This window comes from Bacillus sp. AFS017336, from assembly GCF_002555445.1.
Classification (GTDB): Bacteria; Bacillota; Bacilli; order Bacillales; family Bacillaceae_G; genus Gottfriedia.
In genome coordinates this window covers 1-57,671 of record NZ_NUCO01000015.1, presented here as the reverse complement: position 1 = coordinate 57,671, position 57,671 = coordinate 1, and the positions used below count along the sequence as shown (strand labels likewise).

The window sequence follows — 57,671 nt, the reverse complement described above, 5'->3', positions numbered from 1 at the left end:
GATCAGTTACCCATTCACCATTGTAAAAAAGAATATCAAATATCATATAGAAGATTGGTACGGCTTCAATAGCTGAATCGATACGGTCCAGACGTCGAATTCCATCTCTACGCATAACCTCATGAAAAGATGGATTGCCGTTTTGATCTAATGCAATGACTTCTCCATCTAGAATGATTGACTGAGCAGCAGTATAAGATTTTAGATTCGTTAGTTCTGGAAATATGTTTGTACGATCATTTAATTTGCGATTAAATAATTTAGCTTCCGTCCCATCAAAATATGTTAGGATCCTTACTCCGTCCCATTTTATTTGTGAGATCCATTCAGGACCGGCTGGAACTGAATTAGTGCCAATTGGTTCAAAAGGAAAAATTGGATTCAGCTCCATTATTGCCTCCTATTTAACTCGTTGCCTTTTTGGGAGCTCTTGTCTTAGACTTTTTCGGTGGTGTTGCCTGTCCTTTTGTTCGATCAATACTAGCTTGTAATGCCGACATTAAATCAACAACATTTTTTTGTTCAGCTGGTTGCTCTTGACCCGTTGCTATATAATCATTTTTATTAACTTTTTCAGAAATTAATTGCTCCAACGCCGTACGATATGTATCTGTATAGTTTTCTGGGCTAAAAGTTGTCGTTAATTGTTCAACTAGCATCATTCCAGCCTGTAACTCGCGCTCTGCCAATCCAGCTTTTTCAGGAACACCGCCAGGAAGGCTTTCGATTGCTCTAATCTCATCTGGAAAATGTAAAGTCTCTAGTATAATTGCGTTTTTATAAGGTCGAATCGCAGCTAAATGCTGTTTGCTTCGAATTGTTATTTTTGCAAGACCGATTTTTTTACTTTTCTTCAATATTTCTGAAAGCAACGCATAGGCCTTTGTTCCCCCAGCATCTGGACCAATATAATATGTTTTATCGAAATACACAGGATCGATTTCTGCAAGCTTAACAAAATCAATTATTGATACAGTTTTCAGCTCAAATTCTTCCTTTAACTTATTAATTTCCTCTTCAGTTATTTCTACTACCCGACCATTCGGTGTTTCAAAAACTTTAATAATTTCTTCCTGAGTTACTTCCTCATCACAACTAGCCACTTTTTTATATGAAATCGGCGATTTACAATCCTTATGGTATTGGCGAAACTTAATATCCTTGTCTTCAACAGCAGAAAATAATTTAACAGGAATCGTTACTAATCCCATACTGATCGTACCCTTCCAAACTGTATGCATACTTTCACTACCTTTATCATTTTTAAGAATAGCTTTTGTTAAAAGAAAAGGTTTAATTCAAGTAGCTCTATTTAGCAATTCTTTTAAACTAGATAAAATTAGAAGTTAAAAAATATCACTATAAATAAGTGAACTTACTTATTAAACCTTTATGAGTAATATTTTTTCTGATTTATGCTCTTTCACTTACTCATGAAGCCTCTATGAGTAACTCTTTTTCAGTTTTCTACCTTTTTACTTACTCATGAACCCTTTATGAGTAACTCTTTTTCATATTTCTGCCTTTTTTGTTACTCATGAACCCTCTATGAGAAACTCTTTTTCAGTTTTCTACCTTTTTTGTTACTCATGAACCCTTTATGAGTATCTAAATTTAAGATTTCTACCTTTTTACTTACTCATGAACCCTCTATGAGTAACTCTTTTTCAAATCTCTAACTTTTTAATTACTCATGAACCCTTTATGAGTAACTCTTTTTCAAATCTCTACCTTTTTACTTACTCATGAACCCCTTATCAGTAATTTCAATTTTCAATATTGAATTTTATCTCAATACAAAAGAATAAAGTTCACTAAAAATAAGTGAACTCTATTGTGTAGACTAAGTACTCAAAACTAGATTTTTACATATAAGTATGTGAACTCTACTTGTTACCTTGTGTCACTGGTTCTGGTTCTTGTTTTGGTTTAATAAATTTTATCGCTAAAATAACGCCAATTACAGCTAAAATAATTGATAAAAATAACATATAGTTGTCTGGCTTTTTCATTAAAAATGCAAAGGTTGGCGGTCCTGCAGCTACACCTACGAATCGTAAAGAACTATATAAAGACGTAATAGTTCCTCTTTCTTCTTTTTCAATTCCCTCTGTTATTAATGCATCTAAGCTTGGTAGTGACAATCCAATTCCCACTCCACTTATTAATAAGCTCGTAATAATCATATAAATGCTTTTCATAAAAATAGGAATTACAAAAGAAAGGCTAATAAGAATGAAACCAATGACGATACACTTTTTCATTGCCTCTTTTTGGTTTCCAATTTTTTTACCTGTCTTATATGATGTGTATGATAATGCTGCCAAAGGAATTGCCAATACGCAGCCTTTTAAAATACCAATAATTTGATAACGCTTCTCTAAAATTGACGATAGATAAAAAAGCATTCCAAATAAAACGAACATAATGATGGCACCTAAAATAAATGTTGTATAAAGCCATTTACCATTATTACGAAATATTCTCCGGATTGATCTTATAAATAATTTTAACTTTTTCTTATCTTTTTTTCCTTTTGGTTGTTGTTTTGGAGGTTTTACAAATAATAAAATTAAAATAATTGAAATAAGGCATAGCAACGGAATTGTTAAAAATGGCAAAAACCAAATGACTGCTGCTAATACTGACCCAAGTATTGGACTTAGTACTTTCCCAAAAGTATTGGATGTCTCAACTAAACCTAGCCCTTTACTAACTTCTTTTTCATCTTTAAACATATCCCCTACACATGGAATAACTACTGGCATTGCCCCTGCTGAGCCGATCCCTTGAACAATTCTCCCAACGATCAACCACATATATGGATTTTCTAATTTCCAGCATACCCAACCAGCAATAGTCCCACCAATTCCAGCAATAATTAAACTTGGAATAATAACCTTTTTCCGTCCAAAAAGATCTGATAAATACCCTGCTATAGGAATAAGAATAATCGCGAAGACTGAATAAACAGTAATAATCATCGATACTTTGAATCCTGATATATTTAGTTGTTGTTCTAATTTTGGTAGTACGGGAATCAACATTGAATTACCTAAAGTCATTACTAGAGGTACTGTAGATAGAGCCCATAAACTCCGCTTTTGTGTTTTATTCATACAACCTCCGCAATTAAGAAACTAAAAACAATCACAATCTTCATTTTCCCCAAGTATTGTATTTCGTTCGATTGTAATTTTTACTAATTACGATTTGATAAGTAAATGAAAGGGTAAAATGTAAAAAATACCATTTTAGAAAGTGAGCAATTATTTATGACAATTCAAACTAATACTTCAAATCATTATTTACATCTAAATCTATATTCAGGCGTTTTATTCGGGCTTGGGTTGGTGGCATTTTTTGATGAGGTGGTTTTTCATCAACTTCTTCACTGGCACCACTTTTACGATAAGTCAACTACTAGTGTAGGGTTAGTTTCAGATGGGCTATTTCATGCTTTTAGTTGGTTTGCAACAATTGCATCTTTATTTTTGTTTGCAAATTTAAGAAGAAAAAAAGCACTCTATCTTAAAAGATGGTTTGGAGGTTTGTTACTTGGAGCAGGAATTTTCCAGCTTTATGATGGAACCGTTCAGCATAAATGGTTGAAACTTCACCAAATCAGATATAATGTTGATCCTCTTCCTTACGATTTAACTTGGAATATTACTGCCACTGTTATGACTTTGATCGGTATCATTCTACTATTTAAAACGCGAAACAGAAGTGGTCAATTTGAACAATAAATTTTTTCATTACTTTCATTTGAATGCATTTGAATTCTTTATTATCTTGTTAATAACACTTTTAATTTTTAGTTATTTATTAGCTGCAACGAATAATAAAAAAAATGATTGGCCGAAAACTCGTTCTATATTATGGGTAACAGGAATGCTTTGTATATTAGTTTCTGTTATTGGACCTATAGCAAACTTAAGTCATCATCTATTTGTTTTCCATATGATTATGCACTTATTATTAGGAATGTTGGCACCCTTTTTTATAGCTTTATCTCGGCCAATCACATTATTACTTATATCACTACCAATTAAACATGCTAGGCGTTTATCGCGAGTTTTGAGAAGTACTCCAGTCCAACTATTAACTAATCCTGTTAGTACTTTAATTTTAAACATTGGAGGTCTCTGGGTTCTTTACACTTCTCAAGCTTTTTATTTAATTCATAACAATCTAACTCTGTTAGTACTTTTACATATTCATTTGTTTTTAGCGGGATATTTGTTTACAACTTCAATTATTTCAATCGAACCAACCTCCCATAAATACAGCTTTATTTTTCGTTCATTGATTATGGTCATTGCATTAGCTGGTCATGATATTTTATCGAAATTACTTTTTTCGAACGGGCTAGATCATTCTTTTTATGATGTTCAATCTGGAGCAGTGTTAATGTACTACGGAGGAGACTTTATCGATTTGCTAATAATAATTGTACTTTGTTTTAATTGGTATAAAGCAACTGCTTTTACTAAACAAATGAGTTAATGTAAATGGACTTAATTACCAACAATATTCTAGAATTTGATGCACAAAATAATCTTAAAATGCGAATTTTGATTTCTTAGCTCAAAAAAAAGTGTAAAAAATAAAACCTTATCGGATAGCCCGACTAAGGTTTTATTTTTCGACTTCGCTATTCTTATGAATAAAATCTTTATAAGATTTAATTTTTTGCTCTAACATTTGGTTCGTTTCATTTAACGTTTTTAACTGATTTTCGATTGACTGTTTATGCTCCTCCAATAATTCTAATCTAGCTAGTGAGGTGTGATCACCTTCTGTATATAAATGTGCATATTCTTTAATTTTATTAATGGGCATTTGTGTTTCTTTTAACTTTAGGACAAATCTTAACCACTTAATGTGTGATTCGGAATATAATCGTTCACCATTAGTAGTTCGATCTGGAAGTATGATATTTTCTTTTTCATAATATCGTAATGTATGAGTGCTTATTCCTAACGCCTTAGCAACTTCTCCAATTGAGTACATAGAGACCTCCAGTTATAGCAATAATATTTAAGTAAAAAACAGTTTGACTTAGAGTTTACTCTAACCAGTATAATGAATCTGTAAATGTAACACAACTAATTTAATTTTAGTATAAACAAGTTTATGAGGAGGAATTAAAATGAAAAAATATACTGTTATTACAGGAGCGAGTTCAGGAATTGGATATGAATCGGCACTTGCATTCGCTGCTCGTGGTAAAAATTTAATCGTTGTTGCACGTAGAACGGAAGAGCTTGAAAAGTTAAAATCTGAAATCGTAAAATTAAATGCTGATCTCGATGTTGTGATTAAAACCGCTGATTTGTCTGTTGTTAAAAACGCGTATGAGTTATATGAAGGGCTTAAAGAATATCAAATTGAAACTTGGATTAATAACGCAGGTTTTGGGAATTTTGCATCAGTTGGAGAACAAAATTTATCAAAGATTGAGAACATGCTTAATTTGAATATTGAATCCTTAACGATTTTAACTTCACTATATGTACGTGATTATTCAACAGTAGAAGGCACACAAGTAATTAATATTTCATCAGGTGGTGGATACACGATTATTGGAAATGCCATCACATATTGCGCAACTAAATTTTATGTTAGTGCTTTTACAGAAGGACTTGCCCATGAATTAAAAGAGCAAGGTGCAAAAATGAAAGCAAAAGTTTTAGCACCTGCAGCCACTGAAACGGAATTTGCGAAAGTATCATATGATTTAGAAGAAAACATCAAATTTGAGGGCGTTCTACCAAAATATCATACTGCCAAAGAAATGGCTGGTTTCATGTTGGACCTGTATGACAGTGAAAAGGTAGTAGGAAAGGTTGATGGAATTACATATGAATTCCAATTATTAGATCCGCTCTACCCTTATGCTTCAAGGCTAGAAAGAACAGAATAAGAGGAAATAGGGAAACCCTTAGTTCTCACGTATTCCCTACCCCTTGCCCTATTAAATGTGGATATTTAGTAGCCCTGTATTCTGTAGGGCTACTTTTTATATATTTTTTAAATATACGACTAAAGTAATTTGAATCTTGAAAACCAATTCGGGTCGCAATTTCTTGCATGTTTAAATCAGTCATTTCTAAATAAAAAATCGATTTTTCGATTCTAAGTCTATTTAAGAAATCGATTACACTTGTTCCCATTTCTTTTTTGAACAGATGACTAAAATGATACTTACTTAAACAACAATATTGTGCAATTTCCTCAAGTGTGATACTTGATTGATGATTTTCCATAATATATTTAGTTGCTTTTTTAATGATCGGTGTCATTTGATTATTAAAGGAGTTAAATATTTGGACTGTTAACCAATAGGCATATTCACAAACCTTAGTAACGAATTTATCATAACGAATAATATGATACAGTTCTTGAATTATTTGTGCGTTTTTCGACATTATGAGTGTTGCACTCACCCCGGACTCTACAACAACTCTTGAAATTAACATGATTAAATCGACTACTTCAGTCTTAAATACATCTTCATTTAATCTACATGCATTCGCTACTTTATCAAGAAAAGTATTTAACTGTTTTACGACCCCATCTTCGTCACCCATTCGAACAAGTGCTAGTAATTCAATTCGGTCTTCGGTTGAAAGTGCCCTTAATCTATTTTCCTCCACAGGTCTAATTCCACTATGAAAAATCAGCTTGTTCCCTTGGAAAAAACGACCTGACATCGATTTCCTTGCCTCTTCAAATGAATGGAATAAAAGATGCGGATCACTGTATTTTTTACCAATACCAATAGAAACCGTAATCTGAATAGATTCTAACGAATTTTGAATAGATTCTGCCATACTATAAATCTTTTTATTGAATTCTAACTCACTATCATTCTCTTCCAGTTCAATTAAAAGAGCAATTACCCCTTCTTCTATCCAATTCCATAAATAAGGAATTTCTACCGTTTTCTCAAGTTGATTAATGAGCTTATGGCCAATATCTTTTTTCCATTGCACTGGGCTTTCTAATACTAAATCAGGATAACGATCAATAGAAATCACCATTACAACATTCGGACAAGTATTAATGCCACATCTTTTTTGAACCTCATCAAAAGTTCCTACATGGACAAGTGTGCCAGAGAGTAACAAATTTGAAAAAGCTGATTGTGTGGCATTTCGATTCATTTTCATTCCCCTTTTTTAACTATTTTTTAGTGTCTTAGTTGAGCGATTATTAGTAAATTTGAACTTTGAATAAATGAAAAAAAAGAAGCAGTTGTACTCTAGAGTATAACTGCTTCTTTAACATTTTCATAATTCCATGACACCTATTTTCTCTTCAACAAGTGAAATAATTTCACCTTCATGAATCAGATGACAAATTATCTCAATATCCGAATAAAAATATCGGTCCTCTTCGACTGTTGGAACTTGATTTCTAATTAACTGGTGAATACTTGCCGTTACTGTTGATGGTTTTAATGCATCATGGAAATCTAGAGCCTGTGACGCAACCATCAGCTCGATTGCTAAAATATGCTCAAGTTTTTTAGAAATCTGATATGCTTTTCTAGTAGCATAGTATGCAAAGCTAACAACATCTTCTTGATTAGCACATGTAGGTGTATTATCAATTGTTGCTGGATGCGAAAGAACTCTTATTTCATTAAGCAGCCCCGCCACAGTATATTGCGGAATCATATAGCCACTGTTTAAACCAGGATTGGCAACTAAAAAACTTGGAAGTTCACTTACATGATAATTTACTAGTCGATCGATACGACGCTCAGTAATTTTGGCTAGATTTGCCATTGCTATACACATCGTATCAGCATCAATTCCTATATAAGAGGCGTCAAAATTCCCGCCCATTAATGCAATGCCGTCTTCTTCCTCCGGCCATATAATCGGATTATCACTTGAAGAAAACATTTCATTTTTTATATTTTCCAAAGTATTTTTAAATACTTTTTTAACTGCACCATGAACTTGTGGTATACATCTTAAACTAAGTGCATCTTGTAATCGATAGTCTTTATACTGCTTTGCGATCTCACTATCATTTAAAATCTTAGAAATGATTCGAGCAGTATTTGCTTGTTCTTTATGTTTTTTTACCGAGTGAAGACGCGGATCTAAAGCATTTATCGTGCCTTTAAGTGCTTCTAATGACAAGGCTCCTGCGACATCTGCTGTTTTTACAGCTTGAATTGCATTATAGTTAGAAAGTATTGCAAATGCCGTTACTGAAGTAGTACCACTTAAAAGCGCTAATCCTTCTTTGCATTCTAAAGTGACTGGGCTTAGTTCAGTCCTCTCCAATGCTTCAATACCACTCAGTAACTCGCCTTTATACCACGCTTTTCCTTCACCCATTAAAACTAATGCCATATGTGCCTCAGGAGATAAATATGCAACTGAACCATCACCGGGAACAAAAGGCAATATATCATTGTTCAGCAGTGAAGCAATTAACTCTAAAACTTCTATTCGAACTCCTGAATAGCCATGTCCTATGTTATTTAAAATCATTAATTGAATAGCTCTTACTACTTCTTTTTCAAGTGGCTCACCTACAGAAACAGCATGAGATCGGACGATATTACGTTGAAGAGTATGTGCATCTTCCTTAGAAATCACTTCTGTAACATTGCTTCCAAAGCCAGTAGTTACTCCATAAACTGCTCGTTCTTCTTCAAGGAACTTTTCAATTAAATTACGAGAATGATTTATTCTTAGAATGTAGTTTTCTGTGAATGATACTTTTGCTCCATATCTTGCAACTGCAATCACTTCGTTTATCGACAACTCATGATCTCCAAGAATAACCTCTTTAATATTTTTTGGATGAATAAAATCGTTCTTGGCCATCACTTACACCTCTTAATAATGAATATCTTTGTTTAATGGATCGATACTGATTGTTTATTCGTTTCAACTAAATCCTCTTCAAGTAAAGGATTACTAGCTTCATTTAATGATAGTGATTTTGTCTCAGGTGCCCAAGCGATTGAAACAATCGTACCAATAAATAAAATGATAGACATACCAATCATTGAAGGTGCCATTCCCATTGAACTAACACTTATAGGTAATAAGAAAGTCCCAATAGCTGACCCAATTCTACTAACTGCTGTTGTCAATCCAACTCCAGTTCCACGAACCTCTGTAGGAAATAATTCAGCAGGATAAACTAACGTTAAATTAGATGCTGCAGACATTACAAAAGTAAAGATTGCAAAGACAATGATTGCGATTGTATGTAGTCCTGGCGGTAAAACTGTTAAAGCAAATAATGAAATCGTTAAAATAATAAATGTATTAATTGTAAATCCTCTACGAGTTAATTTTTCAGTGCACCAAACACCAGCAACCGCCCCTACTAAAAGGAACAAGTTCAGTACCATATCTACACCAAATGTTTCTTCAAATCCCAACTTACTTAAAATAGTTGGTAGAAACGTATAGATTGCAAAATAAGGAACTACTTGACACATATAAAAAAGCGATCCGAATGTCGTACGTTTCCAAAGCTGTTTATTAAATAAATCCGTAACTTTGTATGCTTGTTTAGAATGAGTACCAACTGTTTCATCCATTATAGCATTTTCACCAATATACTTCCGAACGATGGCACGTGCTTCTTCAACACGACCCATTTTTAATAACCAAAGTGGAGACTCCGGTGTACCAAAACGTAACAGTAAGACAATCAAACCAGGAAGTGCAGCACTTACTAGCATCCAACGCCATGCGTCTGGACCCGTTTTTTCTAAGTAATAGCCTACTAGATTTGAGGCTACATATCCAACTGTCCATAAAACGTTTAATGAAGATAATAGCATCCCTCTATACTTTCTAGGTGCAAACTCCGCAAGTAAAGTTGATCCTACAGCATAATCCCCACCAAGTGCTACACCTATTAAAATCCTTAATGCAAAGAGCGTATATGGATCGTGAACAAAAAACTGCAGGGCTGATGCGATTGTAATAATCACAAAGTTTGCTAAATATATTTTCTGCCTACCAATGCGATCTGATAATCCGCCTAAAAACAAACTACCGAAAAAAAGTCCGATTAAAGCAGAACTACCGATTAACCCTTCCCAAACTGAATTTAACTTCATTTGTGGGCCAAGTAGCGAAAGTGCCATGCCTATAATTCCTAATGCATAGCCGTCTGAAAAATTCGATCCAAACGTAAGCGCAGTAATCCGAATATGAAATTTATTAAGCGGTGCATCATCCATCATAAATGTTTTTTCCTTCAAAAAAATACCCCCTTATTTAACTATTTAGATAAAATTAAGTCTTAAAAAATAGTAAGTAATAAATAACTACTTACTTTATGTTCATAAAGCGCTTACAAAATATTCTTTATATTTAATAAATTATAATAATTACTCATAAAATTATCTCTAGATAAAGTTTCGGATTACTAGCACAATATTGCTGAAATTGGTATATGGGTCTGTTTTGGTAGAAGGATGACGGCATGGGCATAGGGGAAATTTAATAGATTGCTATTTTGTGTACAATCAGATCTATGAATCAGCGTTCTTAGTTCTGATCGTGTTGAAATATAGCTTAGCCAATTTTAGAAAATAAGAACACTTTTTGAACTTTATTGATATAGTTGTGAAATTTGTTGATATAGTTGGAGTTTTTGTTGATATAATGGGAATTTTTGTTGATATAGTAGAATTCTTCGTTGATCTAACGTGGAACTTTGTTGATATTGCGGAATTCTTCGTTGTTCTAACGTGGAGCTTTGTGATATTTCCGGGATTTTGTAAATATAGCGGAGTTCTTTGTCATGAAAATGTGCTATCAATAATAATTTAACGGACAGATCGTTTTTTGATGATTAATTGAACAGACTTTTTGAGATTTTTACTATTTTATTAGTATTTACATTGTTAAGGTTGCTGATCAATTAGTTTTATTGCCTTTCACTCACTCCTTTTCAACGTGATTCATCGACTTATTGTAGTTTTGCCATTTTTTATTGCAGATTTGACTTTTTTATTTGCAGATATACCAAATTTATTTGCAGTTTATCAATTTTTATTTGCACTAGCCCAGATTTATTTGCAGTTTCCCTGATTTTTATTGGAGTTTTCGCTTTTTTAATTGCAGTTTTGCCATATTTATTTGCACGTCCCTCGACCTCAATAATATTAACCTTTTCAATAAATAAAGAGATAACCTATTAGCTATCTCAAAAACGATCTAAAGAAAACATGCTCAAATCAAAGGCAGATTTTTGTTTTGTTACTAGGTCAGCGGTGATTTCTCCTACGACGCTTGCAAATTTAAAGCCGTGTCCAGAGAAGCCTGTGGCAATGATTATATTTTTATTTTCAGGATGCTGATCAATGATAAAATGCTCGTCTGGAGTCATTGTGTATAAGCATGTTTTCCCTTTCAATAGTTTGCCATTGGCGTAAGGCATATACTGACTTAAAAAACTTCGTAAGTCAGCCTCATCTTCTTTGTATTCCCCGAATTCCCTGTTAAATTGATTTGGATCGACATTATGTCCTCCATCATGTCGTCCAATTTTCAGTCCGCTGTTATGAAGATTCGGAAAACCGTAGTAGTGCTCATCAATTAGATCAATCGTGAATGCTGGTAGCGAATTAGAATCATAAAGCTTTTTATCGCATTCAAACCAACCAACTGTTTTACGGGTAGGCATTAGCGGAATATGTAAGCCAGTCTTATCAAGTATTTTCCCAGACCAAGCACCTGCACATACGACAAGTTTATCTGCTGTGTATATAGCATCCTCTGTACGTACAATGGCTATATTTGAATCAATTTCAATATCCACAACTGGCGTGTTTGTTTTAAGCGTATTACCTTCCTGAATATATAACTCTCTATATGCTCTAATACAATCCTCACTAAAAAGGATTCCTGACGATGTTTCTAAGCAGCCTATAAACTCTTCTGGCAAATTCATACCAGGCCATCTAGCATTTATCTCACTGCCATCAAGTATTTCTAGTGGCAATGAAAATTCTTCTGCACTTTTTATTACTTCTTGTGTAAAGGTAGAACCGGGTGCTCCTGCGCATAAAACTCCTGTTTTGGAAAATAATTGTCTTCCAGAAATTTGTTCTAACTCTTCCCATAACTTTTGTGCCCGTAATGCTAATGGTACGTATTCTCTACTTTCTCCGTATGCATGGCGAATGATTCTTGTATCTCCATGGTGGCTACCAAAGCTATGTGGTGGATCAAAGGCATCTATCAATAGTGTATTTTGATTTCTTTTTGACAAATAGTACCCTGCTGCCATTCCCATCGAACCTGCTCCAACAATGATTACTTCATAGTGTTTATTCATTATTTTACTCCTTTACTTGTTTCGCTCGTTTGACATATTCTTTTTACTATTATGATATACCTTCTTTTTAGGAGGAGGAGTTTGGGTATGATATCAATTTTACTGAATTCCAAATAAAAAACCCGTCTATGAATACCTCATAGACGGGTTTACAGTTTTTTAAAGTTTTTCGTAAGCTGCTTGATATTTTTGAATATCACCAGCACCCATAAAAATTAGAACACTATTTTTATGGTTTTGTAAATTGCTGATATTGTCATCAGTTAATAATTCTGCACCTGCGATTTTGCAAGAAAGGTCACTAATTGTTAATGTACCCTTTTCTTCTCTTGCAGATCCAAAAATATCACATAAGTAAACTTTATCTGCTTTTTCTAATGTACTAGCAAACTCATCTAAAAATTTACTTGTTCGTGTAAATGTATGCGGTTGGAAAACAGCTACAATTTCACGTTCAGGATATTTTTGACGTGCAGCTTGAATCGTAGCTTGGATTTCAGTTGGATGATGAGCATAGTCATCGATTAACACCTGATCTCCAAAGCGCTTCTCACTGAAACGACGTTTAACGCCACCATATGTTAATAATCTTGCTTTAATAATCTCTGCATCGATTTCTTCATAATGGCAAAGCGCAATTACTGCTAAAGCATTTAAAATACTATGATCACCATATCCTGTAATTTCAAAAGTAGCATAATACGTATTACGGACGAATACATCAAATGTTGTACCATTTGTATGCTTTTCGATATTACGAGCTTGGAAATCATTGTCCTCGTTAAATCCATAATACATTACAGGTACTTTTGCATAAATACGTTGAAGATGTTCGTCATCTCCGCATGCAATGATACCCTTTTTAACTTGATCAGCCATTTGTTGGAAAGCATCGAATACATCGTCTACACTCTTATAATAATCTGGGTGATCAAAATCAATATTTGTCATGATGCAATAGTCTGGAAAGTATGATAGAAAATGACGACGGTATTCACAAGCTTCAAATACAAAATACTCGCTGTCTTTTTCGCCTTTACCAGTACCATCCCCAATTAAAAAAGAAGTTGGACGCGCACCTGAAACGACATGAGCAAGTAAACCTGTAGTTGAGGTTTTGCCATGTGCTCCAGTAATAGCAACGCTAGTAAATTTATTCATATATTCACCTAAGAATTTATGATAGCGTGCCATCGGGATTCCTTTTTCAATAGCAGCTGCAATTTCTTCATGAGTGTCAGGAAATGCATTACCTGCTATTACAAATTGGCCTTCTTTAATATTTTCTTTATCAAATGGTAAAATCGTAATATTTTTTTTTCGTAATTCATTTTCAGTGAAAAAGTGCTTTTCATAATCTGATCCCTGAACGGTTAAACCAGAATCATGTAAAATTTGTGCCAAAGCACTCATTCCAGTACCTTTGATTCCTACAAAATGGTAAACTGTCATATTAAAAGAACCTCCAAAATCGATCACTAATACAACGGCCTATCTCTTAGACAGTATATGTGTGAATAAAAGAAATGGCATCAATATTTTATAATTTTGATGCGTTATTACTTTGCCGAGTCTAGTTATTATTTAAATGATAACTAACTTAAATTTTTACGCAATTAGTATTATATCACTTTAACCCTCATAGGACTATTTATTTTAAGTCGCACAATAAGGAAATAGATGGAAAGTTAATTACTTTAAGCCATCTATTTATATTAAAATATTATAAGTTTTTAATTAAAACTACTTAACCCCTTTATAATCTAGGGCTCATTTCTACTGTTTCTAGTCGTGGGTTTTCACGAAGCTTTCTTCCTGCTTTTGCTTGCATAATACCATTTAGCGCGACATTATCACCTGTAAAGCCTATGTTAACCTTTAATAAACTTCCGCCGACACCATATAAATCTACTGGTACACCTTGTTTTTCAAATGCTAGAATTCTTTCAACTGTAAATCCACCGCTTACGACAATCTGTACATGATGATACCCTTCTTGATCAAGAGCATTTCGTAAAGCGAAAATTAATGGTGGATTTACCCCCCTCGGATCGAAGCTTCCTAACAAATCAGGATTACCAATAAAATATTGATCAATCATTGTTTTAGAAGTATCTACACGAACGGCTTTTAATTTACTACCAAATTCACGCGCGACTTTTAGTGCATCATTTATCACATCATTATTATAATCTACTAGGACAATTAAATCATCTTGTGGATACACCTCTGTATAAGCACGAGCAGCCTCCACAATATCACCATTATACATTTGAATTAGAGCATGAGGCATTGTACCCATACCTTCATTGCCCCACCACTCATTCATCGCATGGGTTGCTTGCGCAGTAGATCCACCAATAAATGCCGCATAACCGTCACCTGCTTGGGTCGTAAAATGATCATCGCGATCACCCATGAAAATAATAGGCTTTTTAATGCCTGCAGATTTAGCTGAATGTTTTACGTTGTATACATTTGTTGCTACAGATGTACGGCGAGCCAAAATACCATCAATTATTCCTTCTAAATAGCCGAAATCAGCATATTTACCGGTAATCGTTAATACAGTCTCAAACGGTTCAATCTTATCTCCATCCTTTAATGAATGGACAATAAGTTTTTCCGGATTGTCTGCAAAAGTTTGTAAAATAGCAATTGCCTCATCAGTCCCACAAAGTACTGCACTTTCTCTCTGGAAAAATTGCATCGTTACTTCCGTGTCTGGCTTTTTATGTCGAATAATTTCTCTAGTTTTTAAAAAGTATACAGCTGAAAACCAGCCTTCACCGATTCGATCGTCAAATTTAAACGTTTGGTTCGTTAATCGGTTTATTTTACCTTGTAATTTTAAATCTAATTCTTTTTCCATGAATCTTCACCTGCTGAAAAGTATCGTTCTTTTTTTCTAGTATGGGTTAAAAAAACTTTAAAATTCGTTACTTAAATTTTACCGCTTTTCTAATGATTTACTCGGAACGAAACTCCTCAAGTGTAATTAGCACATCACGTGGTTTACTACCATTTTGACTTGATACAATTCCATGATCAAACATTAGGTCAATTAATCTAGCTGCACGGTTATATCCAATTCGGTAACGTCTTTGTAGCATTGAAACAGAAGCACCTTTTTGATCAATTACAAACTCAACTGCTTCATCAAAAAGTTCATCATCGACATCCTGTGCGTCCGCCTTTGCAACAAGCTCCTCTTGGTTAAATAAGTAATTCGGTTTTTGTTGGTCTTTTACAATCTCTACAACATGTTCGATTTCATCATCTGATACATAAACTCCTTGTAATCGAATTGCTTGAGATTTTCCATTATCTAAGAATAACATATCTCCTCGCCCAAGTAACTTTTCAGCTCCGCCAATATCGATAATTGTTCTAGAATCTACTTGTGAGGATACCGTAAATGCAATACGTGTCGGTATATTTGATTTAATAATCCCTGTAATAACGTCAACTGAAGGACGTTGAGTCGCAACGAGCAAATGAATTCCGCAAGCTCTAGCTTTTTGAGCAATACGGCAAATATAAGTTTCTACATCTCCAGGAGATACCATCATTAAATCTGCTAGCTCGTCTATAATAATGACTAAGTACGGTAACTCATCATTATAAGCACCTTTTTTCTTCGCCAAATCGTTGAATCGTTTTATATCCCTTGCGCCAGCATGAGCAAATAAATCATAACGGCGATCCATTTCTTCACAAGCCCACTTTAAAGCTGCAGTCGCTGCTCTAGCATCAGTAATGACTGGAGAAATTAAATGTGGAATATGATTGTATGGTGCAAGCTCAACCATTTTTGGGTCAATTAATATTAATTTCACTTCATGAGGTTTCGCCTTATATAAAATGCTTACTAGAATTGAATTAATACATACACTCTTTCCTGAACCAGTGGCACCTGCAATTAGACCGTGTGGCATTTTTGAAATATCGGCATAGACAGGCTCACCGCCTATATCTAGACCAAGAGCAACAGTTAAAGGCGATTCGCTTTGCAAAAATTTCTCCTGGCTTACCAATTCCCTTAAATACACAGGCTTGCTCTCTTTATTTGGTACTTCTATTCCAATAGCACTTCGCCCAGGAATTGGCGCCTCAATTCGAATATCCCTAGCCGCTAAGCTTAATTTAATATCATCTTGTAAGTTTGTTATTTTATTAACTTTAACACCAGGTTCGGGCTGTACTTCGAATCGGGTTACTGTTGGACCTTGAGTTGCAGCAATTACCCTAGCTCCTACATTAAAATTGTGTAGTGTTTCTTGTAGTAACTGTTTTTGGTCTTCAACCCAATCTCCATCATTAAATTGTTCCATTGGAGGTTCGATTAATAAATCTAACTCTGGTAATTGGTATAGTACCGGTGGCATACTTGGTAACTCTTCAATTAATATTTTTTCTTCATTATTTTCTACAGACTCTACTTTTAAGCTTATTTCGATTTCACTTTTTTCACTGCCAACTTCAAGTTCTTGCCTAGGCTGAACTTCTTCATTAACAATTACTTCAACAATTTCTTCACTTTGTTGAACTTCAGTCTGTGAAGGTAAAATTTCAGTTTGTTCATTCTTGCTAGCATTCTCAATCACTTGGTCATTTTGCTTTGAATCGACTTCATCACTAATCTTTTCAATCGTTGCAGCAGATTCATTCTGTAACTCACGAAGCTGTTTCATTATTTTTGCTTTTCTCGTTGCTTCAACATCACTACGAAGCATCATGACATTAAAAGGAAAATGACGTTTTTTCTCGCGTTTTTCAACTGTACTAGCTTTTACTTCATCAGTTGAATGAGAAATTGAACTTTGAGTTTCAACTGGACTCTCTACATTGCTTGAAAGTACTTCATCTGAAGTTTCTTGCTGTACTACCGCTTCTTTGACATCATCAAATTCAAGATTCGATTCAACTACTTCTTGAGATTCGTTTACTATATTTTCAATGGATTGGGTAGTAGCTACATTTTCTGTTTGCTGCTCATTTACATCAGACATGCTATTTTCAATCGTAATCTCTTCAGTATGTTGATCTAATTCAATGATTTGGGTAGTAGCTACATTTTCTGTCTTCTGCTCATTTACATCAGACATGCTATTTTCGTTCGTAAACTCTTCAGTATGATGATTTAATTCAATGTTTTCGACTTCATTTTCATCAATCTTGACCATACTTTCGACTTCTTGTTCGTTTGAATCATCCACTTCATCAAAAAGTAGACTAGTAGTATCTTGATGTACTATTTCATTCTCATTAGAAGTTAGGACTGTCTCTTTTATCTCTTCTTCATCCTCTATTTCAAAAGTAGGTGGATTAGATTGTACTACCATCGGTTCAATTTGTGGAGTCTCAATCTGTTTAACTTCTTCTTTATTTACTATTTCATTTTGCAGTGACTCAAATTGTACCACTTCATTTTGATGAGTTTCAGTTATTCCGCCTTTAACTTCATCTGTATATTCAGTTTCACTTTGAAGTAGATCAAGTGGTTCCTCTTCGTTTTTCACTTCTAATACATTTTCAATTGTTTCTAGTTGTTCCTCTTTAATTTCTTCTTTTTCAGCAACGTTTAACGTTTCATTTATGTCTTCTGTTTTCTCACTTAAATCACTATTTTGACTGTTAAAGGAATCACTAAGACTAAGCTCTTCCATAACCATATTATTTTGTACTACTTCTTCTTTTTCTGTTGAAGTTTGAAGTAGATCAAGTGGTTCCTCTTCGTTTTTCACTTCTAGTACATTTTCAATTGTTTCTAGTTGTTCCTCTTTAATTTCTTCTTTTTCAGCAACGTTTAACGTTTCATTTATGTCTTCTGTTTTCTCACTTAAATCACTATTTTGACTGTTAAAGGAATCACTAAGCTCTTCCATAATCATATTATTTTGTACTACTTCTTCTTTTTCTGTCGAAGTTTCATTTACTGTTTCTTTCTCTTCTTTTATGGTTGGTTTTTGATACCCATAAATTGGTGAAATATATTCACTTGGACGAAATGGTGTTTTTCTTTTCGGTTTAAAGACAATATCAACCTTTTCTTCTTTTTCTTCCATTGATGGTTCTTCATTGTTAATTACAGTTGAATTTTTATTAAGTCGACTAGTTAAATTACTATGTTCATTCCGACTAGTTAAATTACTATGTTCATTTCGGCTAGTTAAATTACTATGTTCATTTCGACTAGTTAAATTACTATGTTCATTTCGACTAGTTAAATTACTATGTTCATAATGACTACTGCCAAAACTATTCTTTTGATTATATGTAGGTTGATTATTTTCTCGTTTTATTGTATTTGTCGTTTGCTGTAATTTTTGCCAAAAATCATCTTGTCTTTCTTGTCGAGATACTGAAACTGGCTCAACTTTTGTTTCTTTTATAGGATTTGTCTTCGTTAATTCTTCATCTAATTCGATTGGAAATCTAAATTTCGGACGCTCAAGAAAAGCGTTTCTATTTCTTTCGATAGAGTGTGATTGATATACTTTCTCCTCAACAGGCTCATCTTTAATCTCTTCTTCAATCTCATTAAGGCTATTTGCCTTAAAAAGGCTTTTTAACCAATTTTTCATTTTTCTCACTCTCTCTATTTCTATTCGTACCTTTTATTTTACCATGTGACATAGTGACAAAAAACACATTATTATTACATTTTGTGCTATTACAAACATATTTCGATATCTAGTATGTCAGACCGTTGACAAATGCTCGCCTTCATCATTCATTCACTTGTTTTATTACTGTATGACATTAAGCAGAGTGAGCGATGCCTATCTAGAAACTTAAAACATTTCAATGCTTTATTAAACATAGCTCCAATAAAAAAAAATGCTAGAACCAAGTTATGGTCTAGCATTTATTTGTTATTTAATTAGTTAAAAAAAGCTTTCCCAATTTCTGCATCAGCTTCTAAAACTAAAATGCCTTTTTCTTGTGGAGCGTCTGGTAAGTCAAGCTCACGTGCCGAACAGATCATTCCGAATGAATCAACTCCACGTAAATTAGCATCTTTAATAACTAAACCTGATGGCATTACTGCACCAACCTTTGCAACGACAACTTTTTGTCCTTGATCAACATTCGGTGCGCCACAAACAATTTGTAATTCTTCAGTACCAACATCTACTTTACAAATGTTTAATTTATCAGCATTTGGATGTTTTTCTTTTTCGATTACATATCCGATGACAAATTTAGGAGAAAGGTCTAATACTAGTTTATCTTCAAACCCTTCTTTTTCTAATAATTCATTTATTGTATTTACAATATGTTCAGTGATTGTCACAACACCGTTTTCTTGAACATCTACATATGTTGATGCTTCAAATACGTTAATTGCAACAGTTTCATTTGTAACTACACTATAAACACGTGCAATATTCCCTTTTCGTTCAACTTGGCGATCTTCTGATGGAATTTGTTTTAATGTGATTAAAAGCGTATCGCCAATTCCTTCTTTGTTATAAAAAATATTCACAGATTTCTTCCTCTCTATTGCTTCTTTTGTTTCCCTAAAATAAATACTGGCATTAATTTATCGTTTTCGTAAGCAAACGATAATGATGTAATTGGTATTTTCCCACTTGCAAAGAAACTCATATTCATTTGCGCCATTATATCATAACCTATGTTATTTCGAATGTCAGCAAGGATTAGCACGTCTCCATGAGGGATTCCTACTAATAATTCACCTTTAATTTTCGATTGAATTTCTTTAATAAATAAACTGTTCAATACTCTGCTTGCATCGTATCCATCATTTGTTCGGATAAAATAAAAAGTATTATCTGCAACAACGTCTTCTTTCACTTGAACAGGCATCTTTTGTAAATTAACAATAGCAATCGAATGAATCTGCTCTTTTGTATAGCCAGATTTGACTAATAAATTTTCATCGATTAATTGGTATGTTTTATCTGAATCAATAGCATAGTAGATTCTAGTTTCTGCTGTATGTTCAGTTGTTACGAAAGAGTTGCCTTCTTCCTTTTCAGTTGGGAATGAAGTAGCTCGAATAACAGGTCGAATCTGCTCTTTGAGGAATGCGGCTTGAGAATGCATAGCCAAAAGAGCTTCTTTTATATAGTAAATTAATTCATTAAATGCCGCTTCACCATCTGCTTCATACTTTGCTACTGCACTGTTTAAAGAGACACTCATTCCTTTTTTACTTTCAATCCCTTCAATTCGAAGGTCTTCTTTTTCACGATCGTATATAAAACGCCATTCTTCATTTCCAAGGCGATTTTCTATCATTTTTTTTATGTCTAGCGTTGTTTTTTTAGCCAATTGTTTTACCTACCTTATTAACCTCTTAATCCTTCAAGAAACTCTTCTACTTGTTCCTTGGTTTTACGGTCTTTATTTACATATCGTCCAATTTCTTCACCTTTATTGAATGCTACAAAGCTTGGTATTCCAAAGATATCTAGGTTTTGACATACCTCAATGAATTGATCACGGTCTACATAATAAAACGTAAAATCTTTATTTTCATCGATTATTTCTTGGAAGAACATATCTAAAAATCTGCAGTCTGGGCACCAATTTGCTGAAAATTGGAATACCACTTTTTCCCCTTGTTTTGCTTGTTCGAATTGCTCAACTGAAGTAATTTTTTCCATTCTGTTTCCCTCGCTTAATTCGTTTTCTTTTATTTTACTTTATTTTTATCGATATGCAAAAAGGACGGCTTTCAAATCGTTTTTTCTTTAAGTTTTTTGAATTCATACTGTCCTAATAATAGCTCACAAATATGTTCAAAAATTTGCGTTCTTGTAATTCGACCATTTGTAAAAATACCTACTGCCCCTTCTTTACTACGAATATCTTTTTCATTCGTATAATGTTCCATTAAAACAGCCAATTCAGTGCCGTTTTGCAATTCGCTTATAAATTCGCTTGGCAGTATAATCTTTGCACCGCTTGCTAAAACGACATCATTTTCATAAACAAGTGCACCCCAGTTACAAAGGAACAGTTTATCGTTTTCAATAATCACTCCACCTTCTAATCCAATACCAATTTCAGATCCACCTGCCAATCGAGCGTTATGCGCTCTGTTTACAGCGCCATTCATCGTTTCTAGATCTGTCAAAGGTTGATTCGAAACATTTGATGGAACATTGATCCCTGATACTGAAAAATCTTTAAATACAATTTGTACTGCTCCTACTTTTGTAGGATTAAGTGAGCCGATCGTTATTTTCATTGCTATTACCTCGCTCATTTGAATTTCTTATATCACATTCTCTTTATGAGTATCGCCCCGTTCAATTTAGACTAATCTCTTTTATTGCTCAAAAAAGAAAAGAAGCCCCAATGCTGAGGCTCCTTAGCTTAATAATTACGCAGTGTTTCAACAGTAGTTTTATCAGTCGCTTTAACTAGTTTAACAAGTAATTCTTTCGCAGCTAAATAATCATCAACATGAATAATTGAAGCCGCTGTGTGAATGTAGCGTGAACAAATACCAATTACAGCAGAAGGTACACCATCGTTTGAAACATGTACTCGTCCAGCATCTGTTCCACCTTGTGATACAAAGTATTGATAAGGTATATTATTCGTTTCTGCAGTATCTAAAATAAATTCACGAATTCCTTTATGTGTAACCATCGTACGGTCTAAAATTCGTAGTAAAACACCTTTACCTAATTGACCAAATTCAGATTTCGCACCCGACATATCATTTGCAGGGCTCGCATCAAGTGCATAAAAAATATCAGGTTTAATCATATTTGCTGCAGTTTGTGCGCCTCTAAGTCCAACTTCTTCTTGAACAGTAGCACCTGAATATAAAATATTAGGTAATGTTTCATTTTGAACTTCTTTTAATAATTCGATCGCAAGTCCACAACCGTAACGGTTATCCCAAGCTTTAGCCATAATTTTTTTCTCATTAGCCATAGGCGTAAAAGGACATACAGGTACAATTTGTTGACCTGGACGAATACCAATATTTAAGGCATCCTCTTTGTTATCTGCACCGATATCAATTAACATATTTTTTATGTCCATTGGTCTAGCTCTTAGCTCATCGCTTAATAAATGCGGAGGAATTGAACCAATTACTCCGATAACCGGACCTTGGTCTGTCATAATTTGAACTCTTTGAGCAAGCAATACTTGACTCCACCAACCTCCTAGTGGTTGAAATCTTAACATCCCGTTTTCCGTAATTTGAGTAACCATGAATCCAACTTCATCCATATGTCCCGCTACCATTACAGTAGGTCCATCTTCAGTTCCACGTTTAACTCCAAAAATACTTCCTAGGCGATCTTGTACAATTTCATTCGTATATTTCTCAAGTTCTTTTCTCATAAAATGACGAACTTCATGCTCAAATCCTGATGCACCTTGTAATTCTGTTAAAAACTTAAAAAGCTGTAGAGTATCTTGATTCATATTTTCGTTCCTCTCTATACAAAACATATCTTCCATTTTTTATTTTATCTAAAAATAACATATAATACCAATGCTAAACGTTGAAAAGTTGCCTCTATTTGACTAAGATAAGTAGTAGAATATTTATTCAAGCGCATAATACTTAAATAGAGGTGGTACAAATGAAACTTAAACGCGTCCTAATTGGCTTAGGTTTAGGTGTTGCTGGTGGTCTATATTTACAAAAAAAATTATCTTCACAATATATTCCAGCAGAAAAAGCATTAAAAACAATTAAACCAGTGTTTCTTTCATATGGCAATGTAACTGGAACTTGGATTCACTCAGAACCAAAGTGGGCTGACTTACCAGATTATGAAGGTGATGTTTATGAAGGTGGTTTTACAGTAGTAGAATCAGACAATGATACTACTAACTATTCATTCATCATTAATGCTGTAAACGGCGAGCTAATTTCAGCTCAAATTGTTTAAAAACGATATACAAATTATTTGGAGCGTTCGATCGACTGTAATACTTGTCCTTCAGCGCTCCATTTTATTGCTCTATACACATCATCGTGATAAAAGGTAAACCAAGAATTTTTTTGCATTCCAAAATTGACCCATTTTTCTTTTGCATAAATTGATGTCATTGGATAATCATCATACGCCATCACCCATAACGGAGATTGATGCGCATGTGTAGGCATTAAATCCCCCATATGCAATAATAGTTCATTCTCAGTTTCTATTTTAATAATGCTATGTCCATCGCTATGGCCACCTGTATGGATAATCGTTATTTCATCTGATAGAACATATTCATTTTCAAATGTAATAATTTGATCTTGAATCGCTTCCCAATTTTCTTTCCAATATGTATTATTTGAACGGATATTAGGATTTCTCATCTCATCCCATTCGATTTCGGAAGTAATAATTTTTGCCTTTGAAAACACAGGTTTAAATTCACCGTTTTCAAATTTCGTTAATCCACTTGCATGATCAAAATGCAAATGAGTCATTATGACATAATCGATATCATCTAGCTTTAATCCATGCTTCGCTAATGATTCTTCGATTGCAGAATCCTCTGTTACCCCAAAATTTCTTTTTTGCTTTTCATTTAATTTGTTCACACCAATTCCGCTATCAATGATAATATTTAAACCATTTGTTTGAATAAATACTGGATCAGTTCGTAATGGAATTTGGTTCTTTTCATTAACAACATACTTTTTAGACCAAAGTGCTTTTGGAACAACTCCAAACATCGCTCCACCATCTAATTGGGTGTTTCCTCCAGTAAGCCACTGAATTGTACAAGTTCCAATCTTTAATAGCTCCATACTAATCCCCCTTCTATTTTAATAGACGTAAATATTATACCACTTTTTTAAATTTACTGAATATTATAAGCCTGGGTTAAGGAAAAGATAAGTGAATTCAGGAATGAGCGAGTTTGCTTTCTGTTTATTTAGCTAAAAATTTTAAAATTTAACATTCAAAATCTATATCAAAAATGGCAATTTGAGTCAAATGAAAAATAGTAAATCATAAGAATAACTTATCAACATTCATAAACAAATGGTAATTTCCTTATTGTTTAAGGTGGATTAAGATGGATTTGAGTAAACATAATTAACGTGCAAAATGAGAGGAGAAAAGAGAATGGCAGACAAAGAATTCATCAAACAGCGTGTTCAAGGTCAATTTGGTAAAAATGCAGAAAAGTACGTTTTAAGTGAAGGTCATGCGAATGGTGAGGATCTTATTAATGCAGTTACATTCTTGCAACCCACGCTTGAAGATGTCGTACTTGATATCGCTACTGGGGGTGGACATGTAGCAAAGACATTGGCACCATTTGTGAAAAACGTAACTGCAACAGACATAACAGAGAAAATGCTTGAAACTACACGTATCCACTTGACCGAAAAGGGCATACAGAATGTAACCTATGTATTGGCTGATGCAGAGGAACTTCCATTTTTAAAGAACTCATTTGACATTGTCACTTGTCGTATCGCCCCCCATCATTTTCCAAACCCAGATGCATTTATTCGGGAAGTCTCACGCGTATTGCGACCAAATGGACGATTCCTATTAATTGACAATATCGTACCTAATGACAAAACATTGTCCGATTTTATCAATCTTGCTGAAGCAATTAGGGACCCAAGTCACGTCAAATGTCTTACTAAAGCCCAGTGGAGAACATTATTTGAGGAACATGGGCTCAAAGTAGAACAAGACATTCTAAGAAAGAAAAAACATCCTTTTAATTCCTGGCTAGATAGAATGGCCCCAACTGAAGCTCATAAATTGGCGGTTACGTCTATGCTCCTACAAGCTCCAGAAAATATTCGATCTTATTATAATATCATTATAGAAGACGAGACGATCATTAGTTTTGAAACAGATCAATGGAGCGCACTCGCAACCAAACAGTAGAAGATAAAAAAAGCAGGATATCAGGTCAAGAAAGTCTTATAAAGCCTTTCTCTAGCCCTTATCCTGCTTTTCCTTATCCTTACTTTCTATACGCAGCTTCTACTCGATAAATGCGGTTACCTTTTGACGAGAATTTTTCTTCGTATTCTGTCATGATATTGCCTTCGAACTCACTGTTATGAAGGTCTAAACTTAAGAAATGCATCGTCATTCCATAGTTAGCCATACTCATAATTGAAAATTCAAATAAACTTTGATTATCTGTTTTAAAATGAATTTCTCCATCATTTTTTAAAATTTGTTGATACATACTTAAAAACGTTTTATATGTTAATCGACGCTTTTCATGACGAACTTTTGGCCATGGATCAGAGAAATTTAAATAAACTCGATCTATTTCTCCGTCTGCAAAGAAATCCGTTAATTTTTGAGCATCTACATTTAAAAGTTTTAAATTTGGAACTTCCGCTTCAATTAATTTATCTAAAGCATCTGAAACTACACTTGTATACTTCTCAATTCCAATATAGTTAATATGAGGATTGGCTTTTGCCATACCTATCATAAAACGGCCTCTTCCAGTACCAACTTCAATATGAATCGGTTGGTCATTTTGGAATACATCTTTCCAATTTCCTTTTTGCTCGCTCGGATTTGGAATTACATAATGAGCATATTGCTTTATTTGATCTGCCGCGCCGGGCTTATGTCTTAATCTCATAAGTTTTTTTACTCCCTCTCGATTTTGCAATTTGTATCTTCTCATAAAAAAAACCAAGCACTATAATGGCACTCGGTTATTTAGGTAAAGTATAAAATCATATCGTGTAACACAAACTATTTCAAGTGTACTTATTAAAAAAAGGATGTGAATTTATGCCTTTAAATCATGAGCATCAATTAACAATTTTACGCGATATTTTAATGAATCACCAATCAGATTGCTGTGGAACTGTATCAGAATGTGAGCAACTTGAAAGACTTGTTCAATCTTTACTAACAAACGATCAAGTAACAGATGATGTAAAAGCTATGCTAAATGATGTTTACTATTACAGTCAGTCCGGAAAGTACTCTTCTGATTTAGACCAGCACATTAACAACCATCAAAATCAACTCTCTCAATGGGTGTCGGATTTCAATACGTATTCTTAATCTATGACAATTTCCGAGGAAATTTTTATTTAAAGTCTAATATTTTCTCAAGCAGGCTCTTCATTTTTTGAGTCTGCTTTTCATTTTCACGCAAAGTGTACCATTTGATCCAGATGATTGTTTGAGCAACAACATACCAAGTCATTCGGTTCAATAATTCATCTGTTAATTTTATTCCATAATTACGTAACCATTTTCCCCAGTCGTTTTGGTCTACATAAGTAAATAAAAACATACCTAAATCAAATGCTTTATCAGCAATAATTGCCTCATCCCAATCGATTAAATATAAATTATTCGCCTCAGTTAATAACCAATTATGATGATTTAAATCACTATGACAAACAACTAAGTCTTCTGGGTCAAAAGATGGCATATTTTCTTCTAAATATTCAATGCCTTTAACGATAATCTGGCTTTGTGTAAATTCCTCAGTTAAATTTCCTACAATTGTTTGAAGTAAATCTTGAGGTTCTAATGGATTAATCCCTAGCTTCGTTAACATATATAACAATTCTTTGGAAGAGTGGATACGATATAAGAATTGCGCAACCCCTTTCGCAGACATCTCGAAAGGTTCAAGACTACGTGCGATCACCCACTCTTGAGCAGTAAGTACATCACCATTTTCTAGTCTTCTAGTCCAAACTAATTTTGGAACAAAACCAGCTGCTGATAAAACTGCTAAAAAAGGAGATGAATTTCGTTTAAGAAATAATCTCTTATCATTGTTTTCAGCTATATACGCTTCACCAGTGAAACCACCGGCTGGCGAGATTGTCCATTCTTTTCCGAGTATTTCTTGTATATGATTATCCATTGATATCCGTTCCTTGTTGTTATATATGTTTGTATTTTAAAATTATTTTATTACAAAAAGAAAGATAGCCTATTACAATTAGCTGTAATAAGCCACCTTTTACAAGTTTACATCGTTTAATTAGAATCTGCAAGTAGTTGCTAGTATTTTACTAATACAACAGTAGAAAGTAATGGTATTGGTAATTTATTACATTCAGCTTTTATCCCTTTTTCAACATAATGTTTATTACCATCCCATACATATTCCCAATTGTCTTTATTTCCGAGATCAATAGTTGTATCCTTTAGGCCGTTATGAAATAACACCATTATTTCTTTAACACCGTCAAGCTCTTCTAGACCACTAATGCGGTAGCCAATTATATTTTGATGGACATTGACTGACTTTATATGCTTTACTATTTCTTCTTTTAAAGAAAAACGGAGGCAATTAAAGCGCTTTCGAATTGCAATAAACTCTTTTACTATATTTATATAACTCGATTCACGTTCTGCTCTAGCCCAATCAATGCTATTAACAGTGTCCCCTGAATTATAACTGTTCTCTATACCTTCCTTTGTTCGAAAGAACTCTTGCCCGCTATGAATAAACGGTACTCCAAATGAAAACAAGGCAATACTAGTGCCAAGTATGTGTCTCTTCTTTAGTAATTCTTCACTATCTTTTCCATTTGAAAGCTTCAAACGGTCCCACATAGTGTGATTATCATGCGATTCAACATAATTTATTGATTGATAAGGCTCTTGAAATAAAGATACCTGGTTATTAATCCCGACGCTACCCAATAGTAGATCGGACAAATAATCATGATTAAGTTTCCCTTGGATAAATCCTATTTCTTGAACCGAAAAAGTACTTCCTTTTATTCCATCCCTGAATTTATCGTTAAAAAATCCAATCTTTGATAATTGATGACTTTGGTTGATTGTTGCTTTTCGAGATGAAGGACTTAATGAAGTATTCAAATCCCAGCCTTCTCCAAAAATAATCATTTCTGGTTTTAAGATTGTCAATTCAGTTACAATCTGATTCATTGTATCCGTATCCAAAATTCCCATTAAATCAAACCTAAACCCATCGATGTCATATTCTTCAGTCCAATACTTGAGCGATTGAAGAATAAAACGTCTTGCCATCAATCTTTCAGATGCAAAATCATTCCCTACTCCAGTGCCATTCGAAGGTAAACCTCGTTCATCCTGTCTAAAATAATATCCAGGCACAATTTTTTCAAAATTACTAGTTTGTAATTCGTAAACATGATTATAAACAACATCCATGATAATCCGTAATCCATGCTCATGATAAACTGATATAAGTCTTTTTAGTTCAGTGATCCTTGTCATCGGTTCTTCCGGTTTTAAACTATAACTACCTTCTGGTGCATTAAAGTTTAACGGATTATAGCCCCAATTATAGCTTTGGAATGGGTTATTCTCTTCTATCCCCTCAAAATCAAAGAATGGCAGAAGTTCAATATGTGTAACACCTAATTGGCATAAGTAATCCAACCCTGTTGATAATTCATTGTAAGTAGTACCTTTTTCATGAAATCCTTCGAAGGATCCTTTTTTATGAACTCCACTTAATGGGTGTGAAGTAAAATCTCTTATACTAGCTTCATAAATAATACAATCCGTATACTTACTTTGTGGAGGACTATTTACCTTACTAACATGGCTACCCTTAGACAAGTCAATTACAACACCATTTTTACCATTTAAAGTCACTGCTTTAGCGTAAGGGTCAACTGCTTCTCGCCAAATCAGATTTACACATACTAAATAGTTATAAACTAACCCATCACAATTTTGATCGATTATTACTTTCCATGTCCCTTTTCCGTCACGTTCCATTAACTTTTCAGTAAATTTTTCTTCATCACCATGACTTTGATAAATTCTTAATTTAACCTTCGATGCAGTTGGTGCCCATAGCTTAAATTGCGTGGAATGATTTGAATAACTCGCACCTAAATCTTCTCCGTCATAAGCATATTTTTCATCAAAATCATTTGAACGTATGACACCGCCAACTTGTAAATCTGTACGCACCCCAAATTCATCTTCAATCTCATACTTGTTTTCTAATAAAAGATCCTCAGGTGTGAAAACAGTATATTTTATAAACCTTTCAAACTCTATTCGTGTAACAATAGGAAGCTTAGTTTTCCGATTATCCTCATAAATTAGTTCAAAATAAGAATGCACTGTATGTTTGTTCGATTTGGGAATAATCATTGTTATTTCTTGAAATCCATCTATATAAGCTTCGTAAGCCCTTTTAATATGAAACAACGCTATTCACCATCCAGACTGTAAATTTAAAACTTTACTATAAAAAACGACTGATTAATATTTTCGTTATTTCCATCGATATGATTAGTATATTCACAAATAGGTAAAATGGATTCAAATCCATCAATTAACGAAGCAAGATCTTAGTCTTATTTCACCAATTCCCCCAAGATTTTGCCAATTTGTTCACTTCAATTTAATTGACGCTACACTTTGATAACTTGGTTTCTTAGAAGGTTGAATCTTATATAAAATGATTTCATCCGCTTCAAATTTTAGTGGATCTTCCTCCCAGGTAAATGGGACCTTAAATTCTTTATCGAATATATCATTATATTTTTTTGCGATTGTAATATGCGGATTATAAGAACGTTTTTCAACTGAAAATCCAATTTTTTCACATATATTACTTATTCTATGTTGTAGATTGATTAATTCAATGCTATTTTCAAGACCAAACCACCATACACGTGGCTTTGCGTCATTCCCAAATATCCCTAAATGTTGGACGGTCAAGCTAAAGCTTTTGAAATCATCAAGCTCTTCTTTTAATTGATCCATTAGTTCTACACTTTTGGTATATGTAACTGGGCCTAAAAATGATAAAGTAATATGAAAATCATCTTTAAAAGTCCATTTTTTAAATGGTAATTTTCCGACCCACTTTTGTGAAAAATCATCTAATTTTTCTTTAATTTGTATTGGCAAAGGAACAGCAAGAAAATAATGTTCACTCAACTCATGCAATCTCCTTTTTATGATTAATATTTGAATCCTTTTTTAAGTATTGCATGATACCAACTGCAACTATACTAAGCGTTCCAAATAAAATATAAATTGCTTTAATTGAAAATGCCTCTGATATAAACCCACTTACAAAAGTACAGAACCATTCTCCCATTCCTAAGCCTAAACCAGAATAAATTGTAACGGCTGTTGCCTTTAAAGAATCTGGTGCTTGTTCTCTTACAAATTGGAGAGCCGCAGGAATAAATAATCCAACTGATAATCCTTGTGTAAGACAAGATAAAAATAAGATAGGCATCGGAGGATTTGTAAAATAAAAATACCATCTTAAAGCCGATACTAAAGCGGTTGCAATTAATATATTATATATCCCAAAACGATTAATTAATCGTTTAGCTACTTGTAAAAAAGGCGCTTCGCTTCCTGCAGAAATTAGAAAAGCAATACCAATACCTGTTAATGTTCCACCTAAGGATTGAATATATAAACCGAAGTAAGTATTATTTGCACTAATTGGTCCAAAAACTAAAAAGGCACAAATTAAAAATAGCAAAAATCTTTTATTAGATAGCAAAATTGGGACACCCTTTAAGATTGGCTCCCTTTTACTAATGGTCGTAGCATTTGGAATAAAGATTGAAATGCCTAAACCAACTAAAACACAAAATGCAAATATGAAAAATATAATTGCTAAACCAAATAACTCAGCTAATCTTCCCGAAACTAATACAGCAATAGCAAATCCAATTGAGCCATATAATCGAATAGCTCCGTAATTCCCACCAATTTTTTGGACATAATTCAGTGCAATACTATCTGAAAGAGGAATTAAAGCACTTTGCGTCATTGATAACAAAACGACAACAAATAAAAGCATGCCATACGAAGTGATTGTAGAATAGAAAAGTGCAATTACAATTGTGGAGACTTGCGCTATAAGCAACATTTTTTTAGGATTTAGCGTCATGTCACTAAGCATTCCCCATAGAGGCTGTGAAAAAATTGCAACGATCGGCGTAAGAGACATTAAGATGCCAATTTGTGAAGTTGACAAATCCAACACATTTTTAAAGTATGAAGAAAGTAACGGTCCTAGCGATCCTATTGCAAAAAATAAACAAAAATAATAGCCCTTAAAAATTAGTAAGATGCTATTTTTACGTGCTTGTACTGTGTTCAAAATAATCTTCAACTCCTAAAAACCTACATAAAAAAGGGGAGGAATTTTTCTCCCCTTACTTTTACTATTTTATTTAACTAATTCAGCAATCGCCTGAGCATAAATTGCAATCGCTTTTAATAAATCATCAATTTCAGCATATTCATCTTTTTGATGAGCTACTTCTGGTTTACCTAAGAATAACGGTCCGAAAGCTACGCCTGCGCTTAATGAGCGTGCATATGTACCTCCACCGATTGTTAATAATGTCGCTTCTTCACCTGTTTGCTCTTCATATACTTTTTGTAAAGTTTGAATTAAAGGATGATCCTTTGGTACATGGTGAGGGGTTGAATTTTTAATTTCATTATATTCAAAGCTAAACTTATTTCCACGTTCAGTAAGTGTTGAAATAACAAAGTCAATATTAGTTGTCACTGGGTAACGTAAAGTTAAACCAAATGTACCACCTTTATTTTCTTCATATTGCATGATCCCTAAATTAATTGTTAAATCACCAGTAATATCATCATTAAACGCAACACCCATGTTTTTACCACGTGAATCACCTTTGAAGTTTTCAACGATAAAGTTTAAGAAACGATCAGCATTTACATTAAAACCAAATTGGTTTAAGAAGCTTGCTAATGCAATACCAGCATTTTTACCTTTATCTGGCTCCATGCCATGAACTGAAACGCCTTCTACAACTAAAACTTGGTTGCCGTTTTCTTCAGATATTTGAGCAATACATCCTAATTCACTAATGTGTTTTGTAAAAGCTTCTTGATCAAAGCTTGGTCCTGAAACGATTGCTTTTGCATGATCAGGTACCATGTTTACTCTTCTACCTGAAGAGAACGATACTAATTTATACACACTCTCATTATCTTCAGATAATTGTACTTGGTTGAAGTTAATATCTAATATTCCCTTTTCAGCGTAAATAATCGGGAAATCTGCATCTGGAGCAAAGCCCATCGTTGGCATTTCTTCATTTTCAAAGTAATGGTCTACACAGCGCCATTGACTTTCTTCATCTGTTCCAAGAATCATTCGTACACGTTTATTAATAGGAAGCCCTAATTCTTTTACAATCTTCATCGCATAATATGCAGCCATTGTAGGACCTTTATCGTCAATTGCACCTCGTGCATAAATATTTCCATCTTTAATAATTGCATCAAATGGATCATGAGACCAGCCATCACCAGCAGGTACTACATCCAAATGGCAAAGAATACCTACTAATTCTTCACCGCTTCCCATTTCTAAGTGGCCAGCAAATCCATCAACATTTTTTGGAATAAAACCGTCTTTTTCACCTAAATTTAACATGTATGTAAGTGCTTCATTAATCCCTTTGCCCATCGGTGCTTCTTTTGAAATTGTTGACTCATCATATACACTTTCAATATTCAGAAGCTCAATCGTTTGCTTAAGGTAGTCTTCTTTACGTTTTAAAACTTCTTCCATCCAATTAATTTGTGTCATAGAAATACCTCCTTTAATATAAATAGTTTAACATCTTTTAAAATTTAAACATAATTTATTCATAAATGGAACGAAAAAAGAAGGAATATGACACTCTTTGTAGAATATATTACCTTAAACTTGCTAAATGATTACGTTTGCGCAAATTTTCATTAAATTTTTGTATTATTTTCATAAATTTCGTTATGAAACTACCGAAAAAGAGTAAAATGAAAATATAAGCTTTCTAGTAAAATACTTAACTAACCTGTTATGAAACAATGCGGTAGGTAAAGGAGTGGTTTTTTGAATTCTGGAACTTCTCGAATGCTGACTCGAATTAAAGCCATTTACATGTATATTAGCGAAAATGGCACCGTTTCTACAAAAGACCTAGTGGAGGAGTTTGGTATAACACCTAGAACAATCCAACGAGATTTAAACATTTTAGAGTTTAATAATCTAGTTTATAGTCCAAGTAGGGGAAAATGGGCCGTAACAGGGAAAAAAGTAAAAGCTTCTTCTTAAAAAGAAAAACAAAAACCCATGATGTCTTGTCTGACGTCTTATCAAGGGTTTTTGTTTTTCTTTTGGCTCTTGTCTTCATTACATTAATTCTTATTCACAAATTTAGGAAATGTAACAATCAAAGCTCACATTCCCTACATCTATTATTTTTCTTCGTTAACAGACTTTAACATGTCGATCTCTTCATCAGTTAATTCTCTATATTCACCTAACTCTAATTCCTCATCTAATTTTAAAGGACCCATCTCAAGTCTTTTTAAATAAGTAACTGTCTTTCCGACTGCTTCAAACATTCTTTTTACTTGATGGAACTTACCTTCCATAATAATTAATTCTATTTCTGATTCCGCGTCAGATTTAAGAATTGTTAAATAACCTGGTTTCGTCAAATAACCATCTTCTAAAGTTACACCTTTTTCAAATGCTTTAATGTCGTCTTCCGTTACAATTCCATCAATCGTTGCGTAATACTTCTTTGGTACATGTTTTTTTGGAGAAAGTAGTTGATGCGCCAAATGACCATCATTCGTTATTAATAACAAACCTTCTGTATCCTTATCTAAACGACCAACTGGAAATGGTTCGAAAATTATATCTTCATATTCTAATAATCCGATAACTGTTTCATGTTCTGAATCTTCTGTAGCAGATATAACACCTGGAGGCTTGTTCATCATTAAATACACAAATTCTTTATACTCTACTACTTCACCGTTTACCGTTACTACTTGTTGTTCAATATCTACATGCTCTTTTGGGCTTTTGACAATATTGTCCCCTACTTTTACAACACCTTGTTTTAGTAAAGATTTAACTTCTTTCCTACTTCCATATCCCATATTGGATAAAATTTTATCAATTCTCATTAACTAACACCTTTTCTTTCTAATTAAAAATTAAAGAATCCCGCCGATTGGCAAGACTTTGGCAACGACGAAAGCTTTGATGCACCTATTACTATTCATCTGCCGTTAATTTATTCTTTCTTAATGTGTAAAAAAGGTGAACCACTCCTAAAAGACGGTTCACCATATGTTTTATCCTCTTTTTCCGAACTTAAAACGATTCTGCAAGCGAGTACCTAATATAATTTCAAATAAATTAAATTTATATGCAACTCCTAGATAAACTACCGCTCCGATCACTGCACCGATGATAATTAGGAACATTGAAATAATTCGACCATCTTTATAAGTCCAAAAGAAGCCTAATAAATATTCAACGCCAAAAACTGCTGCAGCCATTAGTAAAGATAAAATAATCATAAAGAATATTCGTCTAAACACTCTATTGAATGAGAAATTAGCGTGTTTACGGATATAATAGAAATTATATACGATTGAAAATGAATAGCCTAATGCTGTCGCTAATACTGCACCATATGTCTTAAATGCATAAATTAGTGGTACATTCAACACTATTTTAATAATTACTCCGCCAACTAATCCAATAATCGCATATTTTTGTTTATCTAAACCTTGTAATATTGCCACATTTACTGTGAAAAGTGAGTAAAGTAATGCTACTGGCGCATAAAAACCTAAAATACTTCCACCAAGTGTACTTTTTTGATAAAAAGCACTATAAATTGGTTCAGCCAATACCGAAATACCTACTACAGCAGGGAGAGTTAAGAAAAACACAACCTGGTAGGTTTGGGTAATTTGACTTTGTAGTTTTTTATGATTGTTATTTACGAAAGCTTCAGTGATTGCAGGTACAAGTGTTAAACCGAATGCTGTTGCTAGAGAAACTGGAATCATAACTAGTTTGTGACTCGTGTATGAAAACATTACATAAGTATTCTCTGCAATATCTTTTAATCCAATGGCTTCCATTGCCCTATTGTAAGTAAATTGATCAACTAATTGATATAACGGGATTGCAAGTCCAACAAATACATACGGAATTGAATATGAAAATAATTCTTTAAACATTACCATTTTAGTCGGATAAATTAATCCTTTTGATTTCGGGAGAAGTTCATCTAAATGTACTTTTCGTTTTTTCCAATACCAAAGTAAGTTTAAAATTCCACCTACAGCACCGATCGTAGCTGCAAATGTTGATAAACCAACTGCTTGAGTTATTGTTCCACCAAATACTTTTAGGATTAAATAACTTCCAACTAAAGTAAATACAATACGAACAATTTGTTCAATTAACTGAGAAACAGTAGTTGGACCTGTTGATTGATGTCCCTGGAAAAAACCCCTATATAAACTTTGAGAAGGTACTAAAATTAATGCAGTACTAACTATTCTCATAACTGATACTACATCTTCTACACTATTACCTTTCGAATCTGTTGGAATCATAAGCGGTGCTATATAAGGTGCAATAATATACAGTGTTAAAAATGACAGAATACCTGTACAAATTAGGAGCAACTGACTTGCATGAAACAGCCTCCTACTTGTTTCATATTCTTCGATTGCATTGTATTTGGAAACGAACTTTGCTACAGCTAACGGAACACCTGCAGTAGCTATACTGATAAATAATGTATATGGAACGTAACCATAATTATATAATGCAGACCCTTTTGAACCAACTAACGCATAAAAAGGGAATGTATAAATCATTCCAAGAAATTTTATAAAAAATGTACCAGCAGTTAATATGAAGGTACCACGTAGCAATTTTGAATCTGACATAAACTGCCTCCTACTATTTCGATCAAATCAACTAATCTATCTTACCATATCATATAAAAAGAAAAAATTAAAAATTAGTAACAAGTTGGAGCTTACATGAAATAATGTTAAAATTTAAAAACAGATAAAGCAGGAAACTAAAGATATACAGGAAAATCAAAAAACGGATTTTATAGCCTTTTAGCTCTCTCTTGCTCATACAAATAATGGATCCAAAAATTAACGAAAGTAGTGAAATAATGAATTATGATGTAATAGTAATAGGTGGCGGAACTTCTGGTCTGATGGCTGCAATTAGCGCTGCTGAAAACAAAGCTAAAGTACTTTTACTTGAAAAAGGAAATAAATTAGGACAAAAACTACTTATTTCAGGTGGTGGACGCTGTAATGTAACGAATCGATTACCAGTAGAAGAAGTTATTAAACATATACCTGGAAATGGCCGTTTTTTATATAGTGCATTCTCTATTTATAATAACGAGGATATCATACAGTTTTTCGAAAAAATGGGGGTCGCTTTAAAAGAAGAAGATCACGGAAGAATGTTTCCTGTTTCGAATGATTCAAAATCAGTATTAAATGCATTAATTCAAAAGCTAAAAAAACATCATGTTGATATACAAATTAATCGAAAAGTGAAAGAAGTACTCTATGAAGAAGGAAAAGTAGTCGGCATCTTACTTGATGACCAAACTGTTATACACACAAAAAGTGTTGTTCTTGCAGTTGGCGGTAAATCTGTACCTCATACAGGTTCAACAGGCGATGGTTATGCATGGGCAAAAAAAGCTGGGCATACAATTACAGAACTATTTCCAACAGAAGTACCAATCACTTCAAGCGAAGACTTTATTCAAAATAAATCATTACAAGGTCTTGCTTTAAGAGATATCGAATTAAGTGTACTGAACCCAAAAGGTAAAAAAGTTATAGCACATAAAATGGACATGCTATTTACTCATTTTGGAATTTCTGGCCCTGCTGCTTTAAGATGTAGCCAATTTGTTTATAAAGTCCAACAAAAATTTAAAACAAAAAATGTCATGATGGCTATTGATTGTTTCCCTGACCAAAATGAAGAAACACTATTTCAAGAAATGAACTATATCCTAAAAGAGGAACCTAAAAAATCCATTAAAAATGTACTAAAAGGATTTGTTCCTGAAAGATATTTATTATTTTTACTATCAAAATGTGGTATTGATGAAGCCACTCCTTGTAATGAAATTGCCGCTATAAAATTAAGAGAGCTTGTCCAATCATTTAAAAGCTTTACATTTGCAGTAAACGGAACTCTTTCAATTGAGAAAGCATTCGTGACAGGCGGAGGAGTCTCTACAAAGGAAATACATCCAAAAGAAATGTCATCTAAAATCATGAACGGCCTATATTTTTGTGGCGAAATTCTAGATGTTCATGGATATACTGGAGGATACAACATTACTGCTGCGTTTGTAACGGGTAGACTAGCAGGAGCTTCAGCTGCCGAGTATTCAAAAACAATTTTCTAATATAAACAAAGGACCGAACGAATACTTTTTTTCGCTAGGTCCTATTTTCATTACATATAGAAAAGCATAAGATTTGTTTATTAATAAACTTATTAAATACAAATCTGTTATTTCTAAAACGAATGATCATGCCCTTATTCAAAAAGCGATCGAACTGTTTTTCTAAATTTTTCTTATGCTTTTCGTCTAATATATTTTTCTTTGGCACAAATCCACCGTCCCTAATTTAAGGTCAAAGGCGAGCACTCGATTGTTCGTGATGCAAATTCACTAATAAATAAAATCGCCCATCCTCTTCAACATAACCATCTGCCAATTGAAAAGTTTGGTTTAAATCTTTAAAGAAAAACTTACCTATTAAATACTTTGATGAATACAATTCCATATGCCCATCTTTAAATTTACCTATTACTTTATCAGTAATATCAATTTTCAATGTTTTAGGCAAATCAACCCCCTCCTTTCTAACAAGCAAGGCCTCAATGAAAAAATATATGAGGTTCTACTTTAATATATGTCACAACTACATGGTTAATATACCTAACTCAAAAAAACATTAGCCCATTTAATCATGACAAATAAAAAAAACCAACGAAATCGTTGGATTTTAGTGCAGTAGACAAAGTAAAAAAATTATTTATTCAACTTCGCCTTCCCAGGCCATCATACCGCCTTCCATATTAGTCGCCTTATAACCTAGCTCATTTAAATACTCACAAACATTCTCACTACGAACGCCTGCCTTACAAATGAAAATGTATTCAAACTCTTTATTAAAAACATCTAATTTACTAGGAATTTGCCCCATTGGTATATGTACTGCTTCCGGAATTTTACCGTACTCAACCTCATAATCCTCACGTACATCTACTAAAAATAGCGTTTCACCTGCGTCTAAACGCTCTTTAACTTCATTTGCTGTAATTGAATTCATAATTGCACATCCTCTCTATATAGCAACATCTTAACAACTAATTAAGATCTATGCAAAAAGTACGTCTAATTGGAAAACCCTGTGGAAAAGACGTAATTTGCATGACTTTGTTCAAACCCTTCTTACAGATCACAAATGCTTTTAGAATCCCCAATTGTAGGGGGTATCTTAACAGAGTTCTTTCAATTGAAGCCTATTTTATTAATAAATAGCTAATTTTAATCTTATTTTGCATCATTTGAGACAGTAATATCGTTAATTATAATTTTTCAGTTGAAGAAAGTTCCATCTAGACAATTTTTGTATGGTAATACCTAAACGGGTATGGGTAATTTTTCATTTTATTTGCGATTATGCTAGATTTAATTGCGATTTCCTAATTTTATTTGCGATTCCACTTTTTTATTTGCGATTTTCTAATTTTATTTGCGATTCCACTTTTTAATTACGATTCCACTAATTTATTTGCGATTTCACACTTTTAATTGCGATTCCACTAATTTATTTGCGATTCCACTTTTTAATTGCGATTCCACTAATTTAATTGCGATTTCCTAATTTTATTTACGATTCTCCCCTTGATTTACGATGCTCTACATTTTAAAAGTAGCTTTTCAATTTTTATCTACAAAAATAGAGGGTCCCTATAGAAAGTTATACTTTCGGGACCCTCACATTTTGTTTTATTTAGTTAGCAACAATATTAACTAATTTACCTGGTACAGCAATAATTTTTCGAACAGTTTTTCCTTCAACTTGTTCCTTAACTGCATCGTCTGATAATGCAATTTGCTCCATTTGCTCACGAGAAGCATCTTTAGCAACAAGTAATTTTGCTTTTACTTTACCGTTAATTTGTACTACGATTTCAATTTCATCTTCTACAAGCTTAGCTTCATCGTATGCTGGCCATGTAGCATATGAAATTGAATCATTATGACCTAATTTACTCCAAAGTTCTTCACCAATATGCGGAGCTACTGGTGCTAATAGTTTAGCGAAACCTTCAACCATTTCTTTTGGTAATTGTTCCGCTTTATATGCTTCATTGATAAACACCATCATTTGAGAAATAGCAGTATTAAAGCGTAGGCCTTCAAAGTCCTCTGTTACTTTCTTCACTGTTTGGTGGTATGTTTTATCAAGACTGCTTGAAGTTACACCTTCAACGATTTTATCTGATAGCTCTTCGTTATCCGTGATAAATAAACGCCATACTCGGTCTAAGAAACGACGAGAACCATCTAATCCATTTTCTGACCAAGCGATTGATGCATCTAATGGGCCCATGAACATTTCGTATAAGCGTAAAGTATCGGCACCATGGCTCGCTACGATGTCATCAGGATTTACAACATTCCCTTTTGACTTAGACATTTTTTCATTATTTTCCCCTAAGATCATTCCTTGGTTGAAAAGTTTTTGGAATGGCTCTTTAGTAGGAACTACTCCTAAATCGTAAAGGAATTTATGCCAGAAACGAGCGTAAAGTAAGTGAAGAACTGCATGCTCTGCTCCACCAATATATACATCAACTGGTAGCCAATGCTTTAGTAATTCAGTATCTGCGATTGCTTCGTTATTAGTTGGATCAATATAACGTAAGTAATACCAGCAGCTTCCGCCCCATTGTGGCATTGTATTTGTTTCACGTCTTCCTTTTTTACCTGTTACTGGATCTACTACGTTAACCCAATCAGCAATATTTGCTAATGGTGACTCACCAGTACCACTTGGACGGATGTCTTCAGTTTGCGGAAGAATTAATGGTAGCTCCTCATCAGGAACAACTGTCATCGTACCATCTTCCCAGAAAATTACTGGAATTGGTTCTCCCCAATATCTTTGACGAGAGAATAACCAATCACGTAGACGATACGTAACTTTTTTCTCCCCTGCTTTTGAAGAATCTAACCATTCGATCACTTTTGTAAGTGCTTCTTCTTTATTTAATCCATTTAAGAAATCAGAGTTAACATGTTTACCATCGCCAGCGTAAGCTTCTTTTTGAACGTCTCCACCTTCAACAACTTCAACGATTGGTAATTCAAATTTAACTGCGAATTCGTGATCGCGCTCGTCATGTGCAGGTACTGCCATAACTGCACCAGTTCCATAGCTTGCAAGTACATAATCAGCAATCCAAATTGGAAGCTTTTCGTTATTTACAGGATTAACTGCATAAGCACCTGTGAATACACCTGATTTATCTTTCGCTAAATCAGTACGCTCTAAATCACTTTTCGATTTAACTGAATCGATATATGCTTCAACAGCTTCTTTTTGATCAGCTGTAGTAATTTTACTTACTAAATCATGTTCTGGAGCTAATACAACATAAGTTGCACCGAATAATGTATCAGGACGAGTTGTAAATACAGTTACTTTTTCATCGAATCCATCAATATTAAAGTAAACTTCAGCACCTTCAGAACGTCCAATCCAGTTACGTTGCATTTCTTTTAAGCTTTCAGGCCAATCTAATTCTTCTAGATCTTCTAATAAACGGTCAGCATATGCTGTGATTTTTAAGATCCATTGTTTCATTGGACGACGCTCAACCGGATGTCCCCCGCGCTCACTTCTTCCATTGATTACTTCTTCGTTCGCTAAAACTGTACCAAGTGCTGGACACCAGTTAACTGGAATTTCATCAACATAAGCTAATCCTTTTTCAACCATTCTTAGGAAAATCCATTGAGTCCATTTGTAATAGTTAGGATCAGTTGTATTAATTTCACGATCCCAATCATATGAGAATCCTAGTGCCTGAATTTGGTTACGGAACGTATTAATATTCTTTTCAGTAAACTCAGCTGGATCATTACCTGTATCTAAAGCGTATTGCTCTGCAGGTAGACCAAACGCATCCCAACCCATTGGATGAAGTACATTATAGCCTTGCATTCTTTTCATTCTTGAAAGAATATCAGTAGCAGTATAACCTTCAGGATGACCAACATGTAATCCCGCTCCAGATGGATAAGGGAACATATCAAGTGCATAAAATTTCGGCTTGCTTGTATCGTCAGTTGTTTTAAACGTTTTATTTTCTAACCAATACGATTGCCATTTTTGTTCAATAGAACGATGATTAAAACTCATATTATAGCCTCCTTATTTCATATAAATGGCTCGGCTGTGGCTCGCGCTTTAAAAAATAAAAAAATCCCCCCATCCCAAAAGGGACGAGAGGATTTCCCGCGGTACCACCCAAATTAATGTAAAAATACATTCACTTGTTTCCGTAACGTGGAACACGACATTTATTACTTGGTAATAACCGTTCACAAATGTGGCTTATGGGCGAGTTCATGAATAGAATGGATTGACTTTCACCAGCCGTCAACTCTCTAAACCTCTTCACATTCACTACTATTCCCAATCATTGCCGATCATTTAGATTTAATTTATACCATTTTATTATAACCAAAGAAAAAGGTCAATTATACATCGCCTATTTTTAAGAAGCAAAAGTTTGATTTTCAGCTTTTACTACCTTTTTTGCTAGTCTTTCATAAAGAACAGAGAAAATCATACTAATACCTAAAAAGACAACTAATACAATAAATAATACTCTCATATTAAATGTATCAACAACTGCTCCACCTATTACAGGTCCTAACATTCTCCCTACAGTTGCTGCGCTATTCACAATTCCTTGATACATTCCAACACGATCTTTTGGTGCAAGCATATTAGCGATCGTTGGAACCGCTGGCCAAACAAACATTTCCCCAATTGTTAAAATAATCATACCAGTCATAAACATTGAGAACTGATGAGCTGTACTCACAAAAATCGTTGATGCAATAAAGAATCCAATCCCAAATAGCATTTGCTTTCTCATACTTAACTTATATTTACGAATAGCACTTGAAATAATTGGTTGAGCTACAACAATAAGCGCGCCATTTATAGTCCATAACAGACTATATTTCTTTAATCCTATGTGTAGGTTTTGCATTTCAGAAGCAATAGTAGTTTGCCATTGAACATAAACTAACCAACATAATACGTACGCACAACAAACAATCATTAAAGCCTTCACTGAAGGAGTAAATGAAAATTTTTGTTTTTCGGACTGAGCAACTTGGATTTCATTTACGACTTTAGGAACTCCAATATCTCTAAATCCAAATAAAGCGACTAGAAAGAAAACAATATATAATAGCAAATTAGCGGAGAAAATATAATTAATATTAAAGTCTGCAACCATTCCACCTAAAGCCGTCCCAATCGCAACACCAAGATTTTGAGCTACATAGATTGCATTAAAAGCTTTACGACCACCTTCTGGCCATGCTGCTCCAACCATCGCGTACATTGAAGGAAATACAATTCCAACTCCAAACCCTAATACTACAAAGAAACAACTATAAAATGTCCAAGAATGATTAATAACCAAACCTAAGATCGACAAAAATGTAATACTAATACCAGTTAGGATTGACCTATATCCCCCAAATTTATCAAATAGCCAGCCACCGAGCATATTTCCAAATACACCAGCCAATGAATTAAACATTAAAATAAGCCCTGCAACAGACAAGGACTTTCCTAAATACGTATGGATATATACTGTATTGAATGGCCATAAAAAAGAATTACCTGTTACATTTAAAATCATACCGATTAACAAAAACCATAGTTTTTTTGGCATCCCATACTCCCCTCAAAGCTGTCCCTTTTTATCTATTTTTATCTCGTTAACTCATTAATTGTAGAGGAGAATCTACCTAGTTTCAAGAGGCATGCTTCAAGTGTAGAAATTGGTAAAAGAAAATGGCAAAGAAATTATAGAAAAAGTACTATAAAAAGCCTATTCAAAAAAGAAAGATGTGCCAATTTTGGCACACCCTCTTTTCTTACTCATCTTATTCCCTTTACCTTTAATACACGCTTAGCCCTGCTGGGATCTCTGTGGTTGACCTTTTTTAGCGTTGTTCATTTTTACTTGATCTACTGCTGAAAGTTCATTCGAGAATTCTGTATTTGTTTTGTTCTTTGTTGTTTGTTCAGGATTATTACTTTTTGATTTCTTCTTTACCACTTTTGGTTTCCTCCCAAGGATTGCATATTCTTGAACGTATTCTTGCATATTTTTGATCTCCTTTAGTGCGGAGTAATAATCATTTGATGTTGTAATTGTGTTAATTGTCTGCGTAAGCGATAGAACTCATCCTTATTTTCAGCATTTGCAAGATTTGCAACTTTTTCTAGTTCCATAAGTGCTTCTTCAATCCCAGCTTGTGCTTGTGAATATTCAATATCATTATAATGCTCTTGTCTCATACCAATTTCTAATTGTGCTACTGCGTAATCATACGCCTCTTTTGCTTTTTGTACTTGGTCTTGTCCGAATGCGCGATCTGTTATTCCCAAGAAAATACCTCCTTCAGACTTTAATGAAGTATCCGATATGTAGGCTACCTCAAGGATAGTATTTCCGAACCTTCACCTGAAAGTACTTTTATTTCTTTACAAATAAGAAAGGTTTTTCCATTTGGTTTTCTTTATATAGCATGATAAAATCGAGAATAGTGACTTAAATTAAGGGAGGGATGAGGAATGACGAAAAACAATCCTTTTCCATATACAATAGATCATAAAAGATATCATTCGTGGAATTACCACTTAAGACAAGAATTCGGCGGGAAGGTTTTTAAAGTTTCAATTGATGCTGGATTTGATTGTCCTAATCGAGATGGTACAGTTGCGTTTGGAGGATGTACTTTTTGTAGCGCTTCAGGTTCAGGTGATTTTGCTGGCGACCGTGCTGAGGATGTTGTAACTCAGTTTCACAAAATAAAAGACAAAATGCATGAAAAATGGCAAAACGGAAAGTACTTAGGTTATTTTCAAGCCTATACAAATACACATGCACCAGTAGAAGTATTAAAGCAAAAGTTCGAGCCTATTTTAGAACAAGAAGGTGTTGTTGGTTTATCAATTGCGACAAGACCAGATTGCTTACCGGATGATGTTGTAGAATATCTTGCGGATTTAAATAAACGAACTTACTTATGGGTTGAATTAGGATTACAGACTGTTCATGAGAAAACTGCAAATATTATTAATCGTGCACACGATTATAAAACATATGTAGAAGGCGTTGAAAAGCTAAGAAAGCACAATATTCGTATTTGTTCACATATAATTAACGGGTTACCTCTTGAAACACCGGAAATGATGATGGAAACTGCAATGGAAGTTGCTAAACTTGATATTCAAGGAATTAAAATCCATTTACTCCACCTTCTAAAAGGTACTGCAATGATGAAGCAGTATGAAAAAGGACTTGTTGAATTCATGGATTTTGATGCTTATATTAACTTAGTAGTTGATCAGCTTGAAATCATTCCAAGTGATGTAATTGTTCATCGTATAACAGGTGACGGTCCACCAGACTTACTAATTGGACCTATGTGGAGCCTAAAAAAATGGGAAGTATTGAATGCAATTGATCGAGAGTTCGAACGTAGAAATAGCTGGCAAGGTAAATTTGCAAAAAATCGAGTACAATTAACATGATTCTAGAGCGTATTTTACCTTATGCTAGAAAACTCCTACAGGCAGCTGTAAAAGAAGGCGATATTACCGTTGATGCTACAGTTGGTAATGGTCATGATACCGTTTTTTTAGCAAAAATAGTTGGCGAAAATGGACATGTATATGGATTCGATATTCAAGATGTAGCGATCCAAAAGACAACTGAAAAAATAGCCAATGAAAATGTAAGCAAACAAGTTACACTTGTACAAAGAAGTCACGCGGATATAAAAGATGTAATTCCAGTTTCATTACACGGCAGGTTAAAAGGTGCAATTTTTAATCTTGGCTACTTACCTGGCAGTGATAAACAAATCGTAACAGTACCCTCGTCAACAATTTCAGCAATTGAACAATTGATTGAAATAATGGCACCTGAGGGAATTGTTGTAGTTGTCATTTATCACGGTCATGAAGGTGGAGATATTGAAAAAGATGCATTGATGAACTTTGCTCAAAACATCCCACAAGACCTTGCACATGTATTAACTTATCGGTTTATAAACCAAGCAAATAATCCCCCCTTCATATTAGCAATCGAAAAAAGGGGTTAAAAAACTGTCTAACTTTGGACAGTTTTTTTTATTGCAAAATTACTAACCACAGAAAAAACAGTTCATACTCCATGCCACAAACATTAAAATTCGATTAAGATTTCAATAAATTTTCATTAATGGTAAATTTTTCTTGAATAATTGGTAACCATAAAAAAATCAAAAAGAAAAGGAGTTTTGAAAATGAAAAAAGCTATTTTTGCAGGTGCAGTAGTTAGTGTTTTCGCACTTAGTACACTTTCTGTAAATGCCCAAAAAATTGAAGCAGCAAATTATTATGTTCATCCACAACATGACCATGATGCTACAACAAATGATGGTGAACACCATAGACACCACCATCACCACGATAAAAAAGCAAATAAAATGTTAGAAAACCACAAAAAAGAGGTTGTTAAATATGTTTCTAACTATATAAAACAACCTGAAGCTAATATTAATAAAGCAGTTGAGCAACATAAACTAGAAATGAAAAAATTAATTTTTATAGCAGTTGTAGCAAAACTTTCAAATAAACCATTAGAAAATATCATCGCTCAAAAAGGTAAAACTAATTCGTTTAAGGATATATTAGATAATAATAATATTAAACGTGAGCAATTCTTTGAAGAAATGAAGAGAGTTCATCAAGATTTATTTTCTCAAATTAAACCAGCTAACTAATTAAAATTTATATCAGGGTGCCATTTAAGTCTATTTACTTATATGGGCACCCTTTTAACTGCTTTTTTATACTCTATTCCCTCCTTGAAACCTTCTCTTTACTAAAAGATTCAATATTTGTTTCATCAAGTTTTTTATTCTAAAACATAAAATTTATGACGAATCTAAGCTTTATTAACAAAAAATTATTAATAATTATCTATTTACGGCTTATTAAAGACAACAACTGAATATTATGTAAAGAAAAAATGTGTTAAGCCAGACCACAAAGTAGTTGAAAGATATCATCCAACTCAGGGGCGTGAGGAGTTGACTACAAATCTAAACAATTTAAATAAAATATTTCGGAATACATTTCAATTCATTGTTAGAAATTCGAATTGGGTATTATTATTAATAGGATTAATCGCTATAATCAATTACTGGTCAGTTTTTTATCTAATTTCATTATTTAGAGGATTTCATACGGAATCTTCACAAGTAAATCAGATGACACTGTGGGTAATTTATGGCTATTTTTACGGTTTCTTTGGGAGTATGATCTTAATTTTTCTACATAATTTCGTGATGAAATATATGTTATGCTTACGAAAAATTAAAAGCGCAATTTCATTTATACTCCTACACTTTACTTATTTTATCTCGCTTACTTTATTGATTCTATTAAACTAAGTTTCTACTTAAATTGTTACCATTTACTTACTTTAGCTTGTTTTCGTATTTAATTTCGGTTTATACTTATAGTAATTAAATGCATCGTTCGGAGGAGCCTGTCACTATAGGGATTAGTATGTACTTTATTTACATACCCTATTGTGGCAGGTTCTTTTTTTTATGCGATCAGATGGGAGATGGAAATATGCTTTATGTGCAACTGGCGATAATTTTGATTGCCTCTAAAATTTTTGGGGATTTAAGTACTAAACTTGGTCAACCTGCAGTACTAGGTAAGCTGTTAATAGGGATCATCCTTGGTCCAGCTGTTCTTGGTATTATTACAGAAACGGAAACATTGCATGAAATGAGTGAAATTGGCGTTATTCTACTCATGTTCATTGCTGGTTTAGAAACTGATATAAATGAATTTAAAAGAACTGGTAAAGCCTCTTCTTTAGTAGGATTTTTAGGCATAATTTTCCCGTTATTTTCAGGTTATCTTTATGGAATTGCTATTAATTTAAGCCAATTTGAAGCTATTTTTTTAGGTCTGATTCTTTCTGCAACAAGTGTAAGTATTTCAGTAGCTACACTAAAAGAAATAGGGAAACTAAAGACAAAAGAAGGAGCAACAATTTTAGGTGCCGCCGTAATCGACGATATAGTTGTCATTATTGCATTAGCGTTTGTCATGAGTTTCAGCGGGAGTGCAGTTAGCCTACCAATTCTTCTATTTAAAAAGTTTATATTTTTTACATTTGCCATCTTAATTGGTTGGAAGATTGTACCATGGTTCTTAAAAAAATTTATTAAACTAAATGTTTCAGAAACATTAATCTCTGCAGCTTTAATCATTTGTTTCCTATTCTCAGCCTTCGCAGACAAAACTGGTATTGCTGCAATAATTGGTGCTTATATCGCGGGCATTTCGATTTCCGTTACTAAGTTTAAGCAAGAAGTTTTTGAAAAGGTCGAAACAATTGCATACTCTATATTTGTACCTGTCTTTTTCACATTAATTGGTGTATCAGTTCAATTTACAGGATTAAGTCATTCAATTCCAACTATCATCATATTAAGTATGATTGCCCTTTTAACTAAACTAATTGGTGGAGCATTGGGCGCAAAACTTGCTGGATTTCCAACTAAAAATTCATTAGGAATCGGTTCAGCTATGGTATCGCGAGGGGAAGTCGCACTTATCATGGCATCAACAGGTTTAGCAAATAATCTGTTAACTAAAGAAATGTTTGCGATTCTTGTTATAGTTGTACTCATCACAACCATTGTAACCCCACCACTTATGAAGTTATTTTTTACAGAAAATAATAAAGTTTCAACGTCCTGAGCCACAAAATCGTAAAAAAAATAATAAAAAAATGAAAGCAGTTTGTATTTTTCCGATACAATTGCTTTATTTTTTTGGCGTGATTCATTAGAAAGATGACTTTTAAAAATTTCCATTTCAAAATTCATATTTTGTTCATAATCAGTTTATATAATTCGCTTATCAAATGTTGAAAGGATTTAGATAGAGATGGAAAGCATTTCAAAATATAATGAACCAGTTTTAGCTAATAAGAGCAGTAAAATACTGGTGATGATGGGTTTAATAATCGGACTGATTTTTTCCGAACTGGATGAAACAGTTGTTAATACAGCAATGCCGACAATTATCCGTGATCTAGGCGGAATAGCCATGTATGGTTGGGTCGGTGGTGTGTATATGTTAACCATGTCTGCATTCATGCCAATATTGGGGAAATTAGCAGATTTAATGGGGCGCAAAAAGATATATTTAATGAGTATGGCCTTTTTCATAGGTGGCTCAATTGTCTGTGGGTTTTCACATTCAATGACACTTCTCCTTATTGGACGCGGAATTCAAGGTTTAGGTGCGGGAGGCTTAATGCCGCTTGCTATGACCATTTCAAGTGATTTATTTCCAGTTGAGCAGCGTGCCAAAGTCCAAGGATTTATGGGACCAATCATGTTTATTCCTATGTTATTAGGACCATTAATGGGCGGATATTTCGTAGATCAAGTAAATTGGCATTGGATTTTCTTTGTTAATATCCCTGTTGGTATTATAGCTGCACTTCTTCTTGCAAGTGGATTACGTGAAACATCGACGAAGAAACATGTCGTTATTGATTGGGGCGGGGCATTTTTATTAGTTGCTACAATTGTCTCATTGTTAATCACACCAGTTCTTGTTGAAAATAATGGTTACACTTGGGGGTCCCCATTAATTGTTGGTCTTCTTTGTTTAGGAGCCGTTTTAATTGGCGTTTTTATTTGGGTCGAGTCGAAAGTAAAAGAACCAATTGTTCCACTGCATTTGTTTAAAAACCGTAACATACTTGTATTATCTTTAATTGTCTTTACAGTTGGAATCGGCTTAATGGGATCATTTTCTTCCTTCCCATATTTTGCACAAAACGTGCTAGGACTTACTCCAACACAGGCCGGCTACTTGACATTACCAATGATGGTAGGAGCAGTTGGGTCAGCTATGATCAGTGGATTTCTACTAACAAAAGTGCGCTACCGAGAACTATTTGGTATTGCATTTATTATGCCGATCATCGGATTCTACCTGTTTTCTCATATGAGTATTCATACAACTATTATTCAAATAATTATCTTCTTTTTCATAACAGGTCTTGGGTTAGGAGTATTATTTGGTGGAGATAACCTCATTGTTCAAGAGTCTGTTGAAAAAGAAAATAAAGGAATTGCTCTTTCGACTGTTCCATTATTCCAAACGATCGGTGCTACAGTCGGAGTAAGTCTCTTTGGTAATTTACTATCATCGACACTTATAACCAAATTACAAAGCTTAGGAGATAAACTTCCTGAAAGCATGGCTTCAAATATGAAAGGTTTAGCTGGTGCTGGTGTTCCTCACGGGTTACCAACTGAACTATTAACACAAATTAAAACATTATTCATTGAATCATTCCAGCATATTTACATGTTCTCATTTATCATCGCGATCATTGCCTTTGTCTTAACTTGGTTTTTGAAAAAAGAAGTTTTATCTACAAAATCAGATGAAGAAGAAATACTAGAAGAAAACATTGTTAAAGAACAGATATAAATAACAGGTAATAACATCAAAAAAAGCCTTGCTCTCGAAAATGAAGCTAAGGCTTTTTTTGTATATTTAGCATTACTTTTTATTAACTAATGAAACATTATCATTTAAACTGATGCCTTTACTCTTTTGCTACCCGCTTTTAATTCTTTTAATTTAAAATATAACTTAGCATTTCCGTAGAAAAAGAATGACGTTAAACCACCGTTCTTAACAATCCCTCGTCTAATCCTTTTCATTTCATCTGGTCCTGCCATTTTTTTATCAGCCAAGTAAATTCCGAGTAATCCTTGACAAATCATTCTATGAAAACGATAGTCTTTTAAATCCTTTAATGCTTGATTACTTTTAGTTGAAAAATACTCAATTCGCTTTAACATAACCTCTTTAGATGGATAATAACTGCAAAAATTTAAGTCTCCGCCTTCTTCGTCTTCCTTTTGATCAATTACATAATCTAGTAATATATGAAGGCCCTGAACATATGGAAAATAGCTCTTATAAACTTGTTCAAATAAATTCTTGGAGATTGGTTCATTAAACGAATAGGACACTAAACAAAAGATGCCTAAAGTTGAACCTGCACAAGCAGAGAATTCATACCATTCTAAATCAGAAAGCTCTGGCTGGTATTTTTCAAACCAATTCGTTAATCTAGGAACTCGCTCTTCTAGTTTGACGTGCTTATGTATTTGTAATTTACAATAGTAATCAGCAAGTTGAACTAAATAATCTTTAATTCCATCGTAATGCTTAGATTGCTTTAAACTACTATGACATTTTGCAACTAGTGCTTTAAGATAGCCACCATCATCTTGCTCTTCTCTATAGCGATAATATAATTGATCAGATTTTTGACATTTCACAGCATCAATCATCGACTCATGCAATGCTTCAAAATCAACTGGATCAAGTGAAGTACTACGGTCACATAGATTGTCTAAGTAATCACTAATTGTTTGGTACGCAACGATAAACTCAATGACTGGTTTTAGATTTTTTTCAGAAAGTAATGCTAAAATTGCACCACCTTCACAATGAAATGTTTTTGTATCGATACTCATTAACGCTTGTTTTCTAAGTTCGGGATCTGGGATATTCGTTGCAAAATCTCTCCAGTAGTCTAATTCTTGATGCACAAGAGGAAAGACTGATTTATAAACTTTTGGCATTAATTGAATCGGATTTTTAGGTAGTGACATTTTTTCACTCCTCCCTATTTTCTTTAATTACATATCGTTAAAATACGTTATACTCATATTGAAGTATATATTATGGAGGTGAACTTCGTTGCTGAGGAAGTTTTATATACAAAATGATTTTTATATGCTTGGCAACGGTATAGTATGATATTACCATACAAAGGGATTCAACCCAAAATCGAACCATCAGCTTTTATCGCTTCAACTGCAACTGTTACCGGTTCTGTCACAATTGGAGCAAATAGTAGTGTATTTTTTGGAGCAGTAATTCGTGGAGACGTAAATGATACAATTATCGGGAATGATGTAAACGTTCAAGACTTATCTGTTCTTCACCAAAGTCCAAAATGCCCTCTAATACTTGAAGATGGCGTAACTATTGGACATAGTGTTATATTACATAGCTGTACAGTTAAAAAAAATGCATTGATTGGTATGGGCTCAATTGTTTTAGACGGTGCTGAAATTGGCGAAGGCGCAATGATTGGTGCAGGTAGCTTAGTTCCAGGTGGAAAAGTAATACCTCCTAACACTTTAGCTTTTGGTAGACCTGCAAAAGTAGTTCGTGAATTAACAGAAGAAGACATTATCGATATGGATCGTATTCGCAGAGAATACATTGAAAAAGGTCAATACTATAAAAAAGTAGAAGAAGAAAATCTTTCAAAATAATCACGAAAAGGAGAAGAATCTTATTTCTTCTCTTTTTTCTATTTATTGGATATTTTCACCAATTCACCAGACTTAGGTCCATGCACGCCCCCCTCCCCTTACTCCAATCCATTTATTAAAAATTTACATATCTAAATTATTCATTTACAAAAGCTTCTAATTAAATCCATAAACACTTTTTATAATGAAGTTACAACAATCACTAAATGGAGGATGAAAAATGAACGCATTTCTTCAAATGATTCACACATATGAATGCCTTTTATTTTATCGCGTTAATTCATTGTTCCATAAGCGTTACTTGAACTTTTTCTTTAGTAATATTACACATCTAGGTGGAGCTATTTTTACAATCGCATCAGCATTTATTTTAATCCTTTATTCAAAAGGCGCATTACACGAAGCTGCCATTCTATGTTGTTGCACCCTTACTATTAGCCACATTCCTGTACATTTTCTTAAACGCTTTTACCCTCGTAAAAGACCATATTTAAAACTAGAAGGTACTTTTGTTCCAAAAAATCCTTTAAAGGATCATTCCTTTCCTTCTGGTCATACAACGGCAATCATTTCTATTGCGTTACCAATTATGATTTATTTACCGATTACAGCCATTATTTTAATCCCTTTAGTATTGTGTGTTGCTTTCTCTCGAATTTATCTTGGATTACATTATCCTTCAGATGTGTTTTTCGGTATATTACTCGGAACAATTACTACATTTATTACACAATTTTTTATCTATCATATATGAGGAGGAACATTATGAGAGTAGCTATATTTTCAGACACCTATATCCCTCAAGTTAATGGTGTTGCAAAAACCTTAAATCGTTTTACTAATTATTTAAAAGAAAATGGGCATTCTTACCATGTATTTTCCCCTCAAGTTTTCGATTTACCGTCTACTGAGGATGTGACAAGACTAAAATCAGTACCGCTTAAAATTTATCCTGAATGCAAGATTTCATTTCCTAATCTTTCTAAAATAAAAAAAACGCTTAAGGAATTTAAACCTGATATTATTCATATAGCTACACCATTTACAATAGGATTAAGTGGCCTATATATTGCAAAAAAAATGAAACTTCCTTTAGTTGCTTCATATCATACAAATTTTGATCATTATCTCCAATATTATAATTTAACGTTTTTAGAGAATATTCTATGGAAGTATTTAGATTGGTTTCATAAACCATCACAAAAAATATTTGTTCCTTCAAAAGATACTCTAACCCATCTAGTTACAAAAGGGTTTAATAATCTCTCACTTTGGACTCATGGTGTGGATTGTTCCATATTTCGCCCTAATACTAATCAGAATGAAATTAAACAAAAATATAATATTACTTCAAAATATACGATTTGTTTTGTTGGAAGAATTGCACCTGAAAAAGATTTAGAAACTTTATCTAAAATCATTAGTTATACGAAACAACGATTTGGACATAATTTAACATGGTTAATCGTAGGAGACGGCCCAAAAAAAGAAGAAATGATTAAAAAAACGGGTACCGAGCACATCATTTACACTGGCTATCTTCAAAAAAGTGAATTAGTTGAAATATACGGCATGTGTGATTTAATGGTCTTTCCATCTGATACAGAAACCTTTGGAAATGTAGTGCTCGAAGCAATGGCATGCGGTACCCCAGTAATTGGAGCTAATGCAGGTGGAGTAAAAAATATAATTCGAGATTATTCAACTGGTATTCTTTGTGAACCTCAAAATTTATCGTCTTTTTGCAATGCAATTGAGGGTTGCTTACAAGGCACTGAACTGTTAAAGCATATGTCAAAAAAGGCAAGGGATTATGCGCTAACACAAGACTGGAATAGTATTTTCAATAAATTAGTAATGGAGTTTGAAATGATTATTTCACCACAGCCCCCAATTCTATTATCAAAGAAAGCCTGATAAATTTTTAGGCTTTCTTTTTTCTGAATATTTAAAATTAAACGAAAAGTGGTTTAATCTTCAAGTATATCTTTAATCATCAACTTTGAGTGAATAATGAATAATTCAAAAACAAACAATACATATTGACTAGTTACAAAAGCGATTACCTGCAAGGTCGTTTTTACTTTTCGTACGTATATTTTTACTTTGTAAAACTAGGAGGAAAATAGATGAATATTTCATCGTCAAATAATTTTCAACTATACGGTTTTAATAACTTAACGAAATCATTAAGTTTTAATATGTATGATATTTGCTTTACAAAAACTAAAGAAGAACGAGAAGCATATATTCAGTATATCGATGATCAATATAACGCTGACCGTTTAACAAAAATACTAACTGAAGTTACGCATATTATTGGCGCGCACATCTTAAATATTGCAAAACAAGATTATGACCCTCAAGGCGCAAGTGTTACGATTCTTGTTTCAGAAGGTCCAGTTGATAACCCATCCTCTGAAACGTTTTCCGAATCACCTGGTCCATTACCAGAATTAGTAGTTGCCGCTTTAGATAAAAGTCATATTACCGTTCATACTTATCCTGAATATCATCCAGATGATGGAATTAGTACGTTTAGAGCTGATATCGATGTCTCTACTTGTGGAGAAATCTCTCCTTTAAAAGCTTTAAACTACTTAATCCACCAATTTGATGCTGATATTATGACAATTGATTATCGAGTTCGAGGCTTTACTCGCGATGTGAGCGGTTATAAATTATTTATTGATCATGATATTAACTCAATTCAAAACTACTTTCCTCAAAAAATTAAGGATATGTATCAAATGATCGATGTGAATGTGTTTCAAGAAAATATTTTTCATACGAAATGTAAGTTGAAACAATTTAATTTAGATAACTATCTTTTTGGCTACACAAAAGATAAATTAGACGAAAATGAGATTAAAGAAATTGAAGAAAAAGTGAAATATGAAATGGATGAGATTTTTTACGGAAAAAACCTTTGGAATGGTCCTGATGTGGAGGATATAGATGGATGATGGATCACAGTAAAACACCGCTTTTAACGGAATTAATCCGTTATGCAAAGGAGGATATTACAAGCTTCGATGTTCCCGGGCATAAAAGAGGAAATTCTCTGGAGGAATTAAGAGAACTTTGGAGTGAAATGGCTCTTAAAATGGATGTTAACTCTTCAAAGCGTGTTGATAACTTATCGCATCCAACAGGTGTAATTCAAGAAGCGGAAACTTTACTAGCAGATGCTTTTCATTCCGATCATGCTTATATGTTGGTAAATGGTTCGACTTCTGGTGTTCAATATATGATTATGAGTGCCCTTGAACATGGAGATAAAATTCTCTTACCGAGGAATGTACATAAATCTGCAATAAATGCTTTAATTTTGGCAGGAGCCAAACCAGTATTTATTGAGCCAGAAATTGATTATGAATATGGAATTGTAAATGGTGTTTCAGTAAAATCTGTTCTCCATGCTTTAGATTTAAATTCAGATGTTAAAGCCATCCTGATCATTAATCCAACTTATTTTGGAGCAACGTCGGATTTAAAACAAATTATCGACATAGGTCATTCTCGAGGGATACCTGTTTTAGTAGACCAAGCCCACGGTGCTCACTTTTCGTTTCACCCTGATTTACCAAGTAATGCTGCCCTACTTGGTGCTGACCTAGTTACTCTTAGTTTGCATAAGACTGGCGGTGCTTTAACACAAGCTTCAGTTTTATTACATAATGATGGGTTAATTACGAAAAATAGAGTTCGCTCTACAATTAATTTATTTCAAACAACATCTGCGTCATATCTACTCATGTGTTCAATTGATGTTGCAAGAAAGAAATTAGTTTTAGAAGGTCAGGAACGCTTTGAAAAATTACTGAATTTAACGAAGAAAGCTAAAGAAGAAATTAACACCATTAAGGGATTAAAATGTATAACTCGAGATTCATATCGGAATGGTGTTGGTGTTTTCGATTACGATGAGCTAAAGCTTGTTGTTAAAGTATCTGATCTTGGACTGTCTGGTTTTAAAGTATACGACATGCTTGCCGAAGAATATAAAATTCAAATCGAACTTGCAGAACCTAATGTCATCTTAGCAATTATTTCATTAGGTGATAATGAAGATACGATTCGGACATTAATTAATGCGTTAAGAGATATTAGTGACCGCCATTACGGAAAACTGCCAAAGCTTGAAACTGATATAAGTGTTGCACTAAAAAATCCTAAAATGGTTATGACACCAAGGGAAGCATACTATCATCCAAAGCGAATTATCTCAATTCACGATGCTAGCGGCTTAATTAGTGGTGAATCCATTATGATTTACCCTCCTGGTATCCCTCTTTGTATACCGGGCGAACTAATTTCAACCGAATTGATTCAGCATTATCTTTATTTAAAAGAAGAAGGAACAATCACAATTAATGATGATGATGATCCTTATGTAATCAAAGTCGTCGATCGAAGTTTGGAGGAAAATTTAATGGATTTATGGTACACAGAGAACCATCAAGAAGATACGAAATTCTCCATCAAAGTTCAGGAACATATCCATTCTGAAAAAAGTGAATTTCAACAAATCGATTTCTTTAGAAGTGAAACATTTGGAACATTCTTTACGCTTGATGGCTATATGATGGTTACTGAAAAAGATGAATTTATCTACCATGACATGATTACGCATGTATCAATGGCTGTTAACCCACAAATTAAAAAAGTATTAATTATCGGAGGCGGCGACGGCGGTACCGCTCGAGAAGTATTACGTTACAAAAATGTAGAAGTTGTAGATATGGTCGAAATTGATGAACGAGTTGTAAGACTGTGCCAACAATACCTACCCTTAACAGCTTCAAAATTAGATCAAGATGACCGCTTAACCTTATATTTCGAAGACGGCCTAAAATTCGTCCAAGAAGCTGAAGAAGGATATTACGATCTAATTTTAGTAGACTCAACTGATCCAATTGGGCCAGGAGAAGGACTATTTACAGTAGCCTTCTACAACAACTGCAAACGCGTATTAAGTGAAGAAGGCATCCTAATTAATCAACATGAAAGTCCATACTACGCTAGTTACGCGCACGAAATGAAACGAGCTCATTCAAAAATAAAGGAAACATTCCCTATTTCAAAAGTATACCAATTCCATATGCCAACCTACCCATCCGGACACTGGCTCTTCGGGTTTGCATCAAAAAAATACGACCCTATTAAAGACGTTAAAGCCGATGAATGGAATAAGCTAGGTCTCGAAACAAAGTATTATAATACTGACTTACATGTTGGATGCTTTATGCTCCCTACTTATGTAAAGAAACAGTTGGATCATGATGAGTAATTGAAGAAGACCAGCAAAGTTGTTTTTGCTGGTTTTTTTGTTTTTTAAGTCACCGTTCTCCCATAATTCCAATTTTATCAACATAGTCTGAAATAAAGATTAATTGTCCCAAATTTATAAAAAATGCTAAATTCCCCCAAATCACATCATGCGATTTTATAGATATAATTAATTTAATTATATGAGGGAAGGTGTATTATTTTGAAACTAAAGCAAGTAATATATGTGGCACTGTTATCGGGAATGGCGGTATTTTTAATCGCTCGTCTTATACCAGAATCAAATTTTAAAGAAATGATAATGCCGCTAGTTGCTGGACTATGTGTTTTGGTAATTGGTTTGATTTTTAATCGAAAGTACAACAAAAAATAACGAACGTGATGGTTAGGAAGTACTAATCCCCAGCAGTTCATATTTAACATGTTGCGTGCTAGTGATAATCCTGTCTGTTTAGGCAATAATTAAGCAATGCTTAAGTTAGTCTAAAAAGTG

The 57,671-nt window shown here is 33.7% G+C and carries 51 protein-coding genes and 1 other annotated feature (1 of these 52 running past the window's edge); of the genes, 19 read left to right on the top strand and 32 right to left on the bottom strand.

Features of this window, described 5'->3' with window-relative positions:
* The 3 genes from CN601_RS07395 to CN601_RS07385 form a co-directional block, all read right to left on the bottom strand.
* Positions 1-391, bottom strand: the start of a protein-coding gene (locus CN601_RS07395; RefSeq protein WP_098170645.1) for an ATP-dependent DNA ligase. Its footprint begins 554 nt before the window's first position; only the first 391 of its 945 coding nucleotides appear in the window; its start codon is at positions 389-391; its stop codon lies beyond the left edge, outside the window.
* A 13-nt stretch (positions 392-404) separates the two neighbouring features.
* Positions 405-1,241: a non-homologous end joining protein Ku gene (gene ku, locus CN601_RS07390; protein ID WP_098170644.1), complete on the bottom strand. Its 837-nt coding sequence runs from the start codon at positions 1,239-1,241 to the stop codon at positions 405-407.
* Between the two features lie 645 nt (positions 1,242-1,886).
* Positions 1,887-3,119, bottom strand: coding sequence for an MFS transporter (locus CN601_RS07385; protein WP_257131642.1), 1,233 nt, complete (start codon positions 3,117-3,119; stop codon positions 1,887-1,889).
* Positions 3,120-3,275: 156 nt separating this feature from the next.
* Here CN601_RS07385 and CN601_RS07380 point away from each other — a divergent pair, with 156 nt between their 5' ends.
* Positions 3,276-3,749 carry a DUF2243 domain-containing protein gene (locus CN601_RS07380; protein ID WP_098170643.1) on the top strand — a complete coding sequence of 158 codons (474 nt, stop codon included), beginning with the start codon at positions 3,276-3,278 and terminating at the stop codon, positions 3,747-3,749.
* Positions 3,739-4,509: a cytochrome c oxidase assembly protein gene (locus tag CN601_RS07375; protein WP_179865481.1), complete on the top strand. Its 771-nt coding sequence runs from the start codon at positions 3,739-3,741 to the stop codon at positions 4,507-4,509. The genes CN601_RS07380 and CN601_RS07375 overlap by 11 nt, the downstream gene beginning before the upstream one ends.
* 132 nt (positions 4,510-4,641) lie before the next feature.
* Here the strand turns inward: CN601_RS07375 and CN601_RS07370 are convergent, their stop codons facing one another.
* The gene (locus CN601_RS07370; protein ID WP_098170641.1) at positions 4,642-5,016 is read right to left on the bottom strand and encodes a MerR family transcriptional regulator; all 375 of its coding nucleotides are present in this window, start codon (positions 5,014-5,016) and stop codon (positions 4,642-4,644) included.
* Between the two features lie 139 nt (positions 5,017-5,155).
* Here CN601_RS07370 and CN601_RS07365 point away from each other — a divergent pair, with 139 nt between their 5' ends.
* Entirely contained in the window at positions 5,156-5,929 is a 774-nt protein-coding gene (locus CN601_RS07365; RefSeq protein WP_098119519.1) for an SDR family NAD(P)-dependent oxidoreductase, read from the top strand.
* A gap of 25 nt (positions 5,930-5,954) precedes the next feature.
* Here CN601_RS07365 and CN601_RS07360 read toward each other — a convergent pair whose 3' ends face one another.
* The 12 genes from CN601_RS07360 to CN601_RS07300 all read right to left on the bottom strand — a co-directional run bounded on the left by CN601_RS07360 (position 5,955) and on the right by CN601_RS07300 (position 22,767).
* Positions 5,955-7,172 (bottom strand): helix-turn-helix domain-containing protein, encoded by a 1,218-nt coding sequence (locus tag CN601_RS07360; protein WP_179865480.1) that lies wholly within the window; start codon positions 7,170-7,172, stop codon positions 5,955-5,957.
* A 126-nt stretch (positions 7,173-7,298) separates the two neighbouring features.
* Positions 7,299-8,858 carry a histidine ammonia-lyase gene (gene hutH / locus CN601_RS07355; protein WP_098170639.1) on the bottom strand — a complete coding sequence of 520 codons (1,560 nt, stop codon included), beginning with the start codon at positions 8,856-8,858 and terminating at the stop codon, positions 7,299-7,301.
* A 32-nt stretch (positions 8,859-8,890) separates the two neighbouring features.
* The gene (locus CN601_RS07350) at positions 8,891-10,258 is read right to left on the bottom strand and encodes an MFS transporter (RefSeq protein WP_257131641.1); all 1,368 of its coding nucleotides are present in this window, start codon (positions 10,256-10,258) and stop codon (positions 8,891-8,893) included.
* Positions 10,259-11,208: 950 nt separating this feature from the next.
* A complete protein-coding gene (gene solA, locus CN601_RS07340; protein ID WP_098170637.1) occupies positions 11,209-12,342 on the bottom strand; it encodes an N-methyl-L-tryptophan oxidase in 1,134 nt (377 codons plus the stop codon).
* 159 nt (positions 12,343-12,501) lie between these two features.
* The gene (murC, locus tag CN601_RS07335; protein ID WP_098119524.1) at positions 12,502-13,794 is read right to left on the bottom strand and encodes a UDP-N-acetylmuramate--L-alanine ligase; all 1,293 of its coding nucleotides are present in this window, start codon (positions 13,792-13,794) and stop codon (positions 12,502-12,504) included.
* A 304-nt stretch (positions 13,795-14,098) separates the two neighbouring features.
* Positions 14,099-15,214 carry a nicotinate phosphoribosyltransferase gene (locus CN601_RS07330; RefSeq protein WP_098170636.1) on the bottom strand — a complete coding sequence of 372 codons (1,116 nt, stop codon included), beginning with the start codon at positions 15,212-15,214 and terminating at the stop codon, positions 14,099-14,101.
* A gap of 97 nt (positions 15,215-15,311) precedes the next feature.
* Positions 15,312-18,929, bottom strand: a complete 3,618-nt coding sequence (locus CN601_RS07325) for a DNA translocase FtsK (protein ID WP_098170635.1) — start codon at positions 18,927-18,929, stop codon at positions 15,312-15,314.
* 299 nt (positions 18,930-19,228) lie between these two features.
* Positions 19,229-19,834 carry a YtpR family tRNA-binding protein gene (ytpR, locus tag CN601_RS07320; RefSeq protein ID WP_098119527.1) on the bottom strand — a complete coding sequence of 202 codons (606 nt, stop codon included), beginning with the start codon at positions 19,832-19,834 and terminating at the stop codon, positions 19,229-19,231.
* Positions 19,835-19,848: 14 nt separating this feature from the next.
* Positions 19,849-20,646: a DUF1444 family protein gene (locus CN601_RS07315; protein WP_373604961.1), complete on the bottom strand. Its 798-nt coding sequence runs from the start codon at positions 20,644-20,646 to the stop codon at positions 19,849-19,851.
* Between the two features lie 17 nt (positions 20,647-20,663).
* Positions 20,664-20,981 carry a thioredoxin family protein gene (locus tag CN601_RS07310; RefSeq protein ID WP_098119528.1) on the bottom strand — a complete coding sequence of 106 codons (318 nt, stop codon included), beginning with the start codon at positions 20,979-20,981 and terminating at the stop codon, positions 20,664-20,666.
* 71 nt (positions 20,982-21,052) lie between these two features.
* Complete coding sequence (locus CN601_RS07305; protein WP_098170634.1) at positions 21,053-21,568, bottom strand: DUF84 family protein; 516 nt, start codon at positions 21,566-21,568, stop codon at positions 21,053-21,055.
* A 128-nt stretch (positions 21,569-21,696) separates the two neighbouring features.
* Positions 21,697-22,767, bottom strand: a complete 1,071-nt coding sequence (locus CN601_RS07300) for a M42 family metallopeptidase (RefSeq protein ID WP_098119530.1) — start codon at positions 22,765-22,767, stop codon at positions 21,697-21,699.
* A 161-nt stretch (positions 22,768-22,928) separates the two neighbouring features.
* On the opposite strand from CN601_RS07300, the gene CN601_RS07295 reads away from it, so the two are divergent.
* Positions 22,929-23,240 (top strand): PepSY domain-containing protein, encoded by a 312-nt coding sequence (locus CN601_RS07295; RefSeq protein WP_056473349.1) that lies wholly within the window; start codon positions 22,929-22,931, stop codon positions 23,238-23,240.
* Between the two features lie 14 nt (positions 23,241-23,254).
* Here the strand turns inward: CN601_RS07295 and CN601_RS07290 are convergent, their stop codons facing one another.
* Positions 23,255-24,097 carry a YtnP family quorum-quenching lactonase gene (locus CN601_RS07290; RefSeq protein WP_098170633.1) on the bottom strand — a complete coding sequence of 281 codons (843 nt, stop codon included), beginning with the start codon at positions 24,095-24,097 and terminating at the stop codon, positions 23,255-23,257.
* A 322-nt stretch (positions 24,098-24,419) separates the two neighbouring features.
* Between CN601_RS07290 and CN601_RS07285 the strand changes: the two genes are divergently transcribed.
* Positions 24,420-25,202 carry a class I SAM-dependent methyltransferase gene (locus CN601_RS07285; RefSeq protein WP_098170632.1) on the top strand — a complete coding sequence of 261 codons (783 nt, stop codon included), beginning with the start codon at positions 24,420-24,422 and terminating at the stop codon, positions 25,200-25,202.
* A gap of 79 nt (positions 25,203-25,281) precedes the next feature.
* Here the strand turns inward: CN601_RS07285 and trmB are convergent, their stop codons facing one another.
* On the bottom strand, positions 25,282-25,923 hold the full coding sequence (gene trmB, locus CN601_RS07280; RefSeq protein WP_098119533.1) for a tRNA (guanosine(46)-N7)-methyltransferase TrmB: 642 nt from the start codon (positions 25,921-25,923) through the stop codon (positions 25,282-25,284).
* A gap of 155 nt (positions 25,924-26,078) precedes the next feature.
* Between trmB and CN601_RS07275 the strand changes: the two genes are divergently transcribed.
* Positions 26,079-26,357, top strand: coding sequence for a YtzH-like family protein (locus CN601_RS07275; protein ID WP_098119534.1), 279 nt, complete (start codon positions 26,079-26,081; stop codon positions 26,355-26,357).
* A gap of 25 nt (positions 26,358-26,382) precedes the next feature.
* Here CN601_RS07275 and CN601_RS07270 read toward each other — a convergent pair whose 3' ends face one another.
* From CN601_RS07270 to pepV, 5 genes are all read right to left on the bottom strand, one after another.
* Positions 26,383-27,177, bottom strand: coding sequence for a phosphotransferase family protein (locus CN601_RS07270; protein WP_179865479.1), 795 nt, complete (start codon positions 27,175-27,177; stop codon positions 26,383-26,385).
* Positions 27,178-27,317: 140 nt separating this feature from the next.
* Entirely contained in the window at positions 27,318-29,477 is a 2,160-nt protein-coding gene (gene pulA, locus CN601_RS07265) for a type I pullulanase (protein ID WP_098170631.1), read from the bottom strand.
* A 186-nt stretch (positions 29,478-29,663) separates the two neighbouring features.
* Entirely contained in the window at positions 29,664-30,215 is a 552-nt protein-coding gene (thpR, locus tag CN601_RS07260; RefSeq protein WP_179865478.1) for an RNA 2',3'-cyclic phosphodiesterase, read from the bottom strand.
* 1 nt (position 30,216) lies between these two features.
* Positions 30,217-31,404 carry an MFS transporter gene (locus CN601_RS07255; RefSeq protein ID WP_179865477.1) on the bottom strand — a complete coding sequence of 396 codons (1,188 nt, stop codon included), beginning with the start codon at positions 31,402-31,404 and terminating at the stop codon, positions 30,217-30,219.
* A gap of 69 nt (positions 31,405-31,473) precedes the next feature.
* Positions 31,474-32,877: a dipeptidase PepV gene (gene pepV / locus CN601_RS07250; protein WP_098170629.1), complete on the bottom strand. Its 1,404-nt coding sequence runs from the start codon at positions 32,875-32,877 to the stop codon at positions 31,474-31,476.
* A gap of 306 nt (positions 32,878-33,183) precedes the next feature.
* Here pepV and CN601_RS07245 point away from each other — a divergent pair, with 306 nt between their 5' ends.
* Positions 33,184-33,384, top strand: a complete 201-nt coding sequence (locus CN601_RS07245) for a DeoR family transcriptional regulator (protein WP_056473526.1) — start codon at positions 33,184-33,186, stop codon at positions 33,382-33,384.
* 143 nt (positions 33,385-33,527) lie between these two features.
* On the opposite strand, the gene CN601_RS07240 is transcribed toward CN601_RS07245, so the two are convergent.
* Positions 33,528-34,250 (bottom strand): pseudouridine synthase, encoded by a 723-nt coding sequence (locus tag CN601_RS07240; protein WP_098119539.1) that lies wholly within the window; start codon positions 34,248-34,250, stop codon positions 33,528-33,530.
* Positions 34,251-34,421: 171 nt separating this feature from the next.
* Positions 34,422-36,041: a putative polysaccharide biosynthesis protein gene (locus tag CN601_RS07235; protein ID WP_098170628.1), complete on the bottom strand. Its 1,620-nt coding sequence runs from the start codon at positions 36,039-36,041 to the stop codon at positions 34,422-34,424.
* Between the two features lie 239 nt (positions 36,042-36,280).
* Here CN601_RS07235 and CN601_RS07230 point away from each other — a divergent pair, with 239 nt between their 5' ends.
* Positions 36,281-37,552: a BaiN/RdsA family NAD(P)/FAD-dependent oxidoreductase gene (locus tag CN601_RS07230; protein WP_098119541.1), complete on the top strand. Its 1,272-nt coding sequence runs from the start codon at positions 36,281-36,283 to the stop codon at positions 37,550-37,552.
* Between the two features lie 232 nt (positions 37,553-37,784).
* Here CN601_RS07230 and CN601_RS07225 read toward each other — a convergent pair whose 3' ends face one another.
* The 6 genes from CN601_RS07225 to CN601_RS07200 all read right to left on the bottom strand — a co-directional run bounded on the left by CN601_RS07225 (position 37,785) and on the right by CN601_RS07200 (position 43,871).
* Positions 37,785-38,000, bottom strand: coding sequence for a DUF2553 family protein (locus CN601_RS07225; protein ID WP_179865476.1), 216 nt, complete (start codon positions 37,998-38,000; stop codon positions 37,785-37,787).
* A gap of 189 nt (positions 38,001-38,189) precedes the next feature.
* A complete protein-coding gene (locus CN601_RS07220) occupies positions 38,190-38,486 on the bottom strand; it encodes a rhodanese-like domain-containing protein (RefSeq protein WP_098119543.1) in 297 nt (98 codons plus the stop codon).
* Positions 38,487-39,173: 687 nt separating this feature from the next.
* On the bottom strand, positions 39,174-41,591 hold the full coding sequence (leuS, locus tag CN601_RS07215; RefSeq protein WP_098119544.1) for a leucine--tRNA ligase: 2,418 nt from the start codon (positions 41,589-41,591) through the stop codon (positions 39,174-39,176).
* A 76-nt stretch (positions 41,592-41,667) separates the two neighbouring features.
* Positions 41,668-41,884, bottom strand: a binding site (T-box leader).
* A 65-nt stretch (positions 41,885-41,949) separates the two neighbouring features.
* On the bottom strand, positions 41,950-43,149 hold the full coding sequence (locus CN601_RS07210) for an MDR family MFS transporter (protein ID WP_098170627.1): 1,200 nt from the start codon (positions 43,147-43,149) through the stop codon (positions 41,950-41,952).
* 240 nt (positions 43,150-43,389) lie between these two features.
* Positions 43,390-43,587: a glycogen biosynthesis protein GlgD gene (locus tag CN601_RS07205; RefSeq protein WP_098119546.1), complete on the bottom strand. Its 198-nt coding sequence runs from the start codon at positions 43,585-43,587 to the stop codon at positions 43,390-43,392.
* Between the two features lie 14 nt (positions 43,588-43,601).
* The gene (locus CN601_RS07200) at positions 43,602-43,871 is read right to left on the bottom strand and encodes a YtzC family protein (RefSeq protein WP_257131640.1); all 270 of its coding nucleotides are present in this window, start codon (positions 43,869-43,871) and stop codon (positions 43,602-43,604) included.
* Between the two features lie 186 nt (positions 43,872-44,057).
* Here CN601_RS07200 and mnmL point away from each other — a divergent pair, with 186 nt between their 5' ends.
* The 5 genes from mnmL (at position 44,058) to CN601_RS07175 (ending at position 50,015) form a co-directional block, all read left to right on the top strand.
* A complete protein-coding gene (gene mnmL, locus CN601_RS07195; RefSeq protein ID WP_098170626.1) occupies positions 44,058-45,020 on the top strand; it encodes a tRNA modification radical SAM protein MnmL/YtqA in 963 nt (320 codons plus the stop codon).
* Positions 45,017-45,592 (top strand): tRNA 5-(aminomethyl)-2-thiouridylate-methyltransferase MnmM, encoded by a 576-nt coding sequence (gene mnmM / locus CN601_RS07190; RefSeq protein ID WP_098170625.1) that lies wholly within the window; start codon positions 45,017-45,019, stop codon positions 45,590-45,592. The genes mnmL and mnmM overlap by 4 nt, the downstream gene beginning before the upstream one ends.
* A gap of 183 nt (positions 45,593-45,775) precedes the next feature.
* Entirely contained in the window at positions 45,776-46,255 is a 480-nt protein-coding gene (locus CN601_RS07185) for a hypothetical protein (RefSeq protein WP_098170624.1), read from the top strand.
* Positions 46,256-47,114: 859 nt separating this feature from the next.
* Complete coding sequence (locus CN601_RS07180; protein WP_098119550.1) at positions 47,115-48,260, top strand: cation:proton antiporter; 1,146 nt, start codon at positions 47,115-47,117, stop codon at positions 48,258-48,260.
* Between the two features lie 189 nt (positions 48,261-48,449).
* Complete coding sequence (locus tag CN601_RS07175; RefSeq protein WP_098170623.1) at positions 48,450-50,015, top strand: MFS transporter; 1,566 nt, start codon at positions 48,450-48,452, stop codon at positions 50,013-50,015.
* Positions 50,016-50,119: 104 nt separating this feature from the next.
* Here the strand turns inward: CN601_RS07175 and CN601_RS07170 are convergent, their stop codons facing one another.
* The gene (locus CN601_RS07170) at positions 50,120-51,214 is read right to left on the bottom strand and encodes a tetraprenyl-beta-curcumene synthase family protein (protein WP_098119552.1); all 1,095 of its coding nucleotides are present in this window, start codon (positions 51,212-51,214) and stop codon (positions 50,120-50,122) included.
* A gap of 144 nt (positions 51,215-51,358) precedes the next feature.
* Between CN601_RS07170 and CN601_RS07165 the strand changes: the two genes are divergently transcribed.
* From CN601_RS07165 to CN601_RS26895, 6 genes are all read left to right on the top strand, one after another.
* Positions 51,359-51,886 (top strand): gamma carbonic anhydrase, encoded by a 528-nt coding sequence (locus tag CN601_RS07165; RefSeq protein WP_098170622.1) that lies wholly within the window; start codon positions 51,359-51,361, stop codon positions 51,884-51,886.
* A gap of 220 nt (positions 51,887-52,106) precedes the next feature.
* Positions 52,107-52,640: a phosphatase PAP2 family protein gene (locus CN601_RS07160; protein ID WP_098119554.1), complete on the top strand. Its 534-nt coding sequence runs from the start codon at positions 52,107-52,109 to the stop codon at positions 52,638-52,640.
* An 11-nt stretch (positions 52,641-52,651) separates the two neighbouring features.
* Complete coding sequence (locus tag CN601_RS07155; RefSeq protein ID WP_098119555.1) at positions 52,652-53,803, top strand: glycosyltransferase family 4 protein; 1,152 nt, start codon at positions 52,652-52,654, stop codon at positions 53,801-53,803.
* A 212-nt stretch (positions 53,804-54,015) separates the two neighbouring features.
* Positions 54,016-54,852 (top strand): adenosylmethionine decarboxylase, encoded by an 837-nt coding sequence (gene speD / locus CN601_RS07150; protein WP_098119556.1) that lies wholly within the window; start codon positions 54,016-54,018, stop codon positions 54,850-54,852.
* The gene (speE, locus tag CN601_RS27220) at positions 54,849-57,179 is read left to right on the top strand and encodes a polyamine aminopropyltransferase (protein WP_218923234.1); all 2,331 of its coding nucleotides are present in this window, start codon (positions 54,849-54,851) and stop codon (positions 57,177-57,179) included. Before speD ends, speE begins: the two co-directional genes overlap by 4 nt.
* A gap of 201 nt (positions 57,180-57,380) precedes the next feature.
* Entirely contained in the window at positions 57,381-57,551 is a 171-nt protein-coding gene (locus CN601_RS26895) for a hypothetical protein (protein WP_179865475.1), read from the top strand.
* The last annotated feature ends 120 nt before the right edge of the window (positions 57,552-57,671 follow it).

Bases quoted from the DNA above. Each gene is read 5' to 3' on its own strand.
- CN601_RS07165 (WP_098170622.1), top strand. From the start codon at position 51,359: ATGATATTACCATACAAAGGGATTCAACCCAAAATCGAACCATCAGCT.
- CN601_RS07235 (WP_098170628.1), bottom strand. From the start codon at position 36,041: ATGTCAGATTCAAAATTGCTACGTGGTACCTTCATATTAACTGCTGGT.
- ku (WP_098170644.1), bottom strand. From the start codon at position 1,241: ATGCATACAGTTTGGAAGGGTACGATCAGTATGGGATTAGTAACGATT.
- CN601_RS07310 (WP_098119528.1), bottom strand. From the start codon at position 20,981: ATGGAAAAAATTACTTCAGTTGAGCAATTCGAACAAGCAAAACAAGGG.
- CN601_RS07185 (WP_098170624.1), top strand. From the start codon at position 45,776: ATGAAAAAAGCTATTTTTGCAGGTGCAGTAGTTAGTGTTTTCGCACTT.
- speE (WP_218923234.1), top strand. From the start codon at position 54,849: ATGATGGATCACAGTAAAACACCGCTTTTAACGGAATTAATCCGTTAT.
- CN601_RS07170 (WP_098119552.1), bottom strand. From the start codon at position 51,214: ATGTCACTACCTAAAAATCCGATTCAATTAATGCCAAAAGTTTATAAA.
- CN601_RS07330 (WP_098170636.1), bottom strand. From the start codon at position 15,214: ATGGAAAAAGAATTAGATTTAAAATTACAAGGTAAAATAAACCGATTA.
- CN601_RS07270 (WP_179865479.1), bottom strand. From the start codon at position 27,177: ATGGATAATCATATACAAGAAATACTCGGAAAAGAATGGACAATCTCG.
- CN601_RS07220 (WP_098119543.1), bottom strand. From the start codon at position 38,486: ATGAATTCAATTACAGCAAATGAAGTTAAAGAGCGTTTAGACGCAGGT.
- CN601_RS07275 (WP_098119534.1), top strand. From the start codon at position 26,079: ATGCCTTTAAATCATGAGCATCAATTAACAATTTTACGCGATATTTTA.
- CN601_RS07210 (WP_098170627.1), bottom strand. From the start codon at position 43,149: ATGCCAAAAAAACTATGGTTTTTGTTAATCGGTATGATTTTAAATGTA.
- CN601_RS07240 (WP_098119539.1), bottom strand. From the start codon at position 34,250: ATGAGAATTGATAAAATTTTATCCAATATGGGATATGGAAGTAGGAAA.
- CN601_RS07360 (WP_179865480.1), bottom strand. From the start codon at position 7,172: ATGAATCGAAATGCCACACAATCAGCTTTTTCAAATTTGTTACTCTCT.
- CN601_RS07155 (WP_098119555.1), top strand. From the start codon at position 52,652: ATGAGAGTAGCTATATTTTCAGACACCTATATCCCTCAAGTTAATGGT.
- CN601_RS07305 (WP_098170634.1), bottom strand. From the start codon at position 21,568: ATGAAAATAACGATCGGCTCACTTAATCCTACAAAAGTAGGAGCAGTA.
- CN601_RS07300 (WP_098119530.1), bottom strand. From the start codon at position 22,767: ATGAATCAAGATACTCTACAGCTTTTTAAGTTTTTAACAGAATTACAA.
- mnmL (WP_098170626.1), top strand. From the start codon at position 44,058: ATGACGAAAAACAATCCTTTTCCATATACAATAGATCATAAAAGATAT.
- CN601_RS07230 (WP_098119541.1), top strand. From the start codon at position 36,281: ATGAATTATGATGTAATAGTAATAGGTGGCGGAACTTCTGGTCTGATG.
- CN601_RS07175 (WP_098170623.1), top strand. From the start codon at position 48,450: ATGGAAAGCATTTCAAAATATAATGAACCAGTTTTAGCTAATAAGAGC.
- leuS (WP_098119544.1), bottom strand. From the start codon at position 41,591: ATGAGTTTTAATCATCGTTCTATTGAACAAAAATGGCAATCGTATTGG.
- CN601_RS07285 (WP_098170632.1), top strand. From the start codon at position 24,420: ATGGCAGACAAAGAATTCATCAAACAGCGTGTTCAAGGTCAATTTGGT.
- murC (WP_098119524.1), bottom strand. From the start codon at position 13,794: ATGACAGTTTACCATTTTGTAGGAATCAAAGGTACTGGAATGAGTGCT.
- CN601_RS07245 (WP_056473526.1), top strand. From the start codon at position 33,184: ATGCTGACTCGAATTAAAGCCATTTACATGTATATTAGCGAAAATGGC.
- CN601_RS07325 (WP_098170635.1), bottom strand. From the start codon at position 18,929: ATGAAAAATTGGTTAAAAAGCCTTTTTAAGGCAAATAGCCTTAATGAG.
- trmB (WP_098119533.1), bottom strand. From the start codon at position 25,923: ATGAGATTAAGACATAAGCCCGGCGCGGCAGATCAAATAAAGCAATAT.
- CN601_RS07205 (WP_098119546.1), bottom strand. From the start codon at position 43,587: ATGCAAGAATACGTTCAAGAATATGCAATCCTTGGGAGGAAACCAAAA.
- hutH (WP_098170639.1), bottom strand. From the start codon at position 8,858: ATGGCCAAGAACGATTTTATTCATCCAAAAAATATTAAAGAGGTTATT.
- pepV (WP_098170629.1), bottom strand. From the start codon at position 32,877: ATGACACAAATTAATTGGATGGAAGAAGTTTTAAAACGTAAAGAAGAC.
- CN601_RS07380 (WP_098170643.1), top strand. From the start codon at position 3,276: ATGACAATTCAAACTAATACTTCAAATCATTATTTACATCTAAATCTA.
- CN601_RS07365 (WP_098119519.1), top strand. From the start codon at position 5,156: ATGAAAAAATATACTGTTATTACAGGAGCGAGTTCAGGAATTGGATAT.
- CN601_RS07290 (WP_098170633.1), bottom strand. From the start codon at position 24,097: ATGGAGCTATTAAAGATTGGAACTTGTACAATTCAGTGGCTTACTGGA.
- CN601_RS07160 (WP_098119554.1), top strand. From the start codon at position 52,107: ATGAACGCATTTCTTCAAATGATTCACACATATGAATGCCTTTTATTT.
- speD (WP_098119556.1), top strand. From the start codon at position 54,016: ATGAATATTTCATCGTCAAATAATTTTCAACTATACGGTTTTAATAAC.
- mnmM (WP_098170625.1), top strand. From the start codon at position 45,017: ATGATTCTAGAGCGTATTTTACCTTATGCTAGAAAACTCCTACAGGCA.
- CN601_RS07295 (WP_056473349.1), top strand. From the start codon at position 22,929: ATGAAACTTAAACGCGTCCTAATTGGCTTAGGTTTAGGTGTTGCTGGT.
- CN601_RS07370 (WP_098170641.1), bottom strand. From the start codon at position 5,016: ATGTACTCAATTGGAGAAGTTGCTAAGGCGTTAGGAATAAGCACTCAT.
- CN601_RS07385 (WP_257131642.1), bottom strand. From the start codon at position 3,119: ATGAATAAAACACAAAAGCGGAGTTTATGGGCTCTATCTACAGTACCT.
- CN601_RS07180 (WP_098119550.1), top strand. From the start codon at position 47,115: ATGCTTTATGTGCAACTGGCGATAATTTTGATTGCCTCTAAAATTTTT.
- solA (WP_098170637.1), bottom strand. From the start codon at position 12,342: ATGAATAAACACTATGAAGTAATCATTGTTGGAGCAGGTTCGATGGGA.